At 61.8% G+C, this 57,671-nt stretch carries 47 protein-coding genes, 2 tRNA genes, 1 rRNA gene and 1 CRISPR repeat array (1 of these 51 running past the window's edge); of the genes, 13 read left to right on the top strand and 37 right to left on the bottom strand.

What is annotated here, in order from left to right:
• The 7 genes from fni to PWJ82_RS02275 form a co-directional block, all read right to left on the bottom strand.
• On the bottom strand, positions 1-526 hold the beginning of the coding sequence (gene fni / locus PWJ82_RS02305; RefSeq protein ID WP_274735111.1) for a type 2 isopentenyl-diphosphate Delta-isomerase. Its footprint begins 635 nt before the window's first position; the window shows 526 of its 1,161 coding nt (coding positions 1-526); its start codon is at positions 524-526; its stop codon lies off the left edge, out of view.
• Entirely contained in the window at positions 523-1,608 is a 1,086-nt protein-coding gene (locus tag PWJ82_RS02300; RefSeq protein WP_274735109.1) for a phosphomevalonate kinase, read from the bottom strand. Before PWJ82_RS02300 ends, fni begins: the two co-directional genes overlap by 4 nt.
• Positions 1,605-2,579, bottom strand: a complete 975-nt coding sequence (gene mvaD / locus PWJ82_RS02295; protein ID WP_274735108.1) for a diphosphomevalonate decarboxylase — start codon at positions 2,577-2,579, stop codon at positions 1,605-1,607. Before mvaD ends, PWJ82_RS02300 begins: the two co-directional genes overlap by 4 nt.
• A complete protein-coding gene (mvk, locus tag PWJ82_RS02290) occupies positions 2,576-3,556 on the bottom strand; it encodes a mevalonate kinase (RefSeq protein ID WP_126135649.1) in 981 nt (326 codons plus the stop codon). The genes mvaD and mvk overlap by 4 nt, the downstream gene beginning before the upstream one ends.
• Before the next feature lie 246 nt (positions 3,557-3,802).
• On the bottom strand, positions 3,803-4,027 hold the full coding sequence (locus PWJ82_RS02285) for a hypothetical protein (RefSeq protein ID WP_274735107.1): 225 nt from the start codon (positions 4,025-4,027) through the stop codon (positions 3,803-3,805).
• Between the two features lie 91 nt (positions 4,028-4,118).
• Positions 4,119-4,194 (bottom strand) — tRNA-His (locus PWJ82_RS02280).
• A 225-nt stretch (positions 4,195-4,419) separates the two neighbouring features.
• Entirely contained in the window at positions 4,420-5,343 is a 924-nt protein-coding gene (locus PWJ82_RS02275; RefSeq protein WP_274735106.1) for an ATP-grasp domain-containing protein, read from the bottom strand.
• Positions 5,344-5,374: 31 nt separating this feature from the next.
• Here PWJ82_RS02275 and PWJ82_RS02270 point away from each other — a divergent pair, with 31 nt between their 5' ends.
• Both PWJ82_RS02270 and PWJ82_RS02265 read left to right on the top strand, forming a co-directional pair.
• Complete coding sequence (locus PWJ82_RS02270) at positions 5,375-6,946, top strand: aspartate:alanine exchanger family transporter (RefSeq protein WP_274733469.1); 1,572 nt, start codon at positions 5,375-5,377, stop codon at positions 6,944-6,946.
• Positions 6,947-7,105: 159 nt separating this feature from the next.
• Entirely contained in the window at positions 7,106-7,537 is a 432-nt protein-coding gene (locus PWJ82_RS02265; protein WP_274733467.1) for a hypothetical protein, read from the top strand.
• A gap of 131 nt (positions 7,538-7,668) precedes the next feature.
• Here PWJ82_RS02265 and PWJ82_RS02260 read toward each other — a convergent pair whose 3' ends face one another.
• Positions 7,669-8,781 carry an alpha/beta hydrolase gene (locus tag PWJ82_RS02260; RefSeq protein ID WP_274733465.1) on the bottom strand — a complete coding sequence of 371 codons (1,113 nt, stop codon included), beginning with the start codon at positions 8,779-8,781 and terminating at the stop codon, positions 7,669-7,671.
• A gap of 12 nt (positions 8,782-8,793) precedes the next feature.
• Positions 8,794-10,263, bottom strand: coding sequence for a sugar porter family MFS transporter (locus PWJ82_RS02255; RefSeq protein ID WP_274733463.1), 1,470 nt, complete (start codon positions 10,261-10,263; stop codon positions 8,794-8,796).
• Positions 10,264-10,669: 406 nt separating this feature from the next.
• On the opposite strand from PWJ82_RS02255, the gene PWJ82_RS02250 reads away from it, so the two are divergent.
• Complete coding sequence (locus PWJ82_RS02250; RefSeq protein ID WP_126135834.1) at positions 10,670-11,566, top strand: AraC family transcriptional regulator; 897 nt, start codon at positions 10,670-10,672, stop codon at positions 11,564-11,566.
• A 132-nt stretch (positions 11,567-11,698) separates the two neighbouring features.
• Here the strand turns inward: PWJ82_RS02250 and PWJ82_RS02245 are convergent, their stop codons facing one another.
• The 3 genes from PWJ82_RS02245 to PWJ82_RS02235 all read right to left on the bottom strand — a co-directional run bounded on the left by PWJ82_RS02245 (position 11,699) and on the right by PWJ82_RS02235 (position 13,124).
• The gene (locus PWJ82_RS02245) at positions 11,699-12,190 is read right to left on the bottom strand and encodes an Hsp20/alpha crystallin family protein (protein ID WP_274733460.1); all 492 of its coding nucleotides are present in this window, start codon (positions 12,188-12,190) and stop codon (positions 11,699-11,701) included.
• 164 nt (positions 12,191-12,354) lie between these two features.
• Entirely contained in the window at positions 12,355-12,792 is a 438-nt protein-coding gene (locus PWJ82_RS02240; RefSeq protein WP_274733458.1) for a hypothetical protein, read from the bottom strand.
• A 259-nt stretch (positions 12,793-13,051) separates the two neighbouring features.
• Positions 13,052-13,124 (bottom strand) — tRNA-Lys (locus tag PWJ82_RS02235).
• A 357-nt stretch (positions 13,125-13,481) separates the two neighbouring features.
• Between PWJ82_RS02235 and PWJ82_RS02230 the strand changes: the two genes are divergently transcribed.
• Positions 13,482-16,253, top strand: coding sequence for a DEAD/DEAH box helicase (locus tag PWJ82_RS02230; RefSeq protein WP_274733457.1), 2,772 nt, complete (start codon positions 13,482-13,484; stop codon positions 16,251-16,253).
• Between the two features lie 193 nt (positions 16,254-16,446).
• Complete coding sequence (locus PWJ82_RS02225) at positions 16,447-17,307, top strand: YggS family pyridoxal phosphate-dependent enzyme (protein WP_274733455.1); 861 nt, start codon at positions 16,447-16,449, stop codon at positions 17,305-17,307.
• Here PWJ82_RS02225 and PWJ82_RS02220 read toward each other — a convergent pair.
• The 3 genes from PWJ82_RS02220 to PWJ82_RS02210 are packed head-to-tail and all read right to left on the bottom strand — an operon-like array spanning position 17,304 to position 20,265.
• Positions 17,304-18,137, bottom strand: coding sequence for an ABC transporter ATP-binding protein (locus PWJ82_RS02220; protein WP_274733453.1), 834 nt, complete (start codon positions 18,135-18,137; stop codon positions 17,304-17,306). The genes PWJ82_RS02225 and PWJ82_RS02220 overlap by 4 nt on opposite strands.
• Positions 18,138-18,139: 2 nt before the next feature.
• On the bottom strand, positions 18,140-19,204 hold the full coding sequence (locus tag PWJ82_RS02215) for a FecCD family ABC transporter permease (RefSeq protein ID WP_274733451.1): 1,065 nt from the start codon (positions 19,202-19,204) through the stop codon (positions 18,140-18,142).
• Positions 19,201-20,265 (bottom strand): FecCD family ABC transporter permease, encoded by a 1,065-nt coding sequence (locus PWJ82_RS02210; protein WP_274733450.1) that lies wholly within the window; start codon positions 20,263-20,265, stop codon positions 19,201-19,203. Before PWJ82_RS02210 ends, PWJ82_RS02215 begins: the two co-directional genes overlap by 4 nt.
• A gap of 134 nt (positions 20,266-20,399) precedes the next feature.
• Between PWJ82_RS02210 and PWJ82_RS02205 the strand changes: the two genes are divergently transcribed.
• Positions 20,400-21,440 carry an iron-siderophore ABC transporter substrate-binding protein gene (locus tag PWJ82_RS02205; RefSeq protein WP_274733449.1) on the top strand — a complete coding sequence of 347 codons (1,041 nt, stop codon included), beginning with the start codon at positions 20,400-20,402 and terminating at the stop codon, positions 21,438-21,440.
• Positions 21,441-21,556: 116 nt separating this feature from the next.
• Here the strand turns inward: PWJ82_RS02205 and cas5e are convergent, their stop codons facing one another.
• From cas5e to PWJ82_RS02185, 4 genes are read right to left on the bottom strand one after another with little or no spacing between them, the layout of a single operon-like run.
• The gene (cas5e, locus tag PWJ82_RS02200; protein WP_274733447.1) at positions 21,557-22,282 is read right to left on the bottom strand and encodes a type I-E CRISPR-associated protein Cas5/CasD; all 726 of its coding nucleotides are present in this window, start codon (positions 22,280-22,282) and stop codon (positions 21,557-21,559) included.
• Complete coding sequence (locus PWJ82_RS02195) at positions 22,275-23,387, bottom strand: type I-E CRISPR-associated protein Cas7/Cse4/CasC (protein WP_274733446.1); 1,113 nt, start codon at positions 23,385-23,387, stop codon at positions 22,275-22,277. Before PWJ82_RS02195 ends, cas5e begins: the two co-directional genes overlap by 8 nt.
• A gap of 23 nt (positions 23,388-23,410) precedes the next feature.
• Positions 23,411-24,040, bottom strand: a complete 630-nt coding sequence (casB, locus tag PWJ82_RS02190; protein WP_274733444.1) for a type I-E CRISPR-associated protein Cse2/CasB — start codon at positions 24,038-24,040, stop codon at positions 23,411-23,413.
• Positions 24,041-24,042: 2 nt separating this feature from the next.
• Complete coding sequence (locus PWJ82_RS02185; protein ID WP_274733442.1) at positions 24,043-25,665, bottom strand: type I-E CRISPR-associated protein Cse1/CasA; 1,623 nt, start codon at positions 25,663-25,665, stop codon at positions 24,043-24,045.
• A 251-nt stretch (positions 25,666-25,916) separates the two neighbouring features.
• Here PWJ82_RS02185 and cas6e point away from each other — a divergent pair, with 251 nt between their 5' ends.
• Genes cas6e through cas2e form a run of 4 tightly spaced genes read left to right on the top strand, consistent with a single transcriptional unit; the run spans position 25,917 to position 30,718 of the window.
• Positions 25,917-26,591 (top strand): type I-E CRISPR-associated protein Cas6/Cse3/CasE, encoded by a 675-nt coding sequence (gene cas6e, locus PWJ82_RS02180; protein ID WP_274733440.1) that lies wholly within the window; start codon positions 25,917-25,919, stop codon positions 26,589-26,591.
• Positions 26,591-29,284, top strand: a complete 2,694-nt coding sequence (gene cas3 / locus PWJ82_RS02175) for a CRISPR-associated helicase Cas3' (protein WP_274735125.1) — start codon at positions 26,591-26,593, stop codon at positions 29,282-29,284. Before cas6e ends, cas3 begins: the two co-directional genes overlap by 1 nt.
• A 2-nt stretch (positions 29,285-29,286) precedes the next feature.
• Positions 29,287-30,231 (top strand): type I-E CRISPR-associated endonuclease Cas1e, encoded by a 945-nt coding sequence (cas1e, locus tag PWJ82_RS02170; protein ID WP_016442350.1) that lies wholly within the window; start codon positions 29,287-29,289, stop codon positions 30,229-30,231.
• A gap of 7 nt (positions 30,232-30,238) precedes the next feature.
• Positions 30,239-30,718, top strand: a complete 480-nt coding sequence (cas2e, locus tag PWJ82_RS02165; protein WP_231366661.1) for a type I-E CRISPR-associated endoribonuclease Cas2e — start codon at positions 30,239-30,241, stop codon at positions 30,716-30,718.
• A gap of 132 nt (positions 30,719-30,850) precedes the next feature.
• Positions 30,851-33,381: a CRISPR direct-repeat array (repeat unit 29 nt; unit sequence CTCTTCCCCGCGCGAGCGGGGGTAATTCC).
• Between the two features lie 95 nt (positions 33,382-33,476).
• Here cas2e and PWJ82_RS02160 read toward each other — a convergent pair.
• The 3 genes from PWJ82_RS02160 to PWJ82_RS02150 all read right to left on the bottom strand — a co-directional run bounded on the left by PWJ82_RS02160 (position 33,477) and on the right by PWJ82_RS02150 (position 35,489).
• On the bottom strand, positions 33,477-33,683 hold the full coding sequence (locus tag PWJ82_RS02160; RefSeq protein ID WP_155875821.1) for a hypothetical protein: 207 nt from the start codon (positions 33,681-33,683) through the stop codon (positions 33,477-33,479).
• Between the two features lie 123 nt (positions 33,684-33,806).
• On the bottom strand, positions 33,807-34,124 hold the full coding sequence (locus PWJ82_RS02155; protein ID WP_016442345.1) for a transposase: 318 nt from the start codon (positions 34,122-34,124) through the stop codon (positions 33,807-33,809).
• A gap of 375 nt (positions 34,125-34,499) precedes the next feature.
• The gene (locus tag PWJ82_RS02150; protein ID WP_016442344.1) at positions 34,500-35,489 is read right to left on the bottom strand and encodes an aldo/keto reductase; all 990 of its coding nucleotides are present in this window, start codon (positions 35,487-35,489) and stop codon (positions 34,500-34,502) included.
• A gap of 159 nt (positions 35,490-35,648) precedes the next feature.
• Between PWJ82_RS02150 and PWJ82_RS02145 the strand changes: the two genes are divergently transcribed.
• Positions 35,649-36,656 carry a diacylglycerol/lipid kinase family protein gene (locus PWJ82_RS02145; protein ID WP_016442343.1) on the top strand — a complete coding sequence of 336 codons (1,008 nt, stop codon included), beginning with the start codon at positions 35,649-35,651 and terminating at the stop codon, positions 36,654-36,656.
• A 58-nt stretch (positions 36,657-36,714) separates the two neighbouring features.
• Here PWJ82_RS02145 and PWJ82_RS02140 read toward each other — a convergent pair whose 3' ends face one another.
• Both PWJ82_RS02140 and PWJ82_RS02135 read right to left on the bottom strand, forming a co-directional pair.
• Positions 36,715-37,857, bottom strand: a complete 1,143-nt coding sequence (locus tag PWJ82_RS02140) for a branched-chain amino acid aminotransferase (RefSeq protein WP_016442342.1) — start codon at positions 37,855-37,857, stop codon at positions 36,715-36,717.
• Positions 37,858-37,887: 30 nt separating this feature from the next.
• Complete coding sequence (locus PWJ82_RS02135) at positions 37,888-38,958, bottom strand: 3-isopropylmalate dehydrogenase (RefSeq protein WP_016442341.1); 1,071 nt, start codon at positions 38,956-38,958, stop codon at positions 37,888-37,890.
• A gap of 234 nt (positions 38,959-39,192) precedes the next feature.
• Here PWJ82_RS02135 and PWJ82_RS02130 point away from each other — a divergent pair, with 234 nt between their 5' ends.
• A complete protein-coding gene (locus PWJ82_RS02130) occupies positions 39,193-40,374 on the top strand; it encodes a thiolase family protein (protein WP_016442340.1) in 1,182 nt (393 codons plus the stop codon).
• A gap of 57 nt (positions 40,375-40,431) precedes the next feature.
• Here PWJ82_RS02130 and PWJ82_RS02125 read toward each other — a convergent pair whose 3' ends face one another.
• The 6 genes from PWJ82_RS02125 to PWJ82_RS02100 form a co-directional block, all read right to left on the bottom strand.
• A complete protein-coding gene (locus PWJ82_RS02125; RefSeq protein ID WP_016442339.1) occupies positions 40,432-41,799 on the bottom strand; it encodes a PFL family protein in 1,368 nt (455 codons plus the stop codon).
• A 127-nt stretch (positions 41,800-41,926) separates the two neighbouring features.
• Complete coding sequence (locus PWJ82_RS02120) at positions 41,927-42,193, bottom strand: ACT domain-containing protein (RefSeq protein ID WP_039898278.1); 267 nt, start codon at positions 42,191-42,193, stop codon at positions 41,927-41,929.
• A gap of 138 nt (positions 42,194-42,331) precedes the next feature.
• Entirely contained in the window at positions 42,332-43,147 is an 816-nt protein-coding gene (locus PWJ82_RS02115; protein ID WP_274735105.1) for a DsbA family protein, read from the bottom strand.
• A gap of 125 nt (positions 43,148-43,272) precedes the next feature.
• Positions 43,273-44,301, bottom strand: a complete 1,029-nt coding sequence (gene ilvC, locus PWJ82_RS02110; protein WP_016442336.1) for a ketol-acid reductoisomerase — start codon at positions 44,299-44,301, stop codon at positions 43,273-43,275.
• Between the two features lie 145 nt (positions 44,302-44,446).
• On the bottom strand, positions 44,447-45,010 hold the full coding sequence (ilvN, locus tag PWJ82_RS02105; protein WP_016442335.1) for an acetolactate synthase small subunit: 564 nt from the start codon (positions 45,008-45,010) through the stop codon (positions 44,447-44,449).
• 46 nt (positions 45,011-45,056) lie between these two features.
• Positions 45,057-46,859 (bottom strand): acetolactate synthase large subunit, encoded by a 1,803-nt coding sequence (locus PWJ82_RS02100; RefSeq protein WP_196800252.1) that lies wholly within the window; start codon positions 46,857-46,859, stop codon positions 45,057-45,059.
• Positions 46,860-47,183: 324 nt separating this feature from the next.
• On the opposite strand from PWJ82_RS02100, the gene PWJ82_RS02095 reads away from it, so the two are divergent.
• Entirely contained in the window at positions 47,184-48,485 is a 1,302-nt protein-coding gene (locus PWJ82_RS02095; RefSeq protein WP_274735104.1) for a threonine/serine ThrE exporter family protein, read from the top strand.
• A 44-nt stretch (positions 48,486-48,529) separates the two neighbouring features.
• Here the strand turns inward: PWJ82_RS02095 and ilvD are convergent, their stop codons facing one another.
• The 7 genes from ilvD to rrf all read right to left on the bottom strand — a co-directional run.
• Positions 48,530-50,374, bottom strand: a complete 1,845-nt coding sequence (ilvD, locus tag PWJ82_RS02090) for a dihydroxy-acid dehydratase (RefSeq protein WP_274735103.1) — start codon at positions 50,372-50,374, stop codon at positions 48,530-48,532.
• 88 nt (positions 50,375-50,462) lie between these two features.
• A complete protein-coding gene (locus PWJ82_RS02085) occupies positions 50,463-51,371 on the bottom strand; it encodes an ABC transporter ATP-binding protein (protein ID WP_274735102.1) in 909 nt (302 codons plus the stop codon).
• Complete coding sequence (locus PWJ82_RS02080; RefSeq protein WP_274735100.1) at positions 51,358-52,479, bottom strand: FecCD family ABC transporter permease; 1,122 nt, start codon at positions 52,477-52,479, stop codon at positions 51,358-51,360. The genes PWJ82_RS02085 and PWJ82_RS02080 overlap by 14 nt, the downstream gene beginning before the upstream one ends.
• 33 nt (positions 52,480-52,512) lie before the next feature.
• Positions 52,513-54,252 carry an amino acid ABC transporter ATP-binding/permease protein gene (locus PWJ82_RS02075; RefSeq protein ID WP_274735099.1) on the bottom strand — a complete coding sequence of 580 codons (1,740 nt, stop codon included), beginning with the start codon at positions 54,250-54,252 and terminating at the stop codon, positions 52,513-52,515.
• Positions 54,236-55,987 carry an ABC transporter ATP-binding protein gene (locus PWJ82_RS02070; protein ID WP_274735098.1) on the bottom strand — a complete coding sequence of 584 codons (1,752 nt, stop codon included), beginning with the start codon at positions 55,985-55,987 and terminating at the stop codon, positions 54,236-54,238. The genes PWJ82_RS02075 and PWJ82_RS02070 overlap by 17 nt, the downstream gene beginning before the upstream one ends.
• 165 nt (positions 55,988-56,152) lie before the next feature.
• Positions 56,153-57,241 (bottom strand): heme/hemin ABC transporter substrate-binding protein, encoded by a 1,089-nt coding sequence (locus PWJ82_RS02065; protein ID WP_274735097.1) that lies wholly within the window; start codon positions 57,239-57,241, stop codon positions 56,153-56,155.
• 328 nt (positions 57,242-57,569) lie between these two features.
• A 5S ribosomal RNA gene (gene rrf, locus PWJ82_RS09545) occupies positions 57,570-57,671 on the bottom strand; the annotation flags it as partial.

Raw genomic sequence — 57,671 nt, 5'->3', positions numbered from 1 at the left:
CGGCATTGAGATGGAGCTGGAGTGCGTCCGCTTCCAGAAGTTCAACCACGCGCCGGGCATCCGCGCCGCTGCGCCCCACCCCAATATTTCCCATGACGAAACCGCGCGGATTTTCTTCCCGAATCACGGTAAAAGAAGAAGCCGTGCTCGGACCATCAAGGGCCACCGAGGCGGACCCACTTGCCATCGGCACGCCTACCTCCCGCGCCGCGATGGCCAACACTCGGTTAATCTTCCCGGTTGCCTCCGTGCCCCCGGTCATCCCGTTGATATAAAAGGGCACCGGCCAGCTAAACGTCCCGACCCGGGTAGACAGGTCCACCGCCGCCACATCACAAGCGGCCAAAGCGTGGTGAACAGGGTTCACACAGTCGAAATCATTGCGACGGATTTCCTGCGCACGCGCCAGGGCTACGTGCTCGTCTTTGCGCGCCGCCCGGGAAGTATCCTGCCGCGCACCAACCCCATCGCCCGCACCGCGCGAATCTCTAGCCCCAGCCGCGCCGGCAGCATTCGCCGGGCTCATCCTTCCACCACCGTAAGGTCGAGCGGTTCGACGCCACCTGCGCGCCAGCCCCGATATACCGCGTCTTTATCCACATCGCTTCCTACCAGGGCGATCCCGCAATCACCCCCGCCAGCTCCGGATGATTTGGCAGCTCCCCCCAGCCCGGCGGCGACGTCGCACAAATGAGTCAGGCTCTCGGTTTCGATAGTGATACCCGAGCTGGCGCCCAGCTGGCGCAGAAGCCGGCGCGCGGCGGTAACCTCGGCACCGATGCGGCCACCAGTGCGCAACTGGGTGGCCAGGCGCTCCACTACATCCTCGTATTCGTCTAGGAAACCGGGGAAGTAGGCGCCGCGAGAACGAGCCTGTACCCCGGAAACCAGATGCTCGGTGGAGGCAGGCAAGCCGGTCCACCCCACCAGGAGTTCTTCGTGGACGGGAGCGGGCAGCGATTCCACCGCCCAGCAATCCCACGCCGGGGCGTTCAACGTTTCGGTCACGCTGTGGCTGCGCGCGTATTCGCTCAGGCCCGCGCGGTCCGGGGAACGGTAGTAGACCCAACCGCGGTAGGTGGAGGCGGCAATATCCCCACCCGAGGCCCGCGGGGCCCGCTCCAAAACGGAAAGCAGCGCGATCTTATAGCGTTCCTCCAGGGTGAGTTTGAGATGGTAAAAACGGTTGAGCACATCCACGATTGCTACCGTTACCGCGGCCGAGGAACCCAGGCCGTATTTGCGGCCGTCCTCTTCGACCAAACCGGAGGTGATATCAAGGTTGTAGTGGCGGGCCTCGAGGCCGCGTTCACTGCGCAGCGCCTCAACAGTGCGGATCGCATTGGCAGCGTAATCGGAGCCAATATCATCAAAAACAGGGAGCGCGTTTTCGTGGCGCCAGTAGAGAGGTGCGAAACCGTTGCCGTGCGAACGTACCAGCCCGGAGCCTTCCGCCGGGGTAAGAACGACGTCGATAAAACGGTTCACCGCGATAAGAATCGCTGGCCGGCCGGCCTCCACCACGGCGTACTCCCCCGCGATATAAAGCTTGCCCGGCGCATTGGCATGGATGCGTACGGGAGCCTCCTGCATCTCTGTTTCGCTCACAACACCTCCCGGTGAGACTCCGGCTCCTCCACGAGGTAAGCACCGTTCCCCGCGTGAGCAATGCTTACTTTGCCGAGGGCTTCAGCGTGGCGTGCCACTTCGGCGGCGAGCTCCGGGCGGGTTAGGAGCACCACGTTCGGCCCGGCATCCGCGGTGGCATACACATCCAAACCCACCCCGCGCAGAGTGCGGGCCAGCTCAAATACTCGCCAGGACGCGGAAGTGAGGTAATGAATCGGCGGTTCGGAGCTCATAATGAGAGCGTGCATACGCAGCGCGGAGAGCTCGGTGAGCTCACCAATCCGCTGCATATCCCCCGCCTTGCAGGCATCCACCATCTGAGCGGCCATATCGCGAGTGGATTCCACCCAGCCGCAGTAATACGGCGAGGTAGCGCGGGTGGTAACCATCGCTTCCCGGGAGGTAATTTTCTTGTGAGCAGTGTTTAATACCACCGAGACCATGGCCAGCGGCGGAGCCGAGATTTCTTCGGCAAAAGATTCTTCATCCGTACCGGCGTGCCAGAGCGCCACCCCGCTAATAACCGAACGCGCGGCAGATCCCGAACCGCGCCGGGCCAGGCGAGAGAGCTGAGCGGTGTTCACATCCATTCCGTATTCGGTGGCAGCCGCGAGCGCCAGGGCCGCGAACCCGGAGGCCGAGGAGGCCATTCCGGCGCCCGTCGGTGCTTCATTATCGCTGATGACCAGCAGTTTTTCGCTACGCCCGGCCTGGTCGCGTATCACATCGAGAACCCGCTCGACTCGGGCAAGCGCTTTTTCACTCGCTTCCTGGCCGTTGAGAATGAGTCGATCACGGTGGGAAGTGGGGGCGAGGCGGGCTGTCGTCGTCGTCGGAAAAATATCGAGTGTAAGGGAAACGGAAGGTGCGGCAGGGAGCATGAGCTCGTCATCCGCTTTGCCCCAGTATTTGATGAGGGCGATATTCGGGTGGGCGCGCGCGGTGCTCATTTGCTGGCCTCCACCCAGGTAGACCAGGCGTTAGCTGCGCCGGCTGCACTCAGCGCCGCGGCGATGTCTTTCGCGTGAGCACTGTTCTCCGCCAGGGCGATAACGCACCCGCCGATCCCACCGCCGGTCATCTTCGCGCCGAGCGCGCCAGCACCGTGAGCAGCGTTTACAAGAGTATCGAGTTCCGCGGAGGAAACGCCCAGCTGCGCGAGGGTAGCATGGGCGCGCCACATATTCTCCCCCATGCTCGCCCAGTCCCCCGTTGCGAGCTGCATTTCCGCATCCGCCGCGTATCCGGCCAGGCGCGCCACCAGGGTCTCCACTTTCGCCGGGAACTGTTCGCGCAGCTCACGGACCGAGCCGACGGCTTGCCGTGTAGCTCCGGGAACCCCGGAATCACCGATAACCACGTGGAGGGGGCGCGCCACGATCAACGGAGTGACGTCTGGGCGCTGGAATTTAATAACGGTATCGGCGACGACGCCATGCGCATCCATCCCCGAGGGGCGCCCGTGGGCCACCCGTTCGGCCACCTGGATGAGGAGGAAACGCTCGGCTGGTGAGAGGCGCACCCCCGCGGCATCGGCAATGGCCGAAACAATCGCGGCAGCGACCGCCGCTGAGGAGCCGAGTCCGCGCTCATAAGGAATATCGGAATAAATGGTGACGTGGGCGGAGCTGCCCGGGGCCACGAAATCAAGCCCGGCGTCGATAGCCGCGACCACGGGGCTCAGGCGCTCCGGTGCGGAAGCGGCCGGGCCACGATAAAGTTCGGAACTAATCGTTGATTCGCCAGTGGTGATGGTGGCGTTGGCGATAACGGGAAGCACATGAACGGGAAGAGAAATTGCCGGGGCACCGTAGACCACGGCGTGTTCGCCGAATAGGATCGCCTTGCCGTGCGCGCGGCCGACCCCGATACGTACCTTGGGGATACGGGTTTGGGTATCGAACGCGAAGGATTGCGATTGGCTCAACTGTGCGGCTCCTTGTCACGGCCGCGAGCGGCCTACCTGTACTTGCCCTGCTGCGCGGGGCAGGGCTCCGCGCTGGTCATTCCCCTATCGTACCGAGAATTTGGTGACGTGACGGTGAGGATAGCGCGCGCCACGTTATGCCGAGCGCGTTGCCCCTGCCTCAAGCACGGCCCGCCGCGCACAATATTCACGCCGCGGGCGAAATGGTCCAACAAGCAAAAGAGGCGCAGACGAGATGCGTAACTATCATCTACCCCGTTGATCACCTGTTTTCCCTCCGCGCTCCTCGCTCCGCCCCAGCCAGGCAAAACACCCGATGCCGAGGAACCACAGCGGGAGGGTGTAGAGGATATATCGGGAGCCATCATCAAAGAAAAACAGCACAAAATCCGCGATGCTCGCGAGCGCGATAGCGAGGATTCCCACCCAGGTCAGCACACCGCCGCGGTCTTTCTTCTTACGCTTCGCCATCGAGGCTCCTCTCCCGGGTGGTTACCGCATCAATACAACTCAGGCTCGTTTCGCTTGCTTGCTACCAAACATTCAAAACGAGCCTGAACTCTGGGGTGGCCAACGGGGCTTGAACCCGCGACCTCCTGGACCACAACCAGGTGCTCTGCCAGCTGAGCTATGGCCACCATTCCGGCGAAAGAACGCCGATAAACAACTATAGCCGGTCACCGCCCGCAAAGACAATTCCACGGCGGTGATAGCGGCCACGTTGTAAACCAGCTCGGCGCACCGACCAGCTGCGCCGTCGTACTTAACCCGCGGTCATGCACGGGAGCGCAAGCTGCGCCGTCGCCGCGATAAAAGCACAAACGGCACCGCCCGCAAGCGCAACCACACCATCCGCAACCGAACTACCAGGCCGTACGCACTGCAATCGCGTCCGCGAAGCGGTTGAGGTGACTCTCATCCAGGGACAGATACAACGAGCCGTCGATAAGGGAAATCTCCATCACGTAAAACTCGTTGGGGTCCCCCGGCGCGGCCGGCACAATGTCCACGCGGTTGAAGAGCAGCAGGTGGTCGCGCCCGGTGTGTTCGCGGATGAGCCCGTGCAGCACATTGCGAACCCGCTCACCCCAGCGCCATTCCGATTCACGCGCCTCTGAAACAGACACGACTTCTTCTTGGATTTGATCCGCGCTGCGGAAACGCGGATGGAGCAGCGGCGCCTTTTCCACCCGATACGAGGCCAGGCCGTTGAGGAAGATCAGCGACACCTCACCGGTACGGTCGATATTTTCCAAATAGCGCTGCACCATGACGCTGCGGCCTTTGGCCAGCTCATGCTGCGCATGCAAAATAGCTTGGGAGCGCGAGGACGGATCGGTGGCGGTATAGCGCCCCGTGCCGCGCCCGCCCGAAGATACCGCGGGCTTGACCACGAAATCTCCGTGCGCCGGGAACCGGGTATGGACCTGGTGTTTCGTCAGGTTTTCCTCCGGTTCCAGCCAGGTGGTGGGAATGGTTGGCAAACCCGCCGCTTCCAATTCCCGCAGGTAATGCTTATCAGAATTCCACGCCATAATATCCGCGTGGTTGAGAATCCGCGGCACGGAGCGAGCCCAGGAAATAAAAGCCTGCGTATCACGCCCGTAATCACGAACTGAGCGGACAACGACAACTCCGGCGTTGTTCCAGTCGTAATCGGGATCGTTCCACGCTACAACGCGCGGTTCGATATGGCGCTCACGCAGGGCATCGGGCAGGCCGGCCTCGTCCACGTCGAGGTTCGGTAAGTCTTTGCTCGTAGCAAGAGTAACAATGGGATCAGACACACTCTAACTCTACCCCGGCTAGTCTTATGGCGTGGCGATCCTCGACTCTTCCCCGTTACTAACAATTTTCGTTGTGGTGGCCCTCGGGTCACTTCTCGGTGCGATTCCGCTGGGCCGGATACGTATCGGCGCAGCCGGCGCACTCTTTGTGGGTTTGGCCATGTCCGCACGCTTCCCCGAACTGGGTGCGGGAATGGACGTGGTGCAGTCCCTCGGGCTGGCACTTTTCGTCTACACGGTGGGCATCGCCTCAGGCGCGGCCTTTTTCGCGCAGCTGCGGCGCAACCTCTCCTTGCTCCTGGCCTCCGTGGTAGCGGTTTTCCTCGCCGCGGGCGCCGCCCTGGTAATGGGACTACTTTTCGGCATCGAACGGCCGTTTTTGGCGGGCCTTTTCACAGGTGCGACGACGGCGGCACCGGCCCTCGCCACCGCCACCCGGCTCACGGAAGGCAGCACACAGCCCGCGATCGGATATGCCTTCGGGTATCCCCTGGCGGTCATAATCGGCATTATTCTGGTCTCCCTCGTCGTGGGCCGCGCCTGGCCGGGGCTGCGCGATACCCCTTCGCTAGCCGGAACCCTGCTGGATCCGCGCACCATCACCGTGGAACACCCCATGAACCTGCGCGATATCCCCGAATGGGCCGACGGGCGCGTGCGCGTCTCCTACTTGCGGCGGGGCGGCCGGGTGCGAGTGGCGCTGCCCGGTGAAGATCTTGAGGTGGGGGACGACGTCGTTGTTGTTGGTCTGGCGGCGGATGTGGAGGCCGCCGCCGCGCACCTCGGGCATTTGCGCAGTGACCACCTGGCCGATGATCGCAGCCACGTGGATTTCAACCGCCTGGTGGTCTCCAACCCGGATGTGGCGGCGCGCTCCATCGGGGAACTCAACCTGCCCGCCAAATACGGCGCGGTGGTGACCCGGGTACGGCGCGGAGACCTGGAGCTGCTGGCCCGCGATGATTTCATTCTGGAGCCGGGCGACCGGGTAACCGTGGTGGCTCCGCGGGAACGCTGGGATGCCATCGCCGATCTATTTGGGGATTCCGAGCGTTCCATCTCGGAAATCGACGTGCTGAGTTTATCGGTGGGCATGGTGGCCGGGCTGCTCCTCGGTTTTGTGACTTTCCCACTGCCCGGGGGCCAGGCGTTCCAGTTGGGGACCGCGGCCGGGCCGCTCATCGCGGGGATGTTCTTGGGTGCGGCGCGGCGCACCGGGCCTTTTGTGTGGGCGATGCCGGAGGCAGCAAATTTGACGATGCGCCAGCTGGGCCTGACGCTGTTCTTAGCTGGTTTGGGACTGACGGCCGGGCCGGGGTTCGGAAAGATCGTGACCTCTCCGCAGGCGGTGGGTGCGGCCGTGACCGTCTGCGTAATTACGCTGGTCTCCTGCGCGGCGTTGCTGGTGGCGGGCGCCTGGGTGCTCCGGCTTTCCGCCCCGCGAACCGCCGGGGCCGTCGCCGGTTTCCTGGGCCAGCCCGCGGTGCTGGATGCGGCTACGTCACGGGTGGGCGACGAACGCATCGATAATGCTTACGCCACCCTCTTCGCTTTTTCGATTGTGGTAAAGATTTTCCTGGTGCCGGCGGTCCTGGTGCTCTAGCAACACCGAAGTGGGGCGGCGCGGCCGGCGCGGCCGGCGCGCGAACGTAAGCCGCGGCACGGAAGCGTGTGGGCGAGCCGGGCGGCGGCGTCGTACCGCGGCTAAAGTATGGACAGAAGAAACGAACAACAGGTGTGATAACGGGAAGCGAGGCGTGAGATGCGCGAAATGGTGCGTAAGGTGGCGGCGAGCACGGCGGCGCTCTGCGCGGCGGGAGCGGGAGCGCTCCTGCTAGGCGGATGCGATGCCGCTGAAACCACCGAGGCCGGGAGTTTTATGCGGCAGGCAGGTGCGTCCATGTACGTGGTGAGCGTGGACGGGCGTGAGCTGATCTCCAAAGTGCTGGATTGCAGCGGCGGGGAATCCCAGGTAATGACCGGTACGTTCGAACCGGCAAATAACATTGTGACCTGGAAGGACATCGACGGGAAGGAAATTGGCACCTCGGTGGCGCACTTCGCTGAGGACGGCAAAACCATCACCCTGGCCGATGAAGCTACCCCGAACGCCGGGGCCACCTACGTGCGGGAAGGCTCGCCGGAAGCCGAGCTCATGGCACGCGGGCAAAAGAGCGAGTGCGCGCCGAAGTAAATTTCACGCGCCTACAGGCGTATCACAAGCGCATAAAGCACATAAAAGCGGGGCCTTTCTCTATCGAGATGGCCCCGCTTTTCTCTCAGCTTTTCGTCAGCACGCGCGAATCATATCCGCGCTCCCGCACACTACCTGCACTCAAGAGCGAAACGTTGCAGATCCTCGAGTACCTCGCGGCTTTCCTCCAGCCACACCTGCCCCACCGGGAAGACGTGGCCCAGGGTCACCCCGCGCGGCGGTCGATAGGAATGGCATTCCACCGGAATTCCCTTGCGTGAGAGATAGCCGGCAAAAAGCAGCGTCTCGAATTCGATAAAATCATCGGAACTCGTGACGAGATAGGCCGGGGGGAACTCGCAGCGCTCCACGAGCTTTGCGGCGCAGAGCAGGTCCTCGCCGAGCACATCCACCGCGCGGTCGATGAAGCCACCCATCTCCGTCAGATAGGCGAGAGTCGGAAGTGCGGCGTCGTCGTTCCCATAACCGCAGCGATCAGACACGAAAGGCACCAGATCCGAGAGGTCGAACAGACCGGACACAAAAGCCATCCCCGCAACCGATAGCCGATCCTCACCCAGAGTGGATGGCACCGGCGCACTGCCCGGCGCGTCCAGCGTGGCAACAGGAACGTCCAGCGCGGCAACAGGAACGTCCAGCGCGGCAAAAACCTCAGGGTTACACAAAGCTGCCACCGCGTACATTCCCAAAGTCGCGCCCGCGGAATCCCCCGTGATAATTACCGACTGCGGATCCACCGGATAATCATCGAGATGCCGCGCAATCCAGGCGCAGCCCGCGAGGACATCGTGGAGTTGGTCGAGGAAATCGGCAGCCGGGGAGAGCCGGTAGCTCAGCGAGAATACCGCACAGCCCTGGGCTGCAAGATGCACACCGAAATTCTTGTTCAACTCCTTCAAGCCGTATACAAAACCGCCGCCGTGAATATCGATGTACACGGGAAGCGCTTTGCCTCCGCGCAGGTACGCATCGTGCGGAAGGTAGAGATCCAGGCGGTGGAAGGGGTTGTTTTCCCCATCGGGAAGATAGGGAATATCCGCGATAACATCCACCGTTTCCGGGGTATGCCAGCGTTCGCACCGCACGATATCAACATCTAGCACGAAAGATTTCCGTACCTCGATGGCGCGTTGCCGGATCTGAGCGGTGACGCCGGCTAGATCCTCATCAATCGGCGTCCACGTTCTGGCCCGCGCAATGTTCTCGGGGGTGTCAGCATGCATGTGTTGTCCTCACTACTCGGCCGGCATATCTTCGAGTTCAACACCGGCGGTTTCCGGAAGAGCCTTCATCACGAAAATCAAGCTCACGGCAGCGAATACGGCGTAGAGCAGATAAACGTTGCCTGTTCCAATCGCGTCCTTCAACGGCGGGAAAGTGGTAGAGACCAGGAAGTTCGCAATCCAGTTGACGGCGCTTGCCACCGCCACCCCGAGGGCGCGAATATTATTCGGGAAAATCTCCCCGAGGACGACCCACATGACCGGGCCCCACGTGAAGCAGAAGGCCAGGTAGAAGATGTACACGGAAACAAGGGTGATCGGTCCCCACATTCCCGGAAGGGTGATGGACGCACCATCAACATCAGCCTGGTAGAAACCGAGGGCAGCGATTCCCAAGAAGATAGTCATCACGCTCGAACCGGTGATGAGCAGGAAGCGCCGCCCCACCTTGTCCACGATGAACATCGCGAGGATGGTCGCGATAATAGCGCCGATGGTCCGGTACACCGAAATATTGAGGGCGAGCTGTTCGCTGAAACCGACCGACTTCCATAGCGAGGAATCGTAGTAGAGGATGATATTGACGCCGGAGAGCTGCTGGAGGGCGGCGACGGCCATGGCGATCCACACGACTTTGCGCAGCCCGAACGTCTTGCCACGCAGGTCCGAAAGCTTCGCGGCTTTCTCCCCAGAAAGGGTCGCGCGAATTTCCTTGACTTTGCCTTCCGGATCCTTTTCCCCGGTGAGGCGCTGCAAAATTGCGGCGGCTTCCTTATCGCGCCCCTTCATCACGAGGAATCGCGGGGATTCGGGGAGCTTAAGGGAAACAATGAGCATGATGAGCGCGGGGACGATCATGCTGAGAAGCATGATGCGCCAGGTGGGCATCCCGAACCAGAAGGTTTCATCGGCACCGCCAGAAGCGCTCGCGTAGCTCGCGTTCACCACAACGGCGGCGAGGATACCGAAAGCGATGGCCATCTGCTGGAAAGAGCCGAGGAACCCGCGCATCTGCGCCGGAGCTACTTCAGCAATGTACGCCGGACCAATCACTGAGGCGAGGCCAACACCGAGACCACCGACGAAACGGAAAATAATGAAAATCCACACGGTTGGCGCGATGGCGGAGAAGATCGAGCACACCACGAAGAGGATTGCCGCGATGAAAATCGTGGGAACGCGGCCCAGCCGATCAGCAATGTGGCTGGTAAACCACGCGCCAATCACGCATCCGAACAGAGCACAGGAAACCGAGATCCCGCTCATGAAGGCACTGAGATCCCACCCGGTTCTGGAACCGGCAATGGAATCAACCGCACCGTTAATGACTGACGTGTCGTACCCGAAAAGAAAACCGCCGACAGCAGCGGCTAGGCAAACGATAATAATGCGGCGTTTAATAACCGGATCGAGCGGGGCTGGCGACTGTGCAGATTTCGCCGATGTCGCGGGCCCGCCGGACCGTTTTTTATTACGCGTCATTGCGCACCTTCCTCCCTATCAACCATCTCCTTCTCCCATTCGAAGGAGATGCTGTTGTGAGCGAGCGTCAGTGACCGTCGCACTCGATCATTTTGAACCGTCGCTAATAGCAGTCACAGGGTGATCCAAGCACCGTGATCCATGCACCCGGATAAAATGTGACCGTTGGCGGACACTTACTTCTCGCGTGACTGAGCCTAGGCAAAAATCTTCGGTTGATAGTGCTGAAATGTGGCACACCCTATGCCCAAACGTGACATAGTTGCGGCGGTCTGCCTTTTTTCACGAAGAATAGGGGAAACCACGAAAATAGAGGCAGTATCGAATCGCTATAGATACCACCTCACCCTGATGAGATTCCACAACGGTTAGTTACTATGAGAGACGAATCCGCGAGGAGTTAAGCATGATGGATAACCGTATACACGACCCGAAGGAACCCATCCTCAATCGTGCTTTTTGTGAGGTGGGTTCCATGCCCGCCGAATACCCAGCCCTTGTGCTGGTGCACCGCCATCCGGAAGTTGTCCCGACCCACTGGCATTCCGGAGTCGAGGTTAATTATGTTGTCCAGGGTGGTGGCAGTGTAACTATCGACTCGCGGGTCGAGGCACTGTATCCGGGAAAGCTCTGCATTATCAGTCCCTACACTCCCCATTCATTTATTACAGAATCTCGGGATGGCAAGACTCCTCTTATTCTCTCCATCACCTATGACAGCAGCCGTATTGAACGCATTTATAAGAAAGCTGATCTTTATGTGCTGGCCGTGGATTCTGCGCGAGCTCGCGATGCGGATCGGCAAGCACTCATTGACTTGTGCCTGCGCATGATTGACACAACGCATCTGCTGGGACCCGAACGGGTTTTCGGCATCAACGCGATTCTCTTCGATATCCTATTTCTGCTTTACCAGAATTTCGTGGTCAAGTGCCGGCCGCGCGGAATTCGGCGTGCTACCGACACCACAATTCTTGCTATTATCAGCGACATCGAGCGGCGCCACCGGGAACCGCTGACCGCTGCGAGCGTGGCGGAAACGCACGGTTATTCGCGCGAGCATTTCAGCCGGCTTTTCCGGCTCAGTACCGGGATGACTTTCAAACAGTACCTCACGCGATTACGGGTCGAGGATGCGTATTACTTGCTCATGGAAGAGCAGGTTCCCACTTTGGAAGATATCGCCCAGCGGGTGGGATTTCCCAGCACCCGTGCACTCAATCGTGCTTTTATGGAACGCCACGGGGTGGCGCCTCTGGAATACCGCAAGCAACGATTAGGGCGCGATAGTTCGGGAAAATGAAAGGCAGCCCCGGGATTGGTAGTATCCCGAAGACTGCCTTTCTCACATCCGCGCCAGTGGCCTGGATGCTTATTTAGTGCCAGCATGTACCACGCTTGGGTACCATTCCTTGCACATTTTTATGCTGCAGATTTATGCTGCAGAGCCGGCCTGCTTTTCTTCTGACTTCTGCGCAGCAGGCGATGCGGCGGTAGCCTTGCCCGAACCAATCTGGACCTTACGCCCCTGCGAACCCGCGGTGGTCTTCACCGAAACGGTGAGAACCCCATCGTTGAGATGTGCATCTACCGTGGTGGTATCCACAGCCTGATCGAAGCCCAGGGTGCGAGAAACGGAACGAGTGCGGGTGCCGCCCTCAATTTCTTCTTCCTGCGCAGCCTTGAGGGTGATGTGATCCGGGTAAACGTTCAGGTCAATATCATCTGCGCTAAAGCCCGGAACATCGAAGAGGACTTCGTAGCCATCCTCGGTTTGCTTGAGTTGCGAACGGTACTCTAGCGCGAGATTCTCCAGATCGGAACGCCGCCCGTTGACCATCCGAGTAGGAACGGCAAAAAAGCCATCAAAGGGGCTGAGGAAACGGTCCATTGCTGTGGACATCGTGCGATCAATATCGTATGCCATGGTCAATCCTTCTTTCACTTCTATGAACGACGACGCCGCGCGCCTTTCGGCGCCCGGGCCTATCGCCCTGACATCAATCCCAACCCCCACGGACTTATCTTTGTTCCACTCAGTAGCTATTGTTCACTCTAGGCTCAATAGTTATTGAGTCACTTACGCTCAACTTAGGAAATATGGGAATCCCGGAGAAGAATCACAAAGAAAAGGAGGCCGGCTCCGGCAAGCGCGGCCCCCAATCCGGTGTAAAAGAAGGCGATGAAGGAGTTGGGCAGCAGCCCGCTGGCCCGCACGGCTATGCCTCCGCCCATCATGACGGCCATGAGGAGGTAGGAACGCACATCGAAGAAATGCCAGAAAGGCCGTGCCGGGCGCGGATGGGAGCGAATGCGCCGGATATGCCTCCCGGCAACCTTGGCGAACATCGCTCCGAAGGCGGCGAGAACGAGCGGGGGAAGCAGGCAGATCCACGGCGCACCCAAGGCCGATTCCGCGAAGCTCTCCACTCCAATTCGGGCAACATTTACTCCAGCCAGGCACCACACTCCGCCCGCGAGGGCGATGAGCCCAGTCTTAGAGATATGGAAATAAGGACAATCACTCATCATCGCTCCATAACTGGTAGCCGCGCATTCCTCTCGCGCGATTCGCACCGTTCGCTACCAAGAATAACGCGACACATGTCGCTTAGATAGTCGCGGGTACGGAGTGTGATTTCGCCCTGCGCGTAGGTGCCGGGGGGTTCAGTGGGTGTATTCCGTGGAGGTGGTGGCGTAAAAACAATCCACAACGTACGCTGTGCACGTGCGAGTTTTCGCCATGCTGACGCGAAAAACCCCGCAGCTTGGAACTGCGGGGCCGTTGTACACCGCCTGGGACTCGAACCCAGAACCCACTGATTAAGAGTCAGTTGCTCTGCCAATTGAGCTAGCGGTGCTCGTTATTCTTTTATGTTTGCCGCCCGCGGCGACGAATAGATACTTTACCCAGGGCCGCCGCCCAGTGCAAGTCAAGAACCCTATCTCAGGCTGTTTCCTCCCTCACATCGCATCCCCCACCGCCCGATACGCGCGAAATGCCGCGCTTTGCGCCGTCGTACAAACCGGCTCCCACCCAATTGACGCGCCCCGTAACCCACTGATTAAGGGCCCGCACCCAACCCTTAACCCACAGGTTAAGGGTCCGCTAAGCCACAGGTTAGGGGTCCGCTCACCCGGAGGTTCAAGGATCCGCACCGCGCCCCGCAGCAGTTCCGGCCAATTTTTATGTCGTAGGAGTGTGGCACCCTTAAGTCATGAGTTCACAACAGTCAGATCAGCCCGGGGCCGCGGCGCTGCGCCCTCGTCCGCAACTCAATGTTGCCCTGGACCTTCTGGAGGATAAGTATGGGCTCAACCCGCCTGATGATGCCCTTTATGAGGCTTTCACCCAGTGGGCGGAAAGCACCGGCCGGCCGCTCTACCCCCATCAGGAAGAAGCGTTGCTCGCCGCTATTGATGACGCTCATATGATCGTCTCCACCCCCACCGGTTCAGGTAAGTCGCTCATCGCGCTCACCGCTATTTTCTGCGGTCTCGCGCGCGGGAAAACCGCGTATTACACCGCGCCTCTCAAGGCCCTGGTATCGGAGAAGTTTTTTGAACTCATCAATGTTTTCGGTGCGGATAACGTGGGGATGGTAACCGGGGATTCCACCATTAACCCCGGGGCTCCCGTAGTGTGTGCCACCGCGGAAATCGTGGCGAATCTGAGCTTGCGGGAGGGCGCCGCGGCGGATATCGGCGTGCTGGTCCAAGATGAATTCCACTATTACTCGGATCCGCAACGCGGTTGGGCCTGGCAGGTTCCCCTCCTGGAACTCACCCGCACCCAGCAGGTGCTCCTCTCCGCCACCCTGGGGGATACCACCTGGCTGGCAGAAGATCTTGAGAAGCGCACCGGGCGCGCCGTCGAACTCATGAGTAACGCGGAACGGCCGGTGCCGCTCTCTTTCTCTTATTCCTATCAGCCACTCGGTGAACTCCTCCTGGAACTCACCTCCACGCATCGCGCGCCCGTCTATGTGGTGCATTTTTCGCAGCGGGAGGCAGTAGCACAGGCCCAAGCCCTCCTCACCCACGCCCTCGTTTCCAAGGAACAGAAAGCCCGCATCCACGAAGCCCTCGGAGATTTTTCCTTCGGGCCCGGTTTCGGGAAAATTCTCTCCAAGCTGCTCCGTTCCGGTATTGGCGTGCACCACGCGGGCCTCCTCCCCCGCTACCGGCGCCTCGTGGAAAAGCTGGCACAGGCCGGGTTACTGCCGGTCATCTCCGGTACGGATACCCTCGGGGTGGGCATTAACGTTCCTATTCGCACCGTTGTCATGACCGGGCTGGCTAAATTTGATGGCCAACGCAATCGCCACCTGAGTGCACGTGAATTTCACCAGATCGCAGGCCGGGCCGGGCGGGCCGGATTCGATACGAAGGGTGATGTTATTGTGCAGGCACCCGAATTTGAAATTGAAAATGCGCGGCTGGTGGCCCGCGCCGGGGATGATCCGGTCAAACAGCGTCGCATCCAAAAGAAGAAGCCGCCGGAAAATACAGTACTGTGGTCGGAAAAGACTTTTGAGTATCTCAAAGGCGCAGCTCCGGAAACCCTGACGTCCCACATGCGGGTATCCCACTCGCTCATGCTCAATTTGTTCCAGCGGCCGGGGGATAATGTCGCGGCCGTAACCAAGTTACTCACGGATAATCACGAACCGCGCACGGCTTCCAACCAACTCATCCGGCAAGCCACCCGCATTTACATGTCTCTCGAGCGGGCGGGCGTTATCCTGCACCGTACTCCGCAGTGGCTAGCGGAGCACCCGGACCATTCCCCCATCGAATACGCACGCGAAGTTCCTGATGACTTCTCCTTGAACCAACCGCTGGCACCCTTTGCGCTGGCCGCGCTGGATATCCTTGATCCGGATAGCCCGGAGTACGCCCTCGATGTCATCTCGGTGATCGAAGCGGTCCAGGATAACCCCATGCAGGTCCTCTACGCGCAGGAACGCGCAGCGCGCGGGCGCGCAATCGGGCGAATGAAAGCCGCTGGCATCGGCTATGACGAACGCATGGCCGAAGCCGATAAAATCACCTGGCCCCAACCGCTCGCGGAAGAACTCGGTGCGGCACTCCAGATCTACCGGCAAACCAATCCCTGGGTGGATGACTTCCAGCTCTCCCCCAAATCCATCGTGCGGGAAATGATCGAAAACGCGATCACCTTCTCGGAATTTATTTCCCGTTATGACCTGGCCCGTTCCGAAGGCACGTTGCTGCGCTACCTCACAGATACCTACAAGGCGCTGCGCCAAACGGTGCCGCTGGAGGCCCGCACCCAGGATCTTGAGGATATGACCGCCTGGCTGGGCAGCCTGGTACGCTCGGTGGATTCCAGCCTGCTCGACGAATGGGAAGCCCTGCGTGATGGCCGCATTACCACCGCAGACATCACCAATCTTGACAGCAGCACCGGCGGAGCTCGCGAACGCGCTTTCGGTGCTGATGAAGATGGAAAGGTCACGCTCTCGCGCAGCCCGCACGCGCTACGCGTCTCCATCCGCAATGCGCTCTTCCGTTTCGTGGAAGCCGTAGCACACGAAAATCTCGACTGGCTTGATAGGGCGGCACTCGATGATGGGGCCGGCGTGGCCCGCGGGGAAGGTATCCCGCTCTGGGTGGGCGGCCCGGTCTGGGATGGCGATGCCTGGATGGATGCCACCGATGCTTATTTCGATTCCTACCAGGAGATCGGCACCGGTGCCGAAGCACGCTCCGCCCAACTCGTCACCGTGCTCGAACACCCCGACCGCGCCGATTTCATCACCGCCGGAGTTCCGGCAGCCCACGTGGATAGCGTCATGGACAACCTCACCACCGCCACCGGGCGTCTGCGTGCCTGGTTGGTGCGTCAAGTTTTTGACGACGGCGCAGGTGACAACTCGTGGGGATTCTGGGCAGTTGTGGACCTCGAGGCAAGCGATGAAGCCGGACACGCCATCCTCGACATTATTAGCGTGGGAGAACTATGAGCCCGCTGCACCCGCCACCACTACCCCGGTGATGAGATATACGCCGATTCGGAAAACGCGGCACCAGTTCTGAGACCGTGTCATTAGTTCTGAGACCGTGCCATCAGTTCTGAGACCATTTCCCCAGTTCGCGGTGCAGAGATCTACCATAAACAGCGGCTGATACACGATACCTGTGGAGTTGATACAAACCATGACACATACGGAGCAGGGCAGGCTTGCTCACCTCGCCGAATTGTCCAGCATAGTCCCAACCGCGGAGGAGATCCCCGACCGCATCAACCTGGTGCGTGATGCTCTGCGCGGAGCGGAAGAAGCTGCCGGCATACCGCTCGGTACCGCTCGGCTCCAAATCGTCGTGAAACACCAGTCCATCACCGCCATTCACGCTGCGCTTGCCGCCGGATCCCGCCTCATGGGCCAAAACTTCATCCAACAACTCCAAGACGTAGAAACCCAGCTCGCAACACCCAGCACGGGTGCAGGCCCATCGGCACGCCTCATCCACGACGCCAGCGCTTGGGAAGGCAGCGGCATCACCCCGGCCAGCGCCGGAAACCCACCCCACTGGACCCATGTCATCGGCCACGTGCAATCGAATAAAGCCGGGCGCGCCCTCGAACTGGCCGATTGCATCGAAACTGTGGATAGTCTGAAACTTGCCCAGCGCCTCAACCGGCTGCAAGGCCGCTTGCGCGAAGAAGGCCACGCCCACGGCCCCTTCTCCATTTACGTCCAGGTCAACTCCTCCGGAGCAGCCAGCCAGTACGGAGTGGAACCCCACCAGGTAGAAGAACTGGTAGGGCAGATCGCCGAACTCCCCCACTTGCGGGTCGATGGCCTCATGACCATCGGAGCCAATACCACTGATGAACGGAAGATCGCCCACTCCTTCGCGCTTGTGCGTGAACTGCGGGATAAGCTCCAGCGCGAGCACCCCAGCGTACAGGAACTCTCCATGGGAATGACCCACGACATGAGCATCGCCGTGGCCGAAGGCTCCACCCAGGTACGTGTGGGCAGCGCCATCTTCGGGCCCCGGCCCGCGGCCTAAATACCTGCCGAAACCGGCACCACCATCGGGGTGCCCGTCACCGGATCCGGGATAACTACCGCAGTTATCCCGTAGATTTCCGCAATGTTTTCCGGAGTGAAAACCTCGACAGCCGAACCCGAAAAAGCAATACGCCCATCCTTCATCGCGATGATATGAGTGGCGTAACGCGCCGCCTGATTCAGATCGTGCAGGACCGCCACCAGAGTGCGGCCCTCTCGATTCAGTCGAGCACACAAGTCCAAGAGCTCAATCTGGTAAGCGATATCCAGATACGTCGTCGGCTCATCCAAAAAAATAATCGGTGTGTCTTGGGCCAGAACCATCGCCACCCACACCCGCTGGCGTTCTCCACCCGAGAGCTCCCCCAGCAACGCATCAGCAAAATCCGCGGTACCCGTAGCCGCCAAAGCCCGAGCAACCGCCTCCTCATCACGTGCCGAAGGCCGCGCAAACAAACCCTGGTGCGGGTAACGCCCCCGAGCCACCAGCTCGGCAACCGTAATACCCTCCGGAACATGCGGAGACTGCGGCAACAACGCAAGTTCCCGCGCGAAATCCCGCGAGCCCATCGCCGCAATATCTCGCCCATCCAGCAGCACCCGGCCGCTCGCGGGCGAAAGTAACCGTGCCAAACCGCGTAGCAGCGTGGACTTCCCACACCCGTTCGCCCCCACGATCACCGTGAACGAGCCATCCGGGATCTCCACATTCAGATCCCGCGCCACGGCGACATCCCCATAGCCCAGGCTCAGATCAACACTGCGCAAACGCGCCGCACCGGCCGGGCCAGCCGCACCCACGTTCACGCCACCGCTGTTGCCACGCATATTCATCGTCCCTTCCGTTGCGACATCACCACAACCAGCACATAAAGGCCACCGACCACCGTGGTAATTGCACCCACCGGAACCGGCCGAGCCAGGGCATATTGGGCGAAAAGATCAGCCAGGAACAAAATCGAGGCACCCGCTAGCGCGCTATGCACCAGCGAAATTCCGCGTCGCCCCGCCGCCATCCGCCCCACCTGCGGAGCAGCCAGAGCCACAAAAGCAATAGGTCCGGCCGCCGCCGTCACCACACAGGTCAAAGCGATACCAACCGCGAGGATCCCCCGGCGCGCCTTCTCGACCGACAAGCCGTGTGCAGCTGCGGCGTCGTCGCCTAATTCCAGCTGCCGCAACGGCCGCACGCAACACGCCACAAACGGAAGCAACAACACCAAGAAAACCAGCGCGGGCCCGATCTTCGCCCACGATGCCTGCCCGAGCGTTCCGGCGCCCCACACCGCGAGGCTGAGCGCCACCTCATCCGAGGCCCGCAAGAGCAGCCAGGTATTCGCCGCGCTGAGCATCGCCGTCATACCGATTCCCACAATAATGAGACGGAACCCGGACACGCCGTTGCGGTAGGCCAGCGCGTAAATCATTATTCCGACGACGACGCCACCTGCCAGCGCCCCCATACTCACCGCAACAGCTCCACCCACCAGGAAAGTCCGGGTGAGAATAACGCCGGTATAGGCACCGGCATTGAATCCGATAATATCCGGCGAGCCGAGCGGGTTTCGGGTGAGAATTTGGAAGAGCGCACCCGAAAGCCCGAGCGCTGCCCCGAAGGCCACCGCGGCGAGGATCCGTGGCAGGCGCCAGGTTAGAACCACGTGGGCCGCGAAGTCACCGTCACCCGCGGCAACCGCGCGTATCGAATCCGGGGCGAAGCAGGCCGCCACCTCGCCCAGGCTCAGGGGCAGATCCCCGAGGAGGAGAGCCCCCACGCACCCGAAGGCCAAAGCGAAGCTCACCGCGGCCGCAACCAGGCGGGAACGGCGGCGGCGTCGTAGTGCGACGTGGCGCAGAGGGGACTTTAAAGCGGCAGGTTGGTGCGAAAAACTCATAGCGTGAAAGCCTTTCGCCGGCGCACGAGGTAGATGAGGACCGGGGCACCCAGGAAGGCGCACATGACCGACACGGGAAGTTCCCCGGTCGGGAGAATAATGCGGGCGAGGATGTCCGCGGCGAGGAGGAGGACCGGGGCCCAGAGCGCGGACAGTCCCACAATCCAACGTTGATCCGCCCCGGCAAAGGAGCGGATAGCGTGCGGGGCCATGAGACCTATGAAGGAAATAGGGCCGGCGATAGCAACCGCACCCCCGGTGAGGAGCGTCATCGCCGCAATACCGGCCAGGCGGATCACCGTGACATGAGCACCGAGTGCGCGAGCGGCGTCGTCACCGAGAGCAATGATATTGAGCGCTGGGGTGAGCACGGCAGCGGCCATGAGGCCGAAGAACAGAAGCGGAAGAACCGGCAGGATAACCTCCCAGGGGCGGTTTTCCAGCGTGCCGGCCGTCCAGACGAGGATTTCGTTGAAAGTACGCGGATCAGTCAGGCGTAGCACACCCACGATGCCGTTGAGCACGGCAGAAAGCGCCACCCCGGCCAGGATCAGGCGAACCGGATCCGCGCGACCGCTGCGGTGCGAGCCGATGAGGAGGACCGCCGCGGTGGCCAAGAGTGCACCGGCAACCGCCCACCACATGTAGATACTCGGCCGGCTAATACCCGCCACCGCGATAGCGAGAGTCACCGCGAAACCGGCACCGGCCGAAACCCCGAGGATCCCAGGTTCGGCCAGAGGATTGCGGGAAATCGCCTGGATGAGCGCGCCGGCAACCCCGAGAGCTGCACCGATGGCAAGGGCGGCGACCGTACGAGGCGGACGCAAGGTAAGCACTGCTTGCGCGTCCATGGAATCGCGTTCTGCCCCGGAGATGATAGTAAACAGTGTTCCCGGGGAGATGGGGCGGGCGCCTATGCAAATGGAGAGGAGCGCCAGCACCGCGACAGCGATGATCCCAGTGGTGAGGGCCGCGGCCCGCCGGCGCGCGGTGGTGCGGCCGGGAGCAGGGCAGGCGCGGCGTCGTGCCGAAAAACGGTGGTGGACGGTGCTGTTCATAACGAGAACAGGCTACCCCAATTAAACAACGCCAGCGTATCCTAATAGGGCATCTGTGGTTTCAGTGACAACCACACGACCACCGCAGCCGCAGGTGCGTCCGGCCGCGAGTGCGGCATCCACGAAAGGAAGTTATGAAGAAGTCCCTGACCGCGTGGGCGGGCACCGTTCTGGTGGCTTGCCTGGCTTTTGCCGGATGCGGTTCTCAGAAGAGTAATGATTCTGCCAATTCCTCGGCGTCCCCTGCCTCCTCCTCCGCGGCGGCAAGCTCCGCTACGGACGGGAATGCCGCGACCGAGGCGTTATTCCCCGCGACAATTGACACGAAGTTCGGGCCCGTTACTGTCAAGGAAGCCCCGCAGCGCGTGGTCGCTCTGGGCTGGGGCGATGCCGAAGTGGCGCTCTCGCTGGGCGTGCAGCCGGTGGGCGCGGCTGACTGGCTGGCTTTCGGCGGCAATGGCGTGGGCCCGTGGGTGAGCGAATCGTATGAGAAGGCCCCGGAAATCCTGGGCACAATGGAGCTGTCGTACGAGAAGATCGCGGCGCTCAAGCCGGATCTTATTCTTGACGTCAAGACTTCGGGCGATAAGGAACGCCACGATAAGCTTTCCCAGATTGCGCCGACGGTCTCGCTGCCGGAGGGCGCGGATAATTGGCTGACCTCCACGAAGGACCAGGTCACCATGATTGGTGCGGCGCTGGGTAAGCCGAAGGCGGCCGCGGCGCAGCTGGATGCGGTGGAAAAGAAGTTCGCTGAGGTTACGGCCGCGCACCCCGATTGGAAGGGCAAGTCCGTGACCGTGGCGACGAAGACCTCCGAGGGCTGGGGTGCCTACCTGAAGGGCGATACGCGCCTGGAGTTCATGACGAAGCTGGGCTTCGTGCAGAACCCGAAGGTTCAGGAGCTGGCTCCGGCCGATGGCGGTTTTGCTGTGCAGCTCTCCGCCGAGCAGCTCGATGCGATTGATGCCGATCTCATTGCGGCATTCCCGATTTTCATTGATACCGCGCAGATCACCGAAGATGCCACCTGGCAGAAGGTCCCGGCGGTTGCGGCCGGCCACGCTTTCGTGGTGGATGGCGACCTGTCCAATGCGTTCTCCCTGGGTACCCCGGCCGCGCAGCTGTGGGCCTTGGACAAGCTGACGCCGCTTATTGAGAAGGCTGCGAAGTAAACGCTGAGCTTTTAGGCCGCTGTTAGGTGCTACGGCCTGGTGCACAGATTCGCGCAGAACGCCCCGGAAAGACCACTCATGGGTGAGCTTTCCGGGGCGTCGGCCATGAGCGGGCGTTAGCGATCGAGTAGCGCGGCCACTCGGTTCATCCACTCGCCTCGATTGCTCACCACGTCCACCATGCTCGACGTTCCTGGGAGAGCTCCGGGCCCGCTGTCTGCGGTGTACGGGGCGCGCGAATACGTCCAGACCTGTTTTTTCGGTTTCTTGAAGGCTGGGTCGAATACCGGGATCTGGTTGAACGTGTCGGCCTCGCCGCGTCCCAGATAGAAGGGGAACGACGGCGCAAAGGCTTTCTTCCCCAGGTAGGTGACGAAGGCAGGGCTGCGCAGCGCGGCGTCGACCTCTTCCTGGTGATTCGGGCACGTTACCCTCACAAGGAACTCAGCCCCGGCCAGGTAGGTGCGGCGGATGATCGCGTTAGAGTTTTGCTGATCCGGGGTGAAAGCGAGATTCTTATCCGAGTCGCTTTGTTTCCGGATCCACAACTGGCGCGTTCGGAACTCACGTTCGTCATTGCGGAGACCGCTTTTGGTAGCGCGGGGATTAATGGTCTGGAATTCATTGATGAGGCGACCGGGGCGATCAACCCGTACTGTAAAATCAGCGCCCTCCAACCACTCTGGCCATTGTTCGCGCGGAGCGCCCAAGGCACCCGCGAGGAGACCAAGGAGACCGGACCGCGTAGGCCGGAGCTCCGAGTTAACCACGTTCCCCGTCACCCGCGGTCCCGCCCAGGATTGCACGGGGCCCGCTAGCCGCAGGAATGTTGGATTACTCATTCTGGCCACCCAAGATCCACGCCACGACCGTGTCAACCAGGCCGTTCTTTGAGGTGGGTTCCACCCCAAACAGCTCTTCCAGCTGGGGGAACGTTCCTGTAAGAGCCAATGCGTCCCCGAAATTATCGGGATCGAAGCGCCGGGCAGCGTGGAATTGCTCTCCTAGGGCTCGCACGGAGGGTTCGAGGAAACCGCCACGGGAACTATCTGGTTGCACCGGAGTTTCAAAGCTGTAGGCGCAGCGGTAGCGCTGTTCTTCGGCAAGGGCAACGACCGGCTGCGTGTAGGGAGCCGTGGAATGTTCCTTACCGCGCGGCTGGCCGTAAATAAGAGCGGTGATCATCTGACGTAGGTTTTCCTCCGCCTCTGGTTTACCAAAAGCGGTCCAACTCGCCTGGAGTTGTTCCCTATCAATCGTCACCGTGCGGTAGAAAATACCGCTGGTAAATTGGCTGATCCCTAGGTAGGTAGCCCCGCTGCGGGATTCTTCCCCGGTGAACTTATTCTGCTCACGGATATCGTCAACAGTCGAGAAATAGTCAGTGCCAATGGTGGCAGCGTGGGTGGTCACCGCAGGCGATACGCTCAGCGCGGCTTCTGTACCCTTCTCAGGTTTCGCCGCAAACATACGCCCAAAAGCGGCAATGGCGAGGGAACCGGTGCATCCGTTAAGCACGAACTCCGTATCAGGATCGACTTCGCCGGCCACGACCTGCGCCGCAACCTGGATCTCTTCCCCACTCAACCAGATCGAACGATCCGCTTCAGCAACTCCCGCACCATCATCAGCATCGGCTTTCGCCTGCTTCTTCGTGAATTGACCGACGAGAGCGCGAGCCTTTGTCAGGGTTTTCTTCGGGTCCAGATCAGGGGAAAGCTTGAGTGCGGCGTCGCGAATAACCTCTTCGAGCTTGCCAGAGCGCACCGAAACGTCAAGGCTGGCAGTTTCGTAGGCGACGCGTGCGCCACGCTTGATGGCCTGCGAGGAATGCATGGCGCGGAGAACGCCACCTTCCATGAGTCGCTTCGGGGTTCCTGAATCGTCACGGTTGAGATTCGAGTAGCTGATCGGAGTAAGGAAATGCAGGGTTAGGTGACGGTACATGATTAGTCCTCTCGGTTATGGTTTTAGTTTTCAGAAGCTTTGGCAGGAACGGTTTCAGGTTGATCCGAAACCGCAAGTTGAGGTGCGGAATAGAATTCCTCTATTACTCGCATTCGAATGTGCTGAGATTGAGGTGACAGGCCGTTCCCCCAGCGCATCAACGTATCGGCAATATCGAAATAATTGACAGGAGGAACCAGACCCGGAATCGTTGATGCCACATCAAAAATTCGTTTGATGGATCGAGCTGCTTCTTCCATATCTTGGGTGTGTAGGTACGCTAGGCGCGCGGCAATCATTCCTGGATTATCTGGTGAAACTGATTGTGCGCGTCCGTTTTTGTTCTCAGCGGTTGCCACGCGATATGCCCACCGCCCCAAACTGTTGCGACGCTTACCTTCGTGGGAATGAGGCACGCGATCATATTCCGCAGCCAAGGCTGCCACTCGCAGCAAGGCATTACGCTGCTCGGGGCGTGCATCTTCGGGCACTGCTGGTAGCACATAGGGATAAGCACGCACTTGAGTGAACGGCGTTGCACCCTGCCGAATTGCGGCACGCGCAGCGCGATAGTCAGGATCTTTACGCCGTTGCAAGATTTCGTACAACAACGCCTTCCAAGGCTCCCGTTGCGGGGTATCTATCTGTGTCATTGTTATTTCTCCTCATAAGCCGTGGGAACATCAAATTGTTTTGTGACAGCCCGAATATGACGAGCAACATTCGAATAAACTGCCGCGAAGAGCGCCGGATCTTGCCCCCGATAGGGTGCAATAGCTTCATTGAAAGCTCCGAGCGCAACCTGAGCAGCCCCGCCGCGAGCCGCACGGATTTCTTCAGGATGCCGCTCAGCGGTTGTCACTTGAGAAAGAAAATCTTCATAAGAGCGGGTGATCGCGCGCCAGAAAATATCCGATGCCGAATCCCGATAGTTTTCAAGCGAGTCAAGAACGGTGGGCATTCCATTAGAGGCAACAGAGGCCGCCCCGCGTGCGCGTCGGAAAGGTTGGATCACACAGTAATGCAGAGCCTGGATGAACTCTGCATGGCGCCGGACTTGACCCTGTGCTCGATCAGATAGCCCGAAAGCCCATAGCTGCGGATCTGCCACATCAACCCGCGAGGAACGGATAACTGGAGAAGAGGCAGTTCCTTCGATGTAATGGCGGATGAATATCAACCGACAGTCAGAAGAGGAAACAATGCGATCATGCGCTTCGGCCACTTGTGCCAGTCTGCCGCGTGCGGCCCATTCCACCGCAAGATCCGTCGCATCCCTCCCTACGTCCATTCGCTGAGCCTTTAACTCGCCGGACTTATTAGGCAAATACAGGTAGAAAGGATCGCTCTGATCGCGCTCAACCCAGTAAGCTTTTCGGCTCTCTTTCGTTGCTCCCGCTTCTGGGGGAACCCACGCCGGTGGAACGCCACCGATGCGCACACCGGCGAGCTCGTTATCCTCCCAGTAGCAGGCAGCACTATTGGATGACCAGGTAGCCCGCCATAGTGGATGATCAGTCCCACCCCGAGATCCGGTTCGATCTGCCCATGCTGGTAAACCGTCGCCTTCTACCCATGAGCGTGGGATCATCGCTAAAAGCGTATGAAGAAGCGACGAGCCTTCCCAGATCAGTTCGGTAGCCGTCATACCTACGCCGACAAAATGGAAACCAGGACTTCCCATTTCAGCTTTTTGGCCAGCGTAAGAGTTATTTCCAGCCGGCGAATAGCAGTGATAGGCGAGAAGATAAAGCGCCGCATCCTCCAGGGAAAGAGTATCGCGCTGTGTTAGCAGACTCCAGAATTCTTCACCTTGGTCGGAGATCATGGAAGGTAACAGCTTCTTGAGCCGCAGCTCCCCTTTTCCGAGTTTGCGCTCATTATCTTTCGCATTACGCATCGGCTCAGCGGGCCGTTGCATAAACGGCTGCCGGTCATCGAATAACAAGGACCCCGGTGCGAGTATTTCAATAGCTTTGTCAATCGCCTCGGGTTCAAGACCCTCCGAGAGAATGCGTTCCCAGTCGATCCGGAATGGATCCCAGTGAGCATGATTAGACTGCCTTAAAACCACGGCAACGACCGCCGCTAACAGTCGCAACTCTGCACCATACACATAGCCCGGGACGGATTTATCCAGGACCACCGGTTCGCGGCCCATTTCTTTGTCGGAGGACCCTTTTAGAATATGAGCATCAAGAAGCGCATCGCGAACCGATAATCGTCCGCGTAGCGTAACCAGTAACGGAATGTCCGTCAAAGCATTGATTTTTTCCATGCTTCCTCTCCTTTGAGATGAAACGAGACTAACAAGAGAAGAATGCTTTGTCAATCCATTTGACCCGTCTTTACAATTGCGTTTCTCCCCGCTAATATGAAACTCAAGATAAGGGAGAAACCCAGCCTCGAAAACGCTGTTAACCCCGCTCACGCGGGGAAAGCGGCCTATCTAGGCAATCCATTAGACCCTGAAATACCCACGCTAGCCGTGGAAACCGCTCGCTAAGAGCCTAGTCGACGGAGACGAATATGGCAGATCAACACACATCGGAACCTCAACCGATCTTCCTAACAAAAGTACCGGTGCACACACTCCTCTCACGCGTGGCCCTGCACAAGCCAGAACGCGGATGGACACTGAAGGATCCGCAAGTACGCCACCGCGCGATCATGGCACTCTTCCCACAGACCGGCGCGGAACACCCCCGAGCGGAGATGGGGATTCTTTTCCGCTTGGATCACGTTCCCGGAGATGCCCCATTCTTCCTTATCCAATCCCGCGAACCGGTTCCGCAACTCAACCTCCCCCACGAGGCCGCGATGAAAGAAGTTGAACTCAAGGAACTCCCGGCTGGAACTCCAGTTTCGTTCCGCATCGCAATCAATGCGATTCAACGCATTGGCACCGGGGGAACTCGGTCAATTCCGCTTGACGGTGAGGAATCTCAACTTGGGGTCCCAAGCCTCTCTGAATGGCTGAGCGCAAAACTAGCCCCCGCCCTCACGAATACAGAGATCATTGACGCGCGGCGCGAAATTCTCACCACCGGTTCGGGAAAAAACAAACGCGCCGTCCAGATCGATACGATCAACGGAGTTGCAACCGTGGGAGATAGCGAAGCACTACTCACCGCCCAAACCAACGGGGTTGGACGTGCAAAAAGCTACGGTTGCGGACTCCTCTCCGTCCAGGCACTATCGTGATGCGCACGCACCCCAACGTATGGGCAAAGCAGCGCGGTACGGAAACGTCCTACCCCCTTCTCGCCCACTTGCTGGATACCGCAACTACTGCCGGAGTCCTCTACGAAACTTGGCTGAGGCCCGGTCTACGCACAGTTCTCGGGCCTGCGGGAAAACGGGAAGTGGTGGAATGGGTGGCCGGCTCTCATGACCTAGGAAAAGCCTGTCCGGTATTCCAATACCAGCAAACCCAGAAGGGGCCGCAGTGGGATGAGATTCGGACCGCGCTCTGTACTAACGAACCCCAACTTGGTGACATTTCCGAGTGGTCTCGAAACTTCTGTGAGGATTACGCTCCCGATATCCGTCACCATCAGAAAATGTCAGCGCTGCTACTGCATCGGAAGGCGATCATTCCCGATGCATATGCAGTACCGTCGTGGAAATACATCCCGGCGCTCGGCCATCATGGCCATTTCGAGACCCCGTCCTGGAACAGTGAAGAGACCAACTACCTTTTCGAAGACATGGAAGAAACCGGCTGGCTTGCCCTCGCCGATGATCTTATCTCCTGCTTGGAAGAAAGCATTGGCATAACCCAGGCTGAACTCCCGGCTGAACTCTCGCCCACCGCAACAATCTTACTCTCCGGCCTCACCGTGCTCGCCGACCGCATTGCCTCGGGAACCGAATGGGTGGCCGCCCAGCAGGAATTCCTCGCGGCCGGGAAACTCACCCTTGACGACCCAGCCGGGTGGATCACCGCATGCCGCGCCCGCGCCCGTGCTCGCATCGAAGAAACCGTTGGGGTGTACCACGGATGGGAATCCGCAGAGCAAAGCCAGCGGGCAATCCTCGGAAAGCACACCCCGCGCCCGCTCCAGGAAGAAGCCACCCGGGTAGGCTGCGGACTCTGGAATGTCATGGCCCCCACCGGCGTCGGCAAAACCGAAGCGGCTCTACTCCGGCACGCCACCGCGAACGAACGTCTCATTTTCCTACTTCCCACCCAAGCTACCTCGAATGCACTTATGCGGCGTATCCAGCGTTATTACGCGGGAACGCCCAATGTTGCTTCCCTCGCGCATTCCCTCGCCTCCACCGAAGATTTTTATAATCAACCGGTCACCGTGGGGAATGACCGCAGCGAAGCCCCGGGCAGAGCCAGCATCACCTCCGCGGAGCACGGCGCTAGCACAGCCGGCCTTTTCCCCACCGACTTCGTTCGCTCCGGAAGCTCCCGCCTTCTGGCACCCGTCTGCGTCGGCACAGTGGACCAGGCACTCCTGGGTGCCCTACCAGCAAAATGGACACACCTGCGGCTCCTCGCCCTGGCCAATGCCCACGTTGTTGTGGACGAAGTCCATACCCTCGATCAGTACCAGAGCGGTCTCCTCAGCAACCTTCTGCTCTGGCTGCGCGCCACGAACACCCGGGTCACCTTCCTTTCCGCCACCCTCGCCTCCGCTCAACGCGCCACCTACCTCGAGGCGTATACGGGCCAACCCCCGCAAGGCGAAGCGCACTTCCCCCTCCTGGAAAACCTGGATACCACCGGAACCCAGCTGCGGAGTATTCGCCCCGACGGCCCGCCCCGTACCCTCACTATTGACCGCAGTACCGAAAAGTATTGCAAGCTCGTTAGTTCGCACCGCGATTGGGTGCGTGACCAGCGGCGGCGTTACCCCCAGGCCCGCATCGGAGTCATGTGCAATACAGTTGCGCGTGCCCAGGAACTCACCCGAGCCCTCGCCGCCGAGGGCAACGTTGTTATCCTCCATTCCCGCATGACAGCTGAGCATCGCCGTCGTAACGCTGAACTCCTCGAACACGAAATCGGATCGGGTAGCACGGGCGCGGCGCTCACGGTTATCGGAACCCAAGCAATCGAAGCCTCCCTAGATATTGACCTCGACCTGCTTCGCACCGAGCTATGCCCGGCGGCGTCCCTCATTCAGCGTGCCGGGCGCCTGTGGCGTTCCGCAGATCCGAACCGCGCCACCCGAGTGCCGGGACTGAGCGGGCCGCGAGTGTCCGTCGTCGCTATTAATGGCACCGAAGGGGAACAGCTACCGTACCTAGCCAGCGAACTTGCACGCGTGGAGAAATGGCTCAAAGAACACAACAACATCCGAATCCCGGAGGATTGCCAGGAATTTGTAGATACTGGCACCCTGCTGCTGGCGGATATCGAGGAAGATAAACCCGATGAACTCAATGAATTCGCGAAGAAATCACTGGCGGCAATCCGCGCCCGGAACGCTACGTACGATATGAAATATTGCCTGAGCAAAAGCTCCCAGGTGCAATCTTTCACCGCCATGACGCAGCGTGATAAAAACCTCGGGGACGAGCGCTCAACCAGGCTCATTGAAGTTGAAACCACCCGCCTGATTGTATGCGGCGATCCGGATATTATCCCCGGCGCGTGGACCGGGGACCCTGAAGATTTGGGGAAGCTGCGCGGCAGTGACCGTGAAGGCATACGCCGCGCTTTGCGTGCGTCCGTTCCGGTCACGGTTACGGGTCGTGCGAAAACACTGTTTACGGATGCGACATCGCTTGAAAATGCGCCGTCGCTACTCTGCCGGTACCACGTTTTAAACGACGGCGCAGCTCATTACGACCCGCTCATCGGGCTCGTTGTGCCGGGTAGCATTCCGGATCCCCACTGCTCGGGCGCACCGGCACAGCCCGCCACCGGGAAGGAGTAAACATGGCTTACTCAGATGAGGCTCTGGCCTTCCGCACTATCAAGGCGAGCGAGCAGGTGCGCCTTGAGGACCGGATCTCCTTCCTCTACCTCGAATACGTGCAAATCCGCCAATCGCGCACGGGCGTAGTGGCCTACGATGCCGGCCGGGAAGGAAAGAATGGATCCTTGGAAGGCACCCGTGCCCGGGCGATCCAACTCCCCGTAGCCGGGTTAGCAGTGCTTACCTTGGGCCCCGGAACCTCAATTTCTAGCGCAGCGCTGACCTCCTGTGCCCGCGCCGGAACCACCGTTCTTATCACCGGCGGAGGAGGCGTGCCCCTGTATACCCACGCCACGCCGCTCACCTCGAGCGCACGATGGGCCATTGCACAAGCCCGGCTGGTGAGTAATGAAGCCCGGCAGCGCGAAGCCGCGCTGGTGCTCTACAAAAAGCAGCTGGGGGTGGAGAATGCGCCTGGTAGTTCTATTGCCACCATGCGCGGGCTGGAGGGGCAGCTCATGCGCAATACCTACCGCACGATGGCAGCAAAATATGGAACCGGGAGTTTCACGCGTGATACTTCCTCGGACGACCCGGTCAATGCCGGCCTGAACTTGGCGAATTCAATACTCTACGGGTGCGCAGCTTCCGTGTGCGCGGCACTGGGGATCAACCCGGCACTGGGGATTATTCACCGCGGCGACGCGCGCTCCTTACTTTTTGACCTCGCGGATCTGTTCAAACCGAGCGTGACGATTCCTCTGGTGTTCGCGGCCGCGCGTGAAGAAGACCCCATGACGGCTGTCCGCAAAGCGGTGCGGAGAGCTATCGTAGACCACCGCATTCTTCCCGATATGCTCGCCACCATCATGGACATCCTCCAGCCTTTCCTCCCCGCGCGCGACGACGACCGACTCATCTCCGGTAATAACGTTGAAGTTTCCGGCCACATCCAATACGGATAAGGAGGCTGTGTTGTTCGTTGTTGTTAATGCGGTCGCCATCCCAGATCACCTGCGCGGATACTTGAGCAGGTTTCTTTCCGAGGTCACCACCGGATTGTACGTGGGCGTTGTTTCCGCGCGGGTGCGGGACAATTTGTGGGAACGCGCGGTATCCGCCGCTGGTTCCGGCAGTCTCACTCTTATTTATAACGACGCCGCCCGTGAGCAAGGCTTCGCGCTACGCAGCACGGGAAGTGGCAGTCGTCCTGTCCTTGATCTGGATGGCATGCTGGTTATCGGGACGGGTGCGGAGGACGCAGTTGGTGTGGAACCGGATGATGTCGATCTGCCAGGTGCTTCGCTCAGCTCTCCTGATTCGGTTAGCAATGCGCCGATTCATCGCGAACGGAGGAGCCGGGTTCGCAAGCGCACGGTCACTATAGCCAAACGGGATAATCGGGGGCACGAGCCTGTGTCCGATGAAGATAGGCATGCCGGAATAAGCTAAATTTAAGAGGTGGGAACTAACGTGGTTGTTACGCTCGGCGAATCGGCGTATCTCCCGGCGAGCCGCAAATCTGGAACTCTGTTCCATTGCGATTTCCGGGTCCGCCGCCGATAAACAACCAGGTCAGGCAATCTCTTCCCCGCGCGAGCGGGGGTAATTCCCCTCGAAGCCCGGATTATAAACAGCCTTGACCCTCTTCCCCGCGCGAGCGGGGGTAATTCCCCCGAAACCCAAGCTACCGAGCATGAAAGCCGCTCTTCCCCGCGCGAGCGGGGGTAATTCCTGCCGTCATCTCTTCATCATCTTCCAGGCATTCTCTTCCCCGCGCGAGCGGGGGTAATTCCGGTAGCCAGCTCATCGTATTCATTGCGGGATACTCTTCCCCGCGCGAGCGGGGGTAATTCCGCTCAGAGCTCGCAGAGATTTTGGGTGTGGGTCTCTTCCCCGCGCGAGCGGGGGTAATTCCGGTTTGAATCCAAAAGCTCGTGATACGCGGGACTCTTCCCCGCGCGAGCGGGGGTAATTCCACAGTGGCAAATCCAGCAAGCAGCCAGCTATGCTCTTCCCCGCGCGAGCGGGGGTAATTCCGCTGGGGTACACGTCGCTGTAGTAGTAGTCCCCTCTTCCCCGCGCGAGCGGGGGTAATTCCCCGCGCCACCTGCGCCGTAGCAAACCGGACCGACTCTTCCCCGCGCGAGCGGGGGTAATTCCAAGTTCGAGGGTGTTCCTGATTTTCGGGTGCTCTCTTCCCCGCGCGAGCGGGGGTAATTCCATTATGCCGTTCAGCCGTCCATGACCCCCACACTCTTCCCCGCGCGAGCGGGGGTAATTCCGCTTAGCTTCAAGGAATATGCCACGGCCTGCCCTCTTCCCCGCGCGAGCGGGGGTAATTCTATGCGCTAATCGCTGCTGCTAGATCACGGGTACTCTTCCCCGCGCGAGCGGGGGTAATTCCGCGCTCATGTTTCATGCGCAGCGCCTAGCCTACTCTTCCCCGCGCGAGCGGGGGTAATTCCCCTCAAGGAATATAAAGAAGCCCTGAAAGCCCCTCTTCCCCGCGCGAGCGGGGGTAATTCCTTTGCTTCCAGGGAAAGGGAAAGGGTCCCGTCCTCTTCCCCGCGCGAGCGGGGGTAATTCCACAGCCCTACTAATCGCCCCCGCGTTGCTGATCTCTTCCCCGCGCGAGCGGGGGTAATTCCATCGACCCGCGCGCATTGGAGCGCGACCGTCACTCTTCCCCGCGCGAGCGGGGGTAATTCCCACGCTGCGCACCGATTCGGCAACCCTTGCCGCTCTTCCCCGCGCGAGCGGGGGTAATTCCGAGGGCGGTCGGAGCCGGAGCGGAATGCGCAGCTCTTCCCCGCGCGAGCGGGGGTAATTCCGTGAAATTCAATATACCCGCACCCCGGAGCGGCTCTTCCCCGCGCGAGCGGGGGTAATTCCTCGAAAATGGTTTCATGATCTTCCGCGCAATACTCTTCCCCGCGCGAGCGGGGGTAATTCCCAAGCAGAAGCCCAAGCCGCTGGGCTCAAAGACTCTTCCCCGCGCGAGCGGGGGTAATTCCACTTGAGCGCGTATGTTCCCGCGGGGGCTGAACTCTTCCCCGCGCGAGCGGGGGTAATTCTAAGCCGGGCATTAGCCCGCCGGTGCTGCTCTTCTCTTCCCCGCGCGAGCGGGGGTAATTCTAAGCCGGGCATTAGCCCGCCGGTGCTGCTCTTCTCTTCCCCGCGCGAGCGGGGGTAATTCCCGCCCCGGATGATCTCGCGGTGGAGTTTGAGGCTCTTCCCCGCGCGAGCGGGGGTAATTCCCTCGCCGAAAATGGCCATAATCAGAAATGGCTCTCTTCCCCGCGCGAGCGGGGGTAATTCCAGCATCGCTGCTTTTATTATTTTCAATAAAAGCTCTTCCCCGCGCGAGCGGGGGTAATTCCCTCTTCACTCCCCAGAGGGGAGGAGGAGCGCCCTCTTCCCCGCGCGAGCGGGGGTAATTCCTACCGGGGCGGCTAGTTGTGTGGTGGCGTATTCTCTTCCCCGCGCGAGCGGGGGTAATTCCTAACCTTACCTACGACAGGGCCGAGGGTAGGACTCTTCCCCGCGCGAGCGGGGGTAATTCCGCGGTGTCGCCTGCGTTCCGTCGTCATGGCGTCTCTTCCCCGCGCGAGCGGGGGTAATTCCACGCATGGATACCCTCCCCTGACACCAAGTTCCTCTTCCCCGCGCGAGCGGGGGTAATTCCCCGCTTTCGCAAAAGAAGGGCCTGGATCTGGTCTCTTCCCCGCGCGAGCAGGGGTAATTCCAAGCTGCGCAATATTGAACGCTGCGCTGTTGACTCTTCCCCGCGCGAGCGGGGGTAATTCCCTGAAAATGTGGAGGTGCTTGCCCCGGGTATTCTCTTCCCCGCGCGAGCGGGGGTAATTCCCTGAAAATGTGGAGGTGCTTGCCCCGGGTATTCTCTTCCCCGCGCGAGCGGGGGTAATTCCCGTGTCCACAGTGGCGGGCAGTTCGGTCGGCGCTCTTCCCCGCGCGAGCGGGGGTAATTCCTGAAGGGTCGATGGGGCAAATGGTGGTCTCTGCTCTTCCCCGCGCGAGCGGGGGTAATTCCAAGGTTGTTGAGGCCAAGCCGGAGCAGACTATCTCTTCCCCGCGCGAGCGGGGGCAATCCTATGGCCACACCAGCATTTGGCGAGTCACCGATGGAAGAGCTCCGCGATTGTCACCACCATGCATCGCAATATCACCATGACACTGACCGACCCGACTAACCATTTCCGTGTTTTTCGGAGAAGAGATAAGCAGAGACAACAGCTCTCGCTAACACCTCACCTGCCTTTTCCAGCCTCACGATCTCGGCATCTTTAGCTGCGAGTCCTTTTTCGCGCCGCTGTTCTAAACGTTTCATTTTAGCTTCGGCCGTGTCTGCGCTTCGATGCAAACGTTGTTTTTCGCGCTTATCACGGTTACTCATGATCCGAGTCTTGCGTGGGAAACCCCGAATGTTCAAGTCCCAGCAATGTGACGGAAATTCAACAGTGAATGTGGTCCCCAACTCACCGGAGACTTCTAGCGTGAGGATCTTCCTGGCCGTCACTCACAATGTCTGATGTGGGTGGCCTGCTTGACACGCAAAAAAGGCCGACGCGGCTTTCAGGAGTTCATTAACGTCGCGGAGTTCCTGGTTCTCCCGGCGCAACCGCATGTTCTCTGCGAGCACGTCTTCTTCCGCCCGCCTAACCGGCCCGTTCTTACGGGCTTGCTGAACCCATCGGCGGGCCGTATGCCAGGAAACGTCATGTTTGGACGCTACGACCCTGCACGCATCTTGTAAAGATATCCCCTCGGCGAGGATCCGCTTCTCAACAAGGCGGATAACACGGTTCTTAGTTTCCTGATCAAATTTCTTCGACATAATCCAGATGTCCTTATCTACTCAAAAGGAAGAAACCTGGATCACTTCACTTTTCCATGCTTTCTCTCCTTTGAGATACAACAAGACTACCAGATGATTATCAGGTGTAAAAGCATCAAACATGTCCATATAATATCTTTTCTCGCGTCTGCATATTTCGACGCAAGGGAAAGAATTATAGGCCAGCAAACACTGTTACCCCCGCTTACACGGGGAAAACGGCCCACCTAGGCAATGCATCAAACCTTGACCTACCCACGCCTTAGCGTGGAAAACCGCTCGCTACGAGCCTAGTCGATGGAGGCGAACCTGGAAAACCAACACACATGAGAACTTCTGTCAATCTTCCAAGCCCGACGGCCACCCCCACAAGCCCTAGAACAACGCCACTTTCTCCGGCGGCGGGAAGATTGCGTCGAGCTCAGTTAAGTCCGCGCTGCTCGGCTCCCACACCAGGGAGGCTGCATTCTGGCGGACTTGCTGCGGCGTCGTCGCACCGGCAATAACGGATGCCACGCACGGCCGCGAGGCCAACCACGACATCGCCACCTGCACCGGCGTCAAGCCGCGCGCCTGCGCAAACGCAACAAAATCCTCGATCTGATCCCAGTCCGTGGATTCGAGCAACGCCGCCTTAGAGTGCGCAATCCGCGAACCCTGCGGCGCCTCACCCCGCCGATACTTGCCCGTCAGCAATCCGTTCGCCAACGGGAAGTACGGGAAGATCCCCAGGCCAAAGCGCTGCGCCGCCGGCACCACCTCGAGTTCCGCGCGTCGGTCAATCAAGTTGTAATGCGACTCGGTAGCAATCGGGCCCACAAACCCCCGAACAGCCGCCAAATGCGAAGCGTCAGCAAGCTGCCACCCGGCATGGTTCGACGTCGCGTAATACCGAATTTTACCCGCCCGCACCGCGTCCGAAAGCGCCCCGAGCGTCTCCTCGGGCGGCGTCACCCCATCCGGCGTGTGATAAAAATACAGGTCAATCGCCTCCACGCCGAGCCGCCGCAAGGATGCCTCCAAGGCCCGCGTCACGTAGCGCCGTGAACCGCGCGCCCCGTAATCAGCGCCGTTACGCCCCTGCATATCCATACCAAATTTTGTTATAACGACGACGTCGCGGGCCCGCTCCCCCACTTCCCGCAGCGCCTTTCCGAACATGGTTTCCGAAAGCCCCGGCTCTTTGCCGTACACGTCGGCAAGATCAAAGGTGGTGATTCCTTCTTCGAGCGCCGCGCGCACAACCGCATCCGTGCCTTCTTGTGTTTCGGTTTGCGTATGGGCGCGGCCAAAATTATTACCACCGATGCCGACGGCGGACACCATCAGGCCCGACTTCCCTACCGAGCGATACGTCATTGCCATACCGCCAGCCTAGCGGACACCGAGCGCGCCCGTTCCGTAGCTCGGTTACGATGAGGGAACAGTGCTCACCTGTGAGCGGTGTTTTCGGGCGCGGCCCCGGCAGGGAATTATGAGGCTCGGAGCGCGCCACCACCACCGAGGGAAAGAGGGCTTGCCACTATGTCAGATTCTGCGGCGCAACAGCACCAGCACAACGGCTATCCGGAGGGGCGGCGCCAGATCCGCCGCGTCGTTCTTCTCACCAACCCGACCGCGGGAAAGGGCCGCGCCACTTCTCTAGCTGCCCATATCACAGCCGAGCTGCTCAAACATGGCGTTGATGTGGTAGGAAACTACGCCACCACCGTCGCGGAAACTCGTAAGAACGCCAGGGCAGCACTGGCCGATCCAGACATTGATGCCCTGGTGACCTGCGGTGGGGACGGACTGGCGAATCTCATCGTGCAGGAGCAGGCCGGTACCGGCAAGCCGCTCGGCTTAGTCGCGGGAGGAACCGGGAACGATATTGCGCGCGGCCTGGGTATTCCCCTCGATGTGCGCGCAGCGGCCCGGGTCATCGCATCCGGGTATACCGTGATGACAGACCTTGGCCTAGCCACCCGCGAAGTAAACGGTGTTTCCCAACCCGAGCGCCGCTATTTCGCCTCAATCCTCGCCGCGGGTATCGATACCCGCATTAACGCGCGGGCGAAGCAGATCCGGTGGCCAGGAGGTTCGGCCGCCTATTTCCTCGCGGTTCTTGCCGAAGTAGCAGCCATGCGCACCGCCCCACTCACCTTGAGCATCGACGGCGGCGAACCCTTCACCCTAGAAGCTACCCTGTGCGCGGTTGGCAATACCAGCAGTTACGGAGGCGGGATCCGAATGTGCTCGCACGCGGATCCGCGTGACGGCAAGCTGGCACTTACCGTCGTCAGCCCGGTATCGCGCCGCACCGCGGCTCGCAACCTCCGCAATATCTACACCGGAGATTTCTCCAAACTGCAAGATATCGTCACTCAAATCCAGGTAAACAGTGTTCGCCTGGAGATGCCCGACCTTATTCCGGCGGTCGATGGCGAAGACCTCTTCCCCACTCCGCTCACCGTGACGGTAGCCGCTGGTGCCGGATGTTTCCTCGTCCCGCCGCCGCGCCAGTATCGAGCCCAGACGCACAAAACGAACTAGCCCAAACCCGCGGGCGTCGCTCACCCCAGCGCCGCGCGCGTAACGCCGCCCAACCCCGCTAGGCGATCCGGTACATCCAGCCAAAGGGATCTTCGCGGGTACCGTTTTGGATGCCGGTGAGCTCCTCGTAAATCCGCTGGGCCACGGTGTGGGTGGGCAGCTCAACGCTGAAGTCCTCCCCGGTGAGCTGGCCGATAGCGGTCACAACGGCCGCGGTCCCGCAGGCGAACATTTCTGCCACGTTCCCGTCCTGAATACCGCTCACCACATCACGCAAAGCGAGAGTATCTTCGCGCACCTCAACCCCGGCGCGGCGCAGCAGCTGCATAATGCACGAACGGGTATTCCCGGGCAAGATATTGCCGGTGAGTTTCGGGGTGGCCACGCTGCCGTCCGCGTACACCACAAAGACGTTCATCCCGCCCAGTTCATCAAGGTTCGTGGCGGTTGCGGCGTCAAGGAAAAGAACCTCATCGTACCCGGCCGCACTTGCGGTGACCTTGGGCAGCAGCGAGGCCGCGTAGTTCCCGCCAGTTTTCGCCGCGCCCATACCTCCGGGGCCGGCGCGATGGTAATCGGGCTCCACCCACACCTTGATGGGCTGGAAACCATTGGGGAAATACGCCCCGGCTGGCGACGCGAGCACGATGTACTCGTACGCGGCAGCCGCACGCACCCCGAGGAAAGCCTCCGAGGCGAAAATGAAGGGCCGCAGGTAGAGCGATTCCCCCTCCGCGCCCGGCACCCAGCGCCGATCCTGGCGCACCAGGTTCACCAGCGAGGCCACAAAATCATCCACGGGCAGTTCCGGAATCGCCAAGCGATGCCCGGAGAAGTTCAGGCGCGCCCCGTTGTAGGTGGGTCGGAACAGCCACAGCGAACCGTCCGCATGCCGGTAGGCTTTCAAACCTTCAAAAACTTCCTGGCCGTAGTGAAGTACCGCGCCGGCCGGGTCCAGGCTGAGCGGGCCGTAGGGCACGATGGCATGGTTATGCCAGCCCTCTTCCGCGGTCCACGTTGCCCGGGCCATATGGTCAGTGAAGTAGCGGCCGAAACCGGGGCCGGCCAGCACCTGGCTAATCTCCTCTTCGGTGGCCGGGTGTTCATTCGGGTGAACAACGAACCGGCCGGCGAGGCCATCCGCGGGCGCGGGGGTGGTAGCGGCAGCTTCCAGTTCTTCCGGAGTGCTCGGAACGCTCATACCTGAGTCCTTCTTTCTTCGTGGTGATCCTTAACGGTTATCTTCCATAGCGGCGAGAATAGCATCACCGATCTGGGTGGTTGTGCGGCGCAGCGGCGTTCCGGTTGCCGCGGCCGCGGCGCGCGCTTCCATATCTGCCCTGATGGCCGCCTCAATACGCGCGGCCGGCTCAGCGAGCCCGAGGTGGCGCAGCATGAGCGCCGCGGAGGCGATTGTTGCCGTCGGATCTGCTTTCCCGGTCCCCGCAATATCCGGCGCTGAACCGTGGATCGGTTCGAACATGGAGGGGAAGTCTCCTTCCGGATTAATATTGCCCGACGCCGCAAGCCCCACGCCTCCGCTTACCGCCCCGGCTTCGTCGGTCAGAATATCGCCAAAGAGGTTATCTGTCACGATGACATCGAAACGCTGCGGGTCGGTCACCAGGTAAATCGTGGCGGCATCCACATTGCAGTAATCAACGTTTACGCTCGGGTACTCCGCGGCCAGGCGGTTCACGGTGCGCTGCCACAACCCACCCGCGTGCACGAGCACATTGGTTTTATGGACGAGGGTGAGGTGGCGGCGAGGCCGGGATGCTGCCAACTCAAAGGCGTAGCGCACCAAACGCTCAGTTCCGTGAGCGGTGTTTACAGATACTTCGGTTGCCACTTCGGTAGGCATGCCGCGGTGAACACTGCCCCCGTTGCCCGAGTACAGACCTTCGGTTCCCTCGCGCACCACCACCAGGTCAATATCTCCCGGTACCGCTAGCGGGGTGGGAACCCCGGGATAGAGCACACTGGGCCGCAAATTAACGTAGTGGTCGAAGGCGAAGCGCAGCCGCAGCAGAATCTCACGCTCCAGGATTCCGGCGGGCACCCGCGGATCTCCAATAGCGCCGAGCAGCAGCGCGTCATGCCCGGCCAAGGCTTCCAGATCGGCATCACTGAGAGTTTCTCCGGTATCCACATAGCGCTGCGCCCCGATGCTATAGGGTGTCACGCTCAGCTCCGTGCCGCTTTCTCCCAGCGCAGCGCGTAGCACTTTCAGACCTTCGGGCACAATTTCCGGACCGATGCCATCTCCGGCAATAACAGCGAGATTAATAGAGGCGCGCATACGGGTGAGTATACGAGATCCGTCCACTTGGTGAGACTATTCGTCTCACTTTTCGGAATGCTCGGCGGGTGGGACGAAGCAGCGGGGCAGCGTTGAGACCCGCGCGGCGGGAACGTAGGTACAGAACGGAGGCGCAAAGCTCAGGCTGCACTTAGGCCGGGGTTAGGTACCTCTCCTGGAGCCGGCGCGCCTCTCCTCGTAGAATTGAATTCTTGAATCTCGGGAGGCAAGGTTATGGCGTTCGATTCACCTATCGTCATTGTCAGCGGCGCTCGCATTCCCACGGGGAAGTTCCGCGGCTACTACGCGAATACTCCCGCGCACGAATTGGGTGCGGCGGCGGCGCGCGCGGCCGCCGAGCGCGCGGGTATCCCCATGGCGGATGTGGATGATTTCGTGGTGGGCTGCGTGGGCCAGACCGGTGCCGATGCCTATATTTCCCGCCGGATCGCCCTGGCCGCCGGAGCGCGGGCCTCCTCCACTGCCCTCACTGTCAATCGGGTGTGCGGCTCCGGGGTGCAAGCCCTCGCGAGCGCAGCCAGCGCCTTGCGTTCCGGGGATGCGCGCATCGTCATGGCGGGCGGTGCTGAGAATATGACGCGCCAGCCGGTCATGGATTTTTCCCGCGCCGGTCACCTCAACGGGCCGAAGCACGTGGACGGCACATTTTCGCTGATTTCTGATCCGTTCTCGGGCCGGCCCATGGGCTGGACAGCGGAGCGGGTCGCGGAGAAATTCGGTATTTCCCGCGCCGAGCAGGACGCTTTTGCGGCCCAGTCCCAGGCCCGTGCCCAGGCCGCCATCACCGCCGACGCTTTTGATAAGGAGCGTGTTCCTTTCACGATTGACGCCGGGGAACCCACTGAGCGCGTCGTCGCTGCAGAAGAATATCCGCGCGCGGGCGTGACGGCTGAAACGCTCAGCCACCTCCCCCCTGTTTTTGCCGCGCACGGCACCGTGACGGCCGGTAATTCTTCCGGGATTAACGACGGCGCCGCCATGCTCGTCCTCATGCGGGAAGAAGATGCGATTGCGGCGGGTGTGGATATTCTGGGCGAGCTGGTGGATGTGGCAACCGTCGGGGTGGAACCGGAGTACATGGGCTACGCCCCGCGCTTTGCTATTGAGAAGGTGCTTGAGCGTACCGGCCTGAGCCGGGCGGATATTGGCTGGGTGGAACTCAATGAGGCTTTTGCCTCCCAGGCCATTGCGGTGATTCGCGATGCGGAGCTGGATCCGGAGATCGTCAATCCGCTGGGCGGGGCGATTGCGCTGGGCCACCCGGTGGGGGCTTCGGGAGCGATTATTTCACTGCGTGCTCTCCTCAATCAGCGCGAACGCGGAATCGAGCACTCCCTTGTGACACTGTGCATCGGCGGCGGGCAGGGCATCGCGGCGATTATCCGCGCCCGCTAACCTCGCTTGCTAACGACTCCCGCTAAGCTGACTCGCTAACCGTTCCTCGCCTCGCGCCTAATTCTTGAAAGCGTGCACGGGCGCCGGGATAGTACCCCCGCGGCCAATGAATGCCGCGCTGGAGTACGGGCTTACCGGCATCACGGGAGCGCTGCCAAGCAGGCCGCCGAATTCCACGGTATCGCCTTCGCTCAAGCCCGTAGCGGGGATGACTCGCACGGCGGTGGTCTTGGAGTTCATGATGCCGATGGCAGCTTCGTCTGCGATCATGCCGGCGATGGTGGCGGCCGGGGTATCCCCGGGCACCGCGATCATGTCAAGGCCCACCGAGCAAATAGCGGTCATGGCTTCGAGTTTGGCCAGGCTAATAGCGCCGAGCCGCGCCGCTTCGATCATGCCTTCATCTTCGGAGACGGGGATGAAGGACCCGGAGAGGCCGCCCACGTGCGAGCAGGCCATGAGCCCGCCTTTCTTCACCGCATCATTGAGAAGCGCGAGGGCCGCCGTGGTGCCGTGGGCTCCCACGCGTTCCAGGCCCATGGCTTCCAGGGCGCGTGCCACCGAATCGCCGACTTCCGGGGTGGGAGCCAAAGAGAGGTCAACAACCCCGAAAGGCACCCCGAGGCGCTGCGCGGCAAGCTGCCCGACCAGTTCGCCCATGCGGGTGATTTTGAAAGCGCTGCGCTTGATTTCTTCCGCGAGTTCATCGAAGGATGCCCCTGCTGCCGCCGTAATTGCCCGGGTAATAACACCCGGCCCGGATACCCCCACGGAAACCACACAATCGGGCATTTCTACCCCGTGGAAAGCCCCGGCCATAAAGGGGTTATCCCCCACCGAGTTAGCAAAAACGACCAGCCGAGCAGCCCCGGAGCCCTTTTCCGTGCGGGCGGCAAGCTCACAAATGGTTTCCCCCATGCGCCCAACCGCGCTCATATTAATTCCGGCGCGTGAGGTTCCGATATTGACGGAGGAGCACACCACCGAGGTGGCGGCCAGCGCGGCAGGAATGGAATCGATGAGCGCCTCATCCGCGCGCGTCATGCCCTTTTCCACCAGGGCGGAAAACCCGCCCACGAAATCCACGCCGATTTCCCGGGCGCATTCATCAAGCATCACCGCCCACGGGGTAAGGTCCTTTTCCCCGCTTGCCGCGGCCACTAAAGCAATCGGGGTCACGGAAATGCGCTTATTAATAATGGGGATACCCAGTTCCGCTTCGATCTGCCGCGCTACCGGCACCAGGCGCGCGGCCCGCTCCATAATGCGGGCGCGGGCCCGTTCGCGAGCGCGCTCGCCATCCGAATCCGCGCAGTCCAGCAGGGAAATCCCCATGGTGACGGTACGGATATCGAGGCGGTCCTCGCGGATCATCGCGAGGGTTTCCAGAATGTTTTGGGCAGTGGGCTCACTGCTGGCATACATAGGTATTCTCCCGTTCCTGTGCGAGTTCCCGTGCACGTTGCCGTGTCTGTTCCAGTGCATATCGCTGTGCCTGTTCCGGTGCGCCGGCCAGTTTTACGCACCGGGCCAGCCTATCCACCAGACCGGGCTAGACGCGATGCATGGCGCGGAAAATCGAATCCGCCTGCACGTGGATTTCCAGCGCTTCCGCGCCGCCCAGTTCCGCCATGGCCTGCTGCACCTGGGTAATGGAGCTACCCTCCGGAAGCGCAACTTCGAGGATCATAGTGAAGTACTCATCCATGAGGGTTTGGGTGACGTTGATAATATTCACCCCGAGGCGAGCAAGTTCAGCGGAAACGGCCGCGATAATCCCGGTGCGATCCACCCCGGTCACAGTCATAATGGCTTTCATGGCCTCTATTGTGCCACGCCCCTGCGACAGTTTTTTCGCACTCCGTGCCCCGCGAGCTACAACCGGTCACCCCTGCGGGCCGCAACCAGTCGCTGCCACGCGCCACAACCAGCCACCGCCACGCGCTACCGCCACCACCTACTTCAAGGGCGCGAGGAACTGGTCCAGGTTGCCGTTATTCGGATCGCTCACCAGCTTCTCGTCAATAACAACGGCGGGAATGTACTTCATGCCGTCGGCGAGGAATTGCTCGCGTAGTTGCTTGAGAAGGGGAAGGTACTCATCCGCGGCCAGCGTGGCACGCAGGCTCTCCAGCTGCGCGGCGTCAAGACCCACCCGAGTAGCAAATTGTTCAATCAAGGCCGGGTCGGGCTGCTGGCGTTCGGCGCGGTCCGCGTGTTTCACCACCGGGATGGAGCCTTCTTTGTAGAGCAGCTCGTGGAAATCAAGGTATTTATCCGGGGCGTTGACCGCGAACCACACTTCGGCCTGCTCCCCCTTGACACTGTAGGGCGATTCCTCGAAGCGCATATTCGGGTGGTAGACCAGCGTGATTTTCCCGTCCTTGGCCATCTGGATGAGTTCCTCACCGTGGTCGCGCACCAGGTCATTGCACCAGGGGCACCAGTAATCGGAATACACCCGCACCACCGGTTTGCCTTCGTTGACGCTGCCGGCCACGCCGTCAGCCCCGATAGAAATGCCACCCCACTGATCGAGGGGCGCCGGGATTTTCTCCGTCACCACATTGGCTCCGCGCTGGATGGGTACCAGATGGGCGGGTTCTTGAGTAGCACTCGGAGTCGCGCTGGCGGAGGGCCTGCTGGGCGCCGTCGTACTATCTGTGGTAGCGGCCACGGTAGGTTTCACCCCCGGCGCATCCGATGTATCGGTGCAGGCGGCGAGGCCGAAAACCAGCACCCCGAGGAAAGCGAAAGCGGAACGACGACGCATATGCAGCCTTTCTCACAGTAGAACTCAGCTCATACAAACCGGCCCACCCGCGGTACCTTGCCGCGAGCGGGCCGGCTAACTGGCGCTTATCCTAGCCGCCTCACCTGGGAACGGCAATGCTGCGCTTAGCGGGCGGTCTGCCCGTCCGTGTAATCGGCGTCCACATCGGTATTCCACGCGAACATGGAACGCACCTCGCGCCCGGTGGCCTCGAGCGGGTGGCTTTCGTGCTCGGCGCGCAGCTTCTTGAATTCGGGGGCGCCGGCATCCTGGTCGTCAATGAAGCGCTTGGCGAAGGAACCGTTCTGGATATCAGCCAGCACTTCCTTCATATGTTCCTTGACATCCGGGGTGATAACGCGCGGGCCGGACACATAGTCGCCGTATTCGGCCGTATCCGAGCAGGACCAGCGCTGCTTGGTCAGCCCGCCTTCGTTAATGAGGTCAACGATGAGCTTGAGTTCGTGACACACCTCAAAGTAGGCCATCTCCGGCTGGTATCCGGCTTCCACCAGCGTTTCGAAACCGTAGGTGATGAGCTGGGAAACCCCGCCGCACAGCACGGTCTGCTCGCCGAAGAGGTCCGTTTCGGTCTCTTCCTTGAAGGTGGTCTTAATGGCGCCGGCGCGGGTGCCGCCAATCGCGGCGGCGTAGGACAGGGCCACGTCCCAGGCCTGCCCGGAGGCATCCTGTTCCACGCACACGAGCACCGGCACTCCGCGCCCGTCTTCGTACTGGCGGCGCACCGTGTGCCCCGGGCCCTTGGGAGCCACCATGCACACATCGTGGCCGGCAGCGGGCTTGATATATCCGTAGTGAATATTGAAACCGTGGGCGAAGAACACCGCGGCGTCGGCCTTGAGATTCGGCTCGATTTCCGCGGCCCACAGCCCACGCTGGGTCTGATCCGGCACCAGAATCATGACGACGTCAGCGTCCTTGGTGGCATCGGCCACGGAACGCACCGTCAGGCCCTGTTCCTGCGCTTTCGCCACGGAACTCGAGCCTTCGCGCAGGCCCACCACCACGTCCACGCCGGAGTCGCGCAGGTTGAGCGCGTGCGCGTGCCCCTGCGAACCGTAGCCAATAATGGCAACCTTCTTCGATTGGATGAGGGACAGATCGGCATCGGCATCATGGAAGATTTCTGCCATGGTTTTCTCCTTTTGTTGGTCGGGGCCAGGCCCCGCGGTTGCGGTTTTTCGGTTTCGGTTTCGTTGCGGTAGTGCGGCGCCGCGCACGCTGTAGGTGCGCCGCATATACGACGACGCCGCTTATCTTCGCCGCGCGCCACTGCGGCTAGATGCGCCCGCGGGCGAGCGCCTCCGGGAAGTCCCCGGGGTCTCCCGCCATATCGGCGGTGACCCGTTCGGAAAGCGAATGCGCTCCGCGCCCGAGCGCCACGGTTCCCGACTGCACAATTTCCCGGATCCCGTAGGGCTCCAGGGCGGTGAGCAGGGCTCCGATCTTGCGGTCGGATCCGGTGGCTTCAATGGTCACGGCATCCGGCACCATATCGACCACGTGGGCGCGGAAAAGGTCCACGACCTGCACCACGTGGGAACGGGTTGTATCATCAGCGCCAACTTTAATGAGGACGAGGCGGCGCAGCACCGCTTCCTCACTGTCTAATTCCACGATTTTGATGACATTGACCAGCTTATTGAGCTGTTTGGCCACCTGCTCGAGGGGTTGTACCGCGGCGTCGACCACCACGGTGATACGCGAGAGCGCCGGGTTTTCCGTTTCTCCCACGGCGAGCGAATGAATATTGAACGCGCGGCGGGCGAAGAGCCCGGCCACCCGCGTGAGCACTCCGGGTTTATTCTCCACCAGTACGGAGAGCGTGTGGCGCTGCGGCATTGTTATCCTTCCTTTCGTGGCGGCTCGAGCGGCGACAGTGCGCTACTCACGCGAAGTTCTCATCCACTTCGGGGCGCAGCCCCTTGGCGTACATAATCTCATCATTGGATACCCCGGCGGCGACCATCGGCCACACCTCCGCATCCGGGGAGGTAATGAAGTCGATAACGACGGGCCGATCATTGATCTCCATAGCGCGCTGGATGGCAGTGTCGACGTCGTCCTTCTTCTCCACGCGCCAGGCCGCGCAATCATAGGCTTCGGCAAGTTTGACGAAATCGGGGATACGGCGGGTGTTGTTCCCAGTTTCCAGATCGGTGAAAGAATAGCGCCCGTCGTAGAAAAGGGTCTGCCACTGGCGCACCATCCCCAGCGAGGAGTTATTAATAACGGCCACTTTGATATTGATGTTATTGAGGCGGCAGGTGGCCAGTTCCTGATTGGTCATCTGGAAGGAGCCGTCGCCGTCAATCACCCACACGGTGCGCTCGGGCTGACCCACTTTCGCGCCCATACCGGCCGGGATCCCGTAGCCCATGGTGCCCGCGCCCCCGGAGGAAAGCCAGCGGTGCGGGTGCTCGAAATGGAGGAATTGCGAGGCCCACATTTGGTGCTGCCCCACCCCGGTCACCCAGATGGTGTCCTCACTGCCCGCCACGGCGCCCAGACGCTCGATCACATACTGAGGGGAAACAAGGCCGTCCTCCGTGGGGGTGTAGCCGGCCGGATAGGTATCCCGCAGGCGGTTGAGGTACCCCCACCACGGTTCCAGATTCGCTTCCCCGTACTGTTCGCGAGCCGCGCGCACCGCCTCGAGGAGGGCGGGAACGGACTGCGCCAAATCACCGATAATGGCCACGTCCGCGGTGCGGTTCTTGGAGACTTCCGCCGGGTCAATATCGAGGTGGATAACTTTTGCCCGCGGCGCGAAACCGTCAAGCGCCCCGGTAACGCGATCATCGAAACGCGCCCCGAGCGCCACGATGAGATCGCTGCGCTGGAGGGCGCCCACCGCGGGAACAGTACCGTGCATGCCCGGCATCCCCAGGTTGTGGGGGTGGGAATCGGGTACGGTGCCGCGAGCCGGCAGGGTGGTGACCACCGGGGCACCGGTGAGATCGCTCAGTTCGGTGACCTCGCGGGAGACCCGGGCGCGCACGGCCCCGCCTCCCACGTAGAGCACGGGGCGGCTCGCGGTGGCGATAAGTTGGGCCGCCTCGCGGACGGCAGCGGGATCCGGTTCGCCGGCCGGGCGGTATCCGGGTAGGTCCAGGCGCGGGGGCCACACAAATTCTGTTTCTTGGTTCTGGGCGGATTTCGCGATATCCACGAGGACGGGGCCGGGGCGCCCGCTCGCCGCGAGGTAAAAAGCTTCTGCCAGGCGGGCCGGAATATCAGCGGCGTCGGTCACGAGGAAAGAATGCTTGACCATGGGCATGGTGGCACCCACGATATCGGCTTCCTGGAAAGCGTCGGTTCCGATGGCCGCGGCCCCCACCTGCCCGGTGATCGCCACCAGCGGGACGGAATCCATATTGGCATCCAGCAGCGGGGTGACGAGGTTCGTTGCCCCCGGCCCGGAGGTGGCCATCACAACACCCACGCGCCCGGTTGCCAGCGCATAGCCTTCGGCCGCGTGGCCCCCACCCTGTTCGTGGCGCACCAGGATATGGCGCGGCGAATCGCTATCGTACATCGGGTCATAGGTGGGCAAAATAGCTCCGCCGGGCAGCCCGAAGACGACATCCACACCGAGTTCCGCTAGGGTGCGGACAATGGCGCGGGCGCCGTCCATTTTTTCGCGGATCTCACCGGGCTGGTCCCGGTGAGACGCGGCCGACGCGCCCATCGCGGATGCATTCATCTCGGATGCGGCCATGGTTCCTCCTTCAACCTGATTCACCTGGTTCTTCGGGCCTGTTCTCCTGGAGTGCCGAGCGGGGTGGCTAGCTGTGGTGGTTAGCGCATAAAAAATCCCCTCACGTGAGGGGAGCGCGCAACCGGTGGTGCGCGCTACCTCACTACGATAATAAGAAGAATCTGAGCCATGCCTTTCAGACTACCGGAGCGCGGTCCGCGAACGCTAAAAAGATCAATCTGTCTCACATCGTGGATTTCGGTTTCATTGTTCGGACAGTTTTCCGGAGTTTTTCGGGAAGCGTACCCTGGACGCGTGACGTTTTCACACCGGCCCCCTGCGCCGCAGCAACCCAGCCATCTGCGCTATGCCGCGCGGGCGGTACTGCGCGCCGGATTGCTACTCCTGGCGAGCGGTGCCTCCGCCTACCGGGTCAAACACTCGATGGAACGCACCGCACACGCCCTGGGAATCCGCACGACCCACGCCGCGGTATCCTTCACCGAAATCACGCTCACCTGCTACGGCTACGGGGATGTGTGCACTCTCACCGGGGAACAGCGCGCCCTCGGGGTAAACGCCGCCCGTATCGACGCGCTTATTACGGCCATTGATGCCCTCCCGGACGGCTCGACTCCCGCGCGGGTCACAAGCACCCTCGACGATGCAATAGCGCGGGCCCGCACCTACCCGGCCTGGTTACTCGCCCTGGTATCCGGGCTTGCCTGCGCCTGTTTCTGTTTCCTCAACCGAGGCGGGGTGGTGGAATGCTCCGCGGTTTTCTTCGCGGCGAGCGCGGGGCAGGCGGCGCGCGGCTGGTTAGCTCGCCGCCTCGTGAACCACTTCGGGATTTGGTTCCTGGTAGGAGCGCTAGCTGCGGTGCTGTATCTCGCCACGGTGGGGGTGGCTGAAGCCGCGTGGCATATCGCGGTGGTGCACGAGGCCGGGGTGGTTTCCGCCCTCCTCTTCCTCATTCCCGGTTTCCCGCTCGTCACCGCGATGCTCGATACTATTCGCGCCGATTTCTCCGCCGGCCTGACCCGCGGGGCCTACGTCACCATGCTGATGCTGGCCGCCGGGATGGCGGTGTGGGTCGTCACCGTCCTCTTCGATACCGATATCGCCCCGCACGCCGCTTACGTCATCCCCGAACCGTGGCTTGCGCTGGCGCGCGCCGCCGCAACCTTCGTGGCCTCCTACGGTTTCGCTATGCTCTTCACGGCAGAACAGGGTGCCGCGCTGCTGGCCGGAGCTATCGGCGCACTTGTCAATGCCGCCCGCATGAGCGCCCAGGACGCCGGCTTCTATAACGTGGCCGCGGTGTTCCTCGCGGCCCTGGGCGCCGGGATCCTCGCCCATCTCCTCACCCGCCGCACCCGATTTTCCCGGGTCTCGCTCAGCGTCCCAGCCGTCGTCGTCATGATTCCCGGGGTGGTATTTTTCCGCGGCCTGCACGCCATTAATGCCGGGCAGATCGCCCAGGCAGCCGGCGCACTCACCAATGTGGTTCTTGTTATTTGCGCGGTGGGCGCCGGGGTGGCAGCCGCCCGCATGATCACCGACCGGCACTGGCTCATGGAGCCACCCCACGAGCTCAGCCCGGCCTTCGACAACTAGCCGGTAGCACGCCGGCGCTAGGGTGAGCGCGGCCCCGTGGTGCTTTAGTCGACCCGGCCGTCCACCACCCGCACCGCCCCGCGATCCGCCGAGGTGGTCATCATCGCGTAGGCACGTAGCGCCTTGGAGACTTTCCGGTCGCGATTCTCCGGGTGCCACGGCAGGTCACCCATCTGGGCGCGCCGCTCGGCCAGTTCTTCTTCGGAAACATCCATGGCGAGCAAGCGGGTGGGAACGTCGATAATAATGTGATCCCCTTCGCGCAGCAGCGCAATATTGCCACCCGCGGCGGCCTCCGGGGAGACGTGCCCGATGGACAGACCCGACGTCCCCCCGGAAAAACGCCCGTCGGTAATCAGACCGCACACCTTTCCGAGGCCCAGGCCCTTGAGGTAGGAGGTGGGATAGAGCATTTCTTGCATCCCCGGCCCGCCCTTGGGACCCTCGTAGCGGATCACCACGATATCGCCCGGTTCCACCGCCTTGGACAAAATAAGTTCGACGGCGGCCTCCTGGGAATCAACCACTCGGGCCCTCCCCTCGAAGTGGAAGAGTTCCTCGCTGATGCCGGCCGTCTTGATCACCGCGCCGTCCTCCGCGAGGTTCCCGCGCAGCACGCACAGTCCACCATCCTTCGTATAGGCGTGATCGGCGCTGCGGATACACCCGTGTTCTCCGTCCAGATCCGGGCTTTCCCAGGTGGAATCCTGCGAAAATGCGCGGGTGGTGCGCACGTTGCCCGGCGCGGCGCTGAAAAGATCACGAGCTTGTTCCGAAGGTGCCACCCCGCGAATATCCCAGGTTTCCAGCCAGGATTTCAGATCATCGGAATGCACCGAATGCACCGAATCATCGAGCATGCCCGCGCGGTACATTTCCCCGAGCAGCGCCGGGATCCCACCGGCCCGGTGGAAGTCCTGAATATGGAATTCGGTGGAGTTCGGGGCAAGTTTGACCATGCAGGGCACTCGCCGCGACAGCGCATCAATATCCGCCAGCGTGAAATCCACATGCCCTTCCTGGGCGATGGCCAAAATATGGAGCACGGTATTGGTGGAGCCCCCCATGGCCACGTCCATGGACATCGCATTGGTGAACGCCGCCTTCGTCATAATATTGCGCGGCAGCACGCTGGCATCGTCGTCGTGATAATAACGTTTCGTGAGCGCGACGATGCGCTTCCCCGCCTCTTCGAAAAGCCGGCGGCGGCGGGTGGCGGTGGCGAGGGTCGAGCCGTTACCGGGCAGGGACATGCCCAGCGCTTCGGTTAGGCAATTCATGGAATTCGCGGTGAACATTCCCGAGCAGGAACCGCAGGTGGGGCAGGCGTTTTCCTCCACGCGCGCGAGCTCGTCGTCCGTGATGGAATCGTCCACGGCCAGGGCCATCGCGTCGATGAGGTCAATATTATGGTCGACGACGCCTTCCACCGGCTTACCCGCCTCCATGGGACCACCGGACACAAAAATAGTGGGAATATTCAGGCGCATGGCGGCGATGAGCATCCCGGGCGTGATTTTATCGCAATTGGAAATACACACGAGGGCATCCACGGTGTGCGCATTGCACATATATTCGATGGAGTCGGCGATTATTTCGCGGCTGGGCAGCGAGTAGAGCATGCCGTCGTGGCCCATGGCGATACCGTCGTCTACCGCGATGGTATTAAATTCGCGCGCCACGCCGCCGTTAGCCTGAATAACATCGGCCACGATTTTCCCGACGTTACGCAGGTGGACATGCCCGGGAACGAATTGGGTGAAGGAATTAGCGATGGCAATAATCGGCTTTCCGAAATCTTCCGAACCCATCCCGGTAGCGCGCCAGAGCGCCCGCGCCCCGGCCATATTCCGGCCTGTTGTTGACGTTGCCGATCGCAGCTGCGCCATAGTTCCCCTTCGTATCGTGTGTTGTGGTGGCGGGCGGTGCCGCCGTCGTCCTTAGTCTAGCTGTGTCCACGTAGTGAGAATTGCTTTCTCACTTTACGGACGTGGTTGCGGTGGTGGGAACGACGACGATAGTCCCATCGCCCAGCGTCTCCACTCGGATCGGCCAGTCGTAGACCCGGGTCAGCAGCTCCGAGGTGAGCACCTGGCGCGGGGTGCCGGCCGCCTCCACCCGGCCGTGGCGCAGCAGCACCACGTCATCGCAGAGCGCGCCGGCCAGTTGAATATCGTGCAGCACCGCGACGACGGTATGCCCGCCGGCCGCCAGGCGCCTGCACAGCTCGAGGAGGCGCTGCTGGTGGGAAATATCCAGGGCCGCGGTCGGTTCATCCAGGAGCACCACCCCGGCACGCTGGGCAAGAACCCGCGCGAAGGTGACGCGGGCCTGCTCGCCGCCCGAAAGGCGGGTGACATCGCGATCCTGGAGGTGGGTGACATCGGCGGCGTGCAGGGCGGCGTCGATAATGGCGGCGTCCGCTGATCGCCCGGCACCGGCTGCACTCCCAGCACCGGCGCCCCGCCCGGCACCGGCTGCACTCCCAGCGCCGGCGCCCTGCCCGGCACCGGCGCCCCGCCCCGCCCCGTTCCCGGATCCGAGACCCATGGCCACCAGGTCACGCACCAGATAGGCGAAGGGGAAGGTGGAGTTTTGCGGCATAACGGCGCGCATGTGCGCCAGCTCCCGCCAAGAAAGGGAGGAAACGGAGGTGCCGCCGATGCGCACCTGCCCGGACGTGGGTGCTTGGTCACCGGCGAGCAGCGAGAGCAGCGTGGATTTTCCGGTGCCATTGGGGCCGAGTACCCCGAGGACCCGCCCGGGCTGGGCAGTGATGCTGACGTCGTGGAGAACCCGGTGGCTACCGTAGGCGAAGCTGAGGTGTTCGGCCACGAGTGCCCCGGCCGGCCCCCCCGCCGCGGAGAAGAGATCAACCACGGGCACCTCGCAGGTTCTTGCGCAGCAGGATGAAGAAGGTGGGGCCGCCCACCAGCGCCGTGAAGATCCCGATGGGGAGTTCCGCGAAAGGCACGAGGGTGCGGGCCGCAAGATCGGCGTAGGTGAGAAGTACCGCCCCGCCCAGCAGCGCAGCCGGAATAAGCATGCGGTTCATTGGGCCCATGAGGAGTCGCAGCACATGCGGAACAATAAGGCCCACGAAGCCGATCACTCCGGCGAAGCACACGGCGGCGGCGGTAAGGATGGCGGTGAGGACGATGGCGGCGGCCCGCAAGGCCGCGACGTTCACACCCACGTGCCCCGCTTCGCGCTCCCCCAAGCTGAGCAGATCGAGGCGGCCGGCCAGCGCGAGGGCACCGAGGATGCCGACGCCGACCACCGCACCCACCACGGCGACCTGGAACCAGGAGGCCCCCGCCAACGAGCCCATCTGCCAGAACACGATTTGTTCGCGGGCGTTGGTATCGGCAAGGTAGGTGGCGATGGAGGTGAGGGCGGAGGCCACCGCGGTCACCGCGATACCGGTGAGCACCAGGGTGAGAGTTTCAGCCCGCCCCTGCGAGCGCGCCAGCAGGTAGACGGTGGCGGAGGTGACGAGCCCGGCGGCGAAGGCCCCCAGCGGTACCGACAACCCGCCCAGGGCCCCGGGAACAAAGACCATGGTGAGGGCGGCCCCGAAAGCGCATCCGGAAGAAACCCCGATAATTCCCGGTTCCGCCAGCGGGTTGGAGAAGACCGCCTGCATGACGGCGCCGGCCACCGCGAGCGCCCCGCCCACCAGGATCCCTAAGCAGATACGGGGGAAGCGAATATTCCAGAGCGCCGCCATGATGAGGGGATCGTCGGGAGGTGCGGTCAGCCCGAAGCGGGCGGCGATACCGCGCGCCACGTCCCCCACGGTCACGGGGAATTGGCCCAGGTGCGCGGAGATAAGCATTCCCAGTGCAAGGAGCACGGTGAGGATGAGGAAGGTCCAGACGCGCCGGCGGCGGCGGGCGGCGATGCCGGCGGGTACCGGAGGCACGGCTGGCGCGGCGGGCACCGCGGAGAGCGCGGTGGCCGCGTGCCGCTGGTTGCCGCGCTGTCCACTCATTCTGTCTATCTTGCCTTAATGTTGCACGGAGCGCTAATGGCGCGGCGTCCGGACTTCGGTGATGTCGGCGGGTGGGCCGGTCAGCACCAGGCGCCCGCCCGAAAGCACGGCCACAGTATCCGCTTCGCGCACCGCATCGAGGCGGTGGCTCACTTCAATAATGGTTGTATCGGGGAGGGCGGCGCGCAGATTGGCCCGAATCCCGGCTTCGAGTTCGCTATTGAGGGCGGCGGCGAATTCATCGAGGATGAGGACGGCCGGACGCATGAGCACCGCGCGGGCCAGGCACAGCCGCTGCACCTGCCCTCCCGAAAGCGCGTATCCGGTGGGTCGGCCGTGCGAGGTACCGCCTCCCACCCGGGTGGCTAAGCCCTCCGGCATGGCTCGCACATCGCCCTCCAGCCCGGCCACGGTCAGGGCGCGCCACAGTTCAGTTTCGCTAGCGCCGGGAACTCCCAGGCGCAGGTTATCGGCAATAGTCCCGGCCACGATCTGGCTCTTTTGGGAGACCCCCACCACGCAGGCGTGCAGCGAGGCAACGTTGAGATCCGTGGTGGCAATCCCCCCGATGCGCACCGTCCCGGACGTCGGGTCATCGTAGCGTTCCAGCAGGTGCACAAGCGTGGATTTCCCCGAGCCGGAACGCCCGGCCAGCACGGTGTGAGAGCCGGCCGGAATACGCAAGCTCACCCCGCGCAGCACCTCGCGTTCACGCTCCGGATAGGTGTAGTGGACAGCGTCGAATTCTACCGACAGGCCACGTTCGGGCATGAGGATACCGGGGCCGTCCGGGCACGGCTGGGGTGCGTGCGCGAGGGCATAAATGCGCCGGGCGGCCGCGAGCGAAGCGTCGAGGGACGACGCCGCATCTTCGAGAGCTTGGGGGCCTTCCCATACCCGCAGGGCCGCCACCGCGCCGGCCGCCGCGAGCGGCAGGGAGATAGTCGGGTCGTTGAGGCTCGCCGCGATAATCCACGCCGCGCTCAGCCCGGCGGCAAGAATATTGGCCCCGCGGCGCAGCCCGGCCACCCAGGCGGGGAAAGATCCGCTGGTGGCGACTTTCGCGCCGAGGGCAGCTGTTTCTTCCATACGGTCGGCAGTGCGCCCGAAGACGAGTACATCTTCGAGGCCGTATAGCGAATCGGTCACATGCGCGGCCAGATCGGCGCGGGCGGCGAGTTGCGCCGTCGTCGCATCAATGGCACGCCGGGTACCCGCGTACGGGATAACAGCGAGTGCGAGCACCGCGGCCACCGCCGGCAGTACCATCGCGCTCCACCCGAGCACCGCGCCGCCCACCACCAGCGCGGCCGGGGTGAGCACGTAGGCGCAGACCACCGGAGCCACCGTGTGCGCGTAAACCACTTCGATACGGTCAATATCGCGGGTGAGGGAGGCGACCATATCCCCCGAACGCGAGCGGGTCATAATCCCGGGGGCCTTGGGCCACAGGCTGGCAAAAACGCGAGTGCGCAGCAGCTCGAGGGCCCGGAAAGCCACGTAGTGCCCGGTGAATTGCTCGAGGTAGCGCAGGCCAGCTTTGAGGAGCGCGAGGAGAGCCACGAGCCAGAGGAAGCCCGCTCCCCCGCCGCTGCTCACGGCCGCCACCATTCCGTAGGTCGCCACCGCGAAAAGCCCGATATCAGCCACCTGCCCGGCGGCCCGGCACAGGGTGGAGAGCGCGAGCGGGCCGTGGACGGGGCGGGTCAGGGAAAGCAGCCAGGGCACAACGGTGCGCAGCCCCGGCGCTGCGTTATTATTCGGCGCGGACATCGCTGACCTCCTCGAGAATTACGGCGCGGACCCGCACCACCCGGTCCGCCAGGGCCGCTAGCGCGGGACGGTGCGTGACCATGACGAGCGTGTACTCGGGCCCGAGCGCTGCCAGCGCCGCGCAGATCCGGTCCTCGGATTCCATATCGACCTGGGCGGTGGGTTCGTCAAGGAGCAGCAGGGTGCGCCCGGCCAAAAACGCCCGCGCTAGAGAAATGCGCTGGGCCTGCCCACCGGAAATCAGCGCGGAATCCTCCCCGAGATACGTATCGATTCCTGCTGGCATCCGCGCCACGTCTTCAGCCACCTGGGCGCGTTCAAGAGCGTCCCACATCTGCTGCGCGGTGGCGTCCGGGCGCGCCAGACGCAGGTTATCGGCAATGGTTCCGGTAAACATCCACGTTGTTTGAGCGACGACGGCGCTGCGCGCGCGCACCTGCGCCAGGTCACCACTGCCGGCATCCACGCGGACCCCGGCTACCTGCACGCTCCCGGCCTGCGGACGTAAGGCGCCGCGCAGCAGGGCGAGGAGGGTGGATTTCCCGGCTCCGCTCACGCCCACAATCGCGAGGCGTTCCCCGCGCTCCACGCGCAGGTTTGCCGAGGTCAGCACCTCTTCGCGCCCGTAATTCACCGCCGCGTTAGTCACGGTGATGAGCGGAGCTTCACCGGCGGGCCGGGCTGCGCTGCCACTCGGAAGCGCACCGTCATTCGCGAGGGTGCGGGGAGCCGCAGCTGCGCCGTCGTTCCCACCACGCGGAGCGATGGAAAGGTAACGGGTGATGGCTTTTTGGGCGGCACGCCCGCCCATACCGATGTAGAAGAATCCCGCCACCTGCGAGAGCGGTTCGAGGAGCACCACCGCGAGCAGAGCCACGGCGAGCGCCTGCCACGGCGCGAGGTGCGCCGCGCGGGCGGTGGTGAGCCCGGCGGTGAGGCAGATGAGGAGGAGGCCGACCAGGCCGTCCATAACGATAATGACGATTTGGTTACCGGCCAGCATCCGCATAATGGCGCGGCGGTTGGTTTCCCCACGGCGAGCCAGGTCCGCTTCGATGCGTTCCCCGGCGTTAAAGAGGCGAATGGTGGTCATATTGCGGATGGCATCGAGGTAGCTATCCACGAGGGTGTCACGCGCGCGGCGTGATTCGCTGGAGGCGCGGCGGAAGAAACGGAAGAAGAGTCCGATGCCCGCCGGGATGAGCGGGAGGGCCGCCATGACGCCGAATCCGATGACCGGGTCGATGGCCACGCCGATAAAGGCAAGGGTGAGGAATGGGGCGAGCAACGCGCCGATGGTGGTACCCACATAGCCCTGCCGGTAGTTGGTGATTCGTTCGACGCTATCGGTGAGGAGCGGGAGGAGCCGCCCGGCCGTATAGGGCGTCGGGGTGCCGGTGCGGGCCAGCGTGAAGGTTCGTTCCAGAAGCAGACCGCGCAGCCGGCGTTCTTCTGCGCGAGCTGCGCCGGTGCTGCCCACGCGTTCAGCAGTGGCGCAGACACCGGCACACGCGAAGAAACCGGCCGCGAGCCAGGGGTGGCCGGTGGCGGGCAGCGCCGCTGTACCAGCAGGTGCACCGGCGGCCTGCGCGCTGGCGTGGGCCACCGTCACGTAACCGGCAATAATCGCCGCAATGGTGGCCAGGCGCAGGAAGGCCGCGATGAGTGCGGCGCGGCGCCCGGGTGCGGAAATCGGGTCCGCCCCGCGCGAGCTGGGGCGCTGGGCCACGGTCATCCCCTCACTATCCTTTCGTGCTGTGCTACCGCGCGGGCACACTAGCCGCCCGCGCTTTCCCACTACCGGCTGGGGTTTTCATCATCGGCCGGCGTATTTTCTTTACCGACCCACGTGTTTTCTTTACCGACCCACGTGTTTTCTTTACCAACGCACGTGTTCCCACTACTGGGCAGTGTAGAGCGCTTGGCCCATCGCTCGGATCAGATCGCCACTTTGCGGACCGAAGCCGAGGGAAAGATTATCGGGAATGGCGAGCACACGCTGTTTCTTCCCGGCCTCGGTTTGCGAAATGCCGGGCTGCCCTTCGAGGGCCTCGATCCCGCCGAGCGCGCTCAGCCCGTTGGTCATCACGATAATAACTTCCGGGTTAGCCACGAGGAGGGCTTCCTGGCTGGCGGGCCGGGCCTGGGTGACTCCCGCTTCCCCGGCCATATCACGCCCGCCCACCGCGTCAATGACGTCGCTGGCACCCGATTCGCTCCCGAGCAGCATGAACAGGCCGGCCTGCGGGCGAATATTGAGGAAGACCATGCGCAGCGGATCGGCCGGGGCGAGCTGCGCTACGTCGATACGAGCCTGCGCGATGGATTGCGAAATCTGGGCGGCGAGTTCTTCGCCGGCCTGCCCGGCACCCACGGCGCGGGCTACTTCGGCTGCGCGGGCGGGTGCGTCGTCGAACGTCGTGGCGCGCGAGAGTCGCACCACCGGGATACCGGATGCTTCTAGTTGGGCGAGGGTGCCTTCCGCCCCGCGAATGGTGCCGTCGGTGAGAATGAGGGTGGGTGCAAGGCGCAATACCGCTTCGGCATTGACGGTGTGCCCGCTTTCGGTGACGACCGGCACGCTCGCGAGGCTCGGCTCGGTATCGGATATGGTGCGGCCCGCGATGGTGTGGCCCAGCCCGAGGGCGAGAAGCGTTTGCGAAATCGCGGCGGACATATCGAGCGTGACAACACGCGATGCATCGGTCACGGTAACTTTCGCGCCGCTGGCATCCGTGATCGTGACGGGAAGGTTGACCGCTGCCGGTACGGTCGGATGCGGTTCGGGGAGCGGGGCAACGGTCGCCATCCCGGTGAGGCTACGCGGATCGGATACGGGCGCCGCGGTGGTGGGCGTGGGCGCCGTTGCCTCCGCCTCCGCTGCTGATGCGCCGGGCTGCTGCGGGGCATGTCCCTCTGTTGTCGCGGTTGTCCCGCATGCGCTCAAGGCGAGTGTGAGCACCGCGCACAGCGCTCCCCAACGTTTCATTCTTACCTCCATTTCTCCTCTACCTTAGGGTACGACGACGCAGCTAAGCCCCGCGAGCAACCCCGCGAGTATGTCGCTATCCAGGGCTGCGCCAATCATGTATCGGACGGTACCACACCCATCGGGCAAGGTTGAGCCCTGGCGACGCATCCGCCTAACTGTCGCTATGTGAGCGCCTCTTTCGGGCTGTTTCCGCCTTATAGGCCGGTTTTTGGGTCAGCCTCGTTGCTGGCCCCTCATAAGCATCGTTCCGAACGCGTGTGTTCTCACTAGTTAAACGCGTGTGGGGTGTTACCCAACCAGGCAACACCCCACACACTAAGAAACATGGCGGCAGCAACCTACTCTCCCACACCCCACCGAGTGCAGTACCATCAGCGCAAACAACCTTAGCTACCGGGTTCGAAAAGGATACCGGGCGTAACCTTGC

The sequence above is a fragment of the Actinotignum schaalii genome, assembly GCF_028864145.1.
GTDB lineage: Bacteria > Actinomycetota > Actinomycetes > Actinomycetales > Actinomycetaceae > Actinotignum > Actinotignum schaalii_B.
This window is presented reverse-complemented; position numbering and strand designations above follow the sequence as displayed.

What these genes read in the sequence shown, in the direction of transcription:
- cas6e (WP_274733440.1), top strand. Translation starts at nt 25,917, where the DNA reads ATGGCAGATCAACACACATCGGAACCTCAACCGATCTTCCTAACAAAA.
- ilvD (WP_274735103.1), bottom strand. Translation starts at nt 50,374, where the DNA reads ATGGCGCAGCTGCGATCGGCAACGTCAACAACAGGCCGGAATATGGCC.
- PWJ82_RS02265 (WP_274733467.1), top strand. Translation starts at nt 7,106, where the DNA reads ATGCGCGAAATGGTGCGTAAGGTGGCGGCGAGCACGGCGGCGCTCTGC.
- PWJ82_RS02255 (WP_274733463.1), bottom strand. Translation starts at nt 10,263, where the DNA reads ATGACGCGTAATAAAAAACGGTCCGGCGGGCCCGCGACATCGGCGAAA.
- PWJ82_RS02080 (WP_274735100.1), bottom strand. Translation starts at nt 52,479, where the DNA reads ATGAGTGGACAGCGCGGCAACCAGCGGCACGCGGCCACCGCGCTCTCC.
- PWJ82_RS02075 (WP_274735099.1), bottom strand. Translation starts at nt 54,252, where the DNA reads ATGTCCGCGCCGAATAATAACGCAGCGCCGGGGCTGCGCACCGTTGTG.
- PWJ82_RS02120 (WP_039898278.1), bottom strand. Translation starts at nt 42,193, where the DNA reads ATGAAAGCCATTATGACTGTGACCGGGGTGGATCGCACCGGGATTATC.
- mvaD (WP_274735108.1), bottom strand. Translation starts at nt 2,579, where the DNA reads ATGAGCACCGCGCGCGCCCACCCGAATATCGCCCTCATCAAATACTGG.
- PWJ82_RS02150 (WP_016442344.1), bottom strand. Translation starts at nt 35,489, where the DNA reads ATGGCAATGACGTATCGCTCGGTAGGGAAGTCGGGCCTGATGGTGTCC.
- PWJ82_RS02285 (WP_274735107.1), bottom strand. Translation starts at nt 4,027, where the DNA reads ATGGCGAAGCGTAAGAAGAAAGACCGCGGCGGTGTGCTGACCTGGGTG.
- PWJ82_RS02065 (WP_274735097.1), bottom strand. Translation starts at nt 57,241, where the DNA reads ATGAAACGTTGGGGAGCGCTGTGCGCGGTGCTCACACTCGCCTTGAGC.
- PWJ82_RS02215 (WP_274733451.1), bottom strand. Translation starts at nt 19,204, where the DNA reads ATGAGTTTTTCGCACCAACCTGCCGCTTTAAAGTCCCCTCTGCGCCAC.
- cas1e (WP_016442350.1), top strand. Translation starts at nt 29,287, where the DNA reads ATGGCTTACTCAGATGAGGCTCTGGCCTTCCGCACTATCAAGGCGAGC.
- cas3 (WP_274735125.1), top strand. Translation starts at nt 26,591, where the DNA reads ATGCGCACGCACCCCAACGTATGGGCAAAGCAGCGCGGTACGGAAACG.
- PWJ82_RS02155 (WP_016442345.1), bottom strand. Translation starts at nt 34,124, where the DNA reads ATGTCGAAGAAATTTGATCAGGAAACTAAGAACCGTGTTATCCGCCTT.
- PWJ82_RS02160 (WP_155875821.1), bottom strand. Translation starts at nt 33,683, where the DNA reads ATGAGTAACCGTGATAAGCGCGAAAAACAACGTTTGCATCGAAGCGCA.
- PWJ82_RS02135 (WP_016442341.1), bottom strand. Translation starts at nt 38,958, where the DNA reads ATGCGCGCCTCTATTAATCTCGCTGTTATTGCCGGAGATGGCATCGGT.
- PWJ82_RS02245 (WP_274733460.1), bottom strand. Translation starts at nt 12,190, where the DNA reads ATGGCATACGATATTGATCGCACGATGTCCACAGCAATGGACCGTTTC.
- PWJ82_RS02130 (WP_016442340.1), top strand. Translation starts at nt 39,193, where the DNA reads ATGGCGTTCGATTCACCTATCGTCATTGTCAGCGGCGCTCGCATTCCC.
- PWJ82_RS02240 (WP_274733458.1), bottom strand. Translation starts at nt 12,792, where the DNA reads ATGAGTGATTGTCCTTATTTCCATATCTCTAAGACTGGGCTCATCGCC.
- PWJ82_RS02145 (WP_016442343.1), top strand. Translation starts at nt 35,649, where the DNA reads ATGTCAGATTCTGCGGCGCAACAGCACCAGCACAACGGCTATCCGGAG.
- PWJ82_RS02260 (WP_274733465.1), bottom strand. Translation starts at nt 8,781, where the DNA reads ATGCATGCTGACACCCCCGAGAACATTGCGCGGGCCAGAACGTGGACG.
- cas5e (WP_274733447.1), bottom strand. Translation starts at nt 22,282, where the DNA reads ATGAGTAATCCAACATTCCTGCGGCTAGCGGGCCCCGTGCAATCCTGG.
- PWJ82_RS02225 (WP_274733455.1), top strand. Translation starts at nt 16,447, where the DNA reads ATGACACATACGGAGCAGGGCAGGCTTGCTCACCTCGCCGAATTGTCC.
- PWJ82_RS02210 (WP_274733450.1), bottom strand. Translation starts at nt 20,265, where the DNA reads ATGAACAGCACCGTCCACCACCGTTTTTCGGCACGACGCCGCGCCTGC.
- ilvC (WP_016442336.1), bottom strand. Translation starts at nt 44,301, where the DNA reads ATGGCAGAAATCTTCCATGATGCCGATGCCGATCTGTCCCTCATCCAA.
- PWJ82_RS02220 (WP_274733453.1), bottom strand. Translation starts at nt 18,137, where the DNA reads ATGCGTGGCAACAGCGGTGGCGTGAACGTGGGTGCGGCTGGCCCGGCC.
- PWJ82_RS02250 (WP_126135834.1), top strand. Translation starts at nt 10,670, where the DNA reads ATGATGGATAACCGTATACACGACCCGAAGGAACCCATCCTCAATCGT.
- ilvN (WP_016442335.1), bottom strand. Translation starts at nt 45,010, where the DNA reads ATGCCGCAGCGCCACACGCTCTCCGTACTGGTGGAGAATAAACCCGGA.
- PWJ82_RS02070 (WP_274735098.1), bottom strand. Translation starts at nt 55,987, where the DNA reads ATGACCGTGGCCCAGCGCCCCAGCTCGCGCGGGGCGGACCCGATTTCC.
- PWJ82_RS02100 (WP_196800252.1), bottom strand. Translation starts at nt 46,859, where the DNA reads ATGGGCGCGTCGGCCGCGTCTCACCGGGACCAGCCCGGTGAGATCCGC.
- PWJ82_RS02195 (WP_274733446.1), bottom strand. Translation starts at nt 23,387, where the DNA reads ATGTACCGTCACCTAACCCTGCATTTCCTTACTCCGATCAGCTACTCG.
- PWJ82_RS02230 (WP_274733457.1), top strand. Translation starts at nt 13,482, where the DNA reads ATGAGTTCACAACAGTCAGATCAGCCCGGGGCCGCGGCGCTGCGCCCT.
- PWJ82_RS02205 (WP_274733449.1), top strand. Translation starts at nt 20,400, where the DNA reads ATGAAGAAGTCCCTGACCGCGTGGGCGGGCACCGTTCTGGTGGCTTGC.
- PWJ82_RS02125 (WP_016442339.1), bottom strand. Translation starts at nt 41,799, where the DNA reads ATGTATGCCAGCAGTGAGCCCACTGCCCAAAACATTCTGGAAACCCTC.
- PWJ82_RS02185 (WP_274733442.1), bottom strand. Translation starts at nt 25,665, where the DNA reads ATGGAAAAAATCAATGCTTTGACGGACATTCCGTTACTGGTTACGCTA.
- PWJ82_RS02140 (WP_016442342.1), bottom strand. Translation starts at nt 37,857, where the DNA reads ATGAGCGTTCCGAGCACTCCGGAAGAACTGGAAGCTGCCGCTACCACC.
- casB (WP_274733444.1), bottom strand. Translation starts at nt 24,040, where the DNA reads ATGACACAGATAGATACCCCGCAACGGGAGCCTTGGAAGGCGTTGTTG.
- PWJ82_RS02115 (WP_274735105.1), bottom strand. Translation starts at nt 43,147, where the DNA reads ATGCGTCGTCGTTCCGCTTTCGCTTTCCTCGGGGTGCTGGTTTTCGGC.